The following is a 57,207-nucleotide window of genomic DNA, read 5'->3' as shown; positions in this document are numbered from 1 at the left end:
GCAAGAGGCCAAGTCGCGAAGATTTATTTCAAGTCCTAACTTTTATGAGACCGCTTCGTTCCTCGCGGTGACGGCACTGTTTATGACTCACGAGAGTTCCAAACTGCCTACTGTTTCTGCCTACTATTCTTCTTGGGAGAAAAAAATAAGCATTACAGAAAATTCGGAATATCCAATCTCTTTCCTATCCTAAACGCCGCATTCATCAAACCCACATGGGAATAAGCCTGCGGGAAATTCCCCCACTGACTTCCTGTCGCCTGATCCACATCCTCCGAAAACAGATTCAAATGATTGCAATACTTGGTCAAAGTTTCAAATCCCTGAATCGCCTCGTCCAATCTATTCACACAAGCCAATGCTTCGATATACCAAAACGCACAGATCAAAAATGTGGTTTCTGGAACACCAAAATCATCCATGTGCTTATAGCGATAGAAAAGAAAATCTTTGGCTAACAGTTCCTTCTCTAATTGTTTCAAATGATTATTTGCCCGCTCCAAGTTGTCACCGAAATACCCCATGGTGATTAACTGAAGCGTAGAAGCGTCCATATGCTTTGCTCCTATTGCCTGAGCGTAAGCTTTTTTCTCCGGTAAATAACAGGCCTCAATCTTTTTCACTGCCTCTTCCCGAAGTGCGATTGCTTTTTGATACATCGCTTCATTCTTCATTCGGATACCGATTTTTGCGGCAGCACAGGCGCCTGCCCAGTGAAATAAAAAGGTATAACAATGCTCTTGAGCCAGATTTCTGAATTCCCATAATCCCGCATCTTTCTCATGCATGGTGGCCTCAATCTTATCCAAAAGATTCATAATCATGGGCTCAGAGTGACTCCGCTCAGATTCCGTAAATCGATGATCGGAATACAGCGGAAGCAGTGAAACCAAAACCTGTCCATAAAGATCATTCTGAATATGGGTATAGGCCTGATTCCCAAATCGTACGGGCTTATTGCCTAAATATCCATCCAAATCAGATATTTCCTCTACCAGTAATCCATGACCCGAAATGGAGTACAGTGGCTGATATCTTCCTTCAGGCCCAACAGGTAGATTTTGGATGTATTCAAAATACTTTTCCAACTCTTCAAAGTGTCCCAGACTGTTGAAACAGGTTAGGGTATAATAGGTATCACGAATCCAGCAATAGCGGTAATCCCAGTTTCTAGTAGAACCCGGAGATTCCGGTAGTGAAGTGGTGGAAGCTGCGATAATCGCTCCGGTATCTTCAAATTGGTGGATTTTCAGAATCAAAGCGGATCGAAGCACCAGGCGCTGAGAGAAATTGGGGATGCTGGTAGATTTGACCCAAGCCTGCCAGTACTCACGGGTGGATTGCAAGAATCGCTCTGAGGTAGACTCTATCGGTGCTTCTAATGGTCTTCCGTAGGTAAGAACCAGGTAAACTGGTCTCTGAAGAGCAAAGGACTTTTTTTCGCAGACATAAGTCAGGGGAGCATTGGTAGTAAGTCTTAACTCCTGATCAATTCCCATGTATCTGATATGATTACTGCCTTGACTGGGAGTAAGCTGAATCTGACCCCGCTCAGTAACAGGTTGACACTCGATTCTTATCTTTGGTGATCCCGAAATAGGCTCCACCTTACGAATCAGCATCAGAGGCTTATAGTATCGGTCATAGTTTTTGAATCGCGGTGCAAAGTCTGTTACCTTATAGCTATCACTTCCATTTCTTACAATCGTTTCGAGAATGTTGGTGTTCTCCACATAAGTTTGTGTGGAAGTATAATCTCCGGATTCTGGCAATACGGTAAATTTTCCGCCTTTTTGTCGGTCCAGCATTCCACCAAAAATAAAGTCCGAATCAAATCGGGGCATGCAAAGCCAGGAAATATTGGTGTCCTTTTCGATATGGGCGATATAGGCACAGTTACCGATCAGGCCGGAGTCATAGGTATGTTTGCTCATAAGGTCTTAACTAAGGTTTGAAAAAAATAGTGCGGCTAATGGGTCTTCAGCAAATAAGCAAAAAAGGGGATAGGATGCAAAATTCCTTACCTAGATCTAAAAATGTTTGGGTAAGCTTCAATAATAAATTTCAGTTTAAACAAAAGTCGATTTTTTAATTTTTACAGAACTTGTGAGCTATTTTTTTGGCTTCATTCCAAAATATTTTTCTAATTGGCTCACTCGATAATTGGGAAGCCCAAACTGGTATATATCTAATATCCGGTTTTCTTCGACCAAAAAATGGAGTACGGTCTTATATTCCAAATCGACGTTGTCTAGCTGATTTACGTGAAAAAATTCGTCTTTGGGATCCAAATATACTGGATAGGGAAAATCCTGACTTTTGAAAAAAGAACGAAGCTGATCAGGACTATTTTTGCCATCTTTCCCTTCTCCTCCTAAATAAACAATCACGGAAAGATCCGGGTAGGATGCTGCAAAATCCTTCCAATTCGCAATATTATCGGTAAATAAATAGGTGGAACTCTTAGCAATATTTACATAAAAAACAGCTTTCTCGTTGCAGTCTGGACAAGGGGGGTTACCCTGATGAATGATTTCCAAATTATCAGGAAAAATCATTTTCTCCGGTTTTTTTTGACAAGCAAAGAGAAGACAAAATAAGAAAAAACAGATTAAAACTTTATTCATCAAATTGGATCTTGGTTTGAAAAATTATTGGATAATCAAATTCCATCTCAGGAATTTGAGAATAGATTTGGTCCAATTGGGTTTTGGACAGCTCTTTCAAAATCACAGAACGATAAGTCAAAAACATGATTTGTCCCTCTTCAATCCCAATAGGATTATGATAGAGCATTTCTTCATTCCGGTTGGTGGATATTTTTTTGACTTTGTCCGTATTTTTGTCTATGAACACCAAGTCCTTGAAGACGCCTTCTGGTTTTTGAATATGAATGCTGACAAGCATTAAATTTTCATCCTCAAATACCCCGTGTAAATTGGCAAATCCAGTTTCACTCATTTTCCCAAAACTATCCATAATATCCTCTTGCCAAAAATATTCGGGAATCGAATAAGAGCCAAAATCCAATTGAATCACCTTTTCTAAGGTGTCATTTTGAAAGCTGTAAACATAGGGCTGAAAAGACTCAATGATATGCAGGTCTTTTCCATTTCTGAAGAAATTGCGCTCCGTCATTGGCAAAAGTTTGTTTTTGTAAGTGTTTTCCAAAAAAGAAGATATCACTTTTCCTTCTGAATCAGTTTTTACTAAGCGAAACTCAGTAAAAGGTAGATTATAACTACCGTAAAGAAGATATTCTCCGGATGGCAATTTGGTAAAAGAACTTGCTAAATAATTTGTATCAAAGACTTTATTTAACTCGCCAGACCCTGAGATATTATAAACTGTAGCGCGATCTCCTATACCGGAAAGGACTTCTATACTGCCATCGGGATTGATCAAAAAGTCGTCTAGTTTTTGTAAGGTGCCAGGCCCCTCACCAACTTGTCCTTGACTACCAAGGTAGTTCCCATTTTTGTCAAAAAAATGAATTGCATCTTTCGAATTCTCATCCATCAGATAAAAGAAAGACTGGTCAAATCTGGCACGGATATCTATTCCCATTAGATTTTCCATCCTTGTCTCTAATGGAGTGATTTTTTGAATAGTGAGCTCACTCTTTTGCACTAAATCAAGCTCGTTCATTACCAATTTCTCAATTTCCAAATTATTATTAAATGAACAGGAAAGAGATAAAATGTAAATAAATATAGAAAATGAGAATTTGTAGTTATTCATTTTTTGTTGAATTACAAAAAGTTGCCCACTCCATGGAAGGAGTAGGCATTTGATAAATTATTTGTTAATATCCTTCGCAACTAAGACAGCCAACTTCATATACACTACAACGGTCACTTGTCAATTTGTTGTCACAATGCTTTACCGTATAATGCCCATTGCAGATGACCATTCTCTGATAGCAAGGTGGTTTAGGATTTTCAAAACCACCTGGATCAAGATCAGTTTGACTAAAACCTAAATTCGGTGTAAAAGCCATAGCCCCCAAAAAGGCTATTCCAATTAATACTTTTTTCATTTTGTTAAAAGTTAGAATTACTAAAAAGTTTTTGGCCCAAAAACGACTTCAACTCTGAAGCTGCAACTAATCTATTGTCCTAGTTGTATTTATCAAAACCAAACATTTAAAAAATTTCTAAAATTTACGTAGAAGGCATTTTTTTTTTTTTTTGAGCGGTAGCCAGATTGGCTTAAGATTTATGAAACTAGGTTTGCTATTCTACTTTAAAGAAAAGCAGTAAAAACTCCTCAGGACCTATTCCTTCCATTTCTCCTAAAGCTGCCTCTAAACTTTTGTTATTAGAAAAATCCCAGTTTCCATCAGGATCAGCTTTGAGGACTGCAATAAACTCTCCACTCTCGCTTAAACCGAGAATTCCATCAAAGCCGATGTTACCAATTTTATTCTGAATTAATTCTTCGGTATCATAGATCTTATTACTGGACTTGGCTAAAAGTCTACCCTTGATTCTAGGATATTTAAATGTTGTGAACGAAAGGAAATTTTCGTTTTGAAAAATATCAAAAATGCCAATAAACATTTGGCTTTCAACAAAATATTCCAATGGACTGGGATGGTTGGCATAATCCATTTTCGAAATAGGAGCTTCGAAATCAAAAATATAATCAGCTGAAATTTTGTGACTCTTAGCGTTGTAGCGAAAAATGGTGTCTCTATTCCCAACGGTAAAATTAAAATTATCCCTATTAATTTTCGAAATTACATTCCTTCCATCCAATGGAGTCATGTCTAAATAATCAACAAAAGGAATGGCCGATACAACCAATTCTTGATTTTCATAAACTTTAAATCCGTCCTCTGCGTTCAGGGAAGCATTATTGATCACTATTTCCGAACTACCCGAAGGCATTAGATCTGTATATCTAATATTCTCATTATACTTTTCCTCTTTGATAAAATTGCCATCAAGATCGAAGAAATATTTTTTCCGATAATCCATTGGAATCAGGATTAGTACATTCTCCTTTTCATCAAAATAGATGTTTTCCAAATTCTTGTATTCACCGGGCCCTTCACCAATTCTATAGATGTGATTTAAATACTTTCCTGAATCGTCAAAAATAATCACTGTATTTCCAATAGTTTTATCAACTAAGATTATTCGTTTTTGAATTGCTAGTACCTTGTATATACTTCCAACTGGTGCAAATGTATTTTCTGAAAATCTGACTATCCGAGCAGACTTTATCGATAGGTTTTCAACAGGGGCTACTGACTGAATTTTTATCGGCTGAGAAGACTCCTCCTCCGAAGACTTTTGATTGCATGAATGGACTAAACTCAGAGAAAGGATTGCTAGAAAGTAATAAAATCGATTGATCATACTTTTTTTAAAATAATAATGCGGGTCGATCTGACCCGCATTCAGTCTTATTGTCAATTAGTGAAAGAACAAGAAGTAGTAGCATCAGCATTACAATCTATACCATCAATCAGTCCCCAGAGGTTCGTCTTTCGACCACATACGGTAACTGTTATGGTTTCACCATCGATGTCTATGGAGTCTTCACAGTCCTCTTCTCCCTCTAAAACTTGAGCACTTGCAATAGGGCCACCATATAATATAAATAACGCAGCAAAGAGGAATAGTCCATAAATTAATTTTTTCATCTTTTAAAGAATTAAAGTTTACTAAAAAGTTTTTGGCCCAAAAACGACTTCAACTCTGAAGCTGTAACTAATCTATTGTGCTAGTTGCAACTATCAAAACCAAACATTTAAAAAATTTCTAAAATTTACGTAGAAGGCATTTTTTATTTTTTTTGAGCGGTAGCCAGATTAACTTATGTGTATAAAAATAGCGTCCTCAGTTGAATACTTTAATTAATATTCTTCCAAGAATATCTTACCCTTAATTCAAAAAAGTCTTTTTGAATAAAAGTTTTTTAAATCCGATAATACTCTTTTTTTTATAAAATTTGAAAGATTAACTATTTATCTTGTATTAAATTATTCAAATCTTCTTGAAAACTAGGGATTGATGGGTTTGAAGCCTTTATTATTCGATTGTCTCTTAAAATATATGCTATTGATGAAACTCTATCTTTAACATTCTTGCTATAAAATCTCTTTTCTGGATCAAATAAAATTGGATGATCAAATTTATTTTTAATCATCCAATCTTTTATCTCTTCAAGATCCTTTCCAGAATAATAAATTATAAATTTAATTTTTGGATTATTGTCTATAGCCTCTTTCCAATTAAAATTTAATATTGAATATTTACCGAGGTGTGAAGTATATATCACTACTTGCATTTCGTGGTTAAACCAAGATTTATCAAATGCATTAGTTCTCAGAGGATCAATGATAACTAAATCAGGATAGTGTGAGATTTCCCTGCCAATTGATTTATTTTGATTTTTACAATAGATCAGTAATGTCAAAAGACAGATAAAAAAGGAAATTATAATTTTAATTAAACTGTGGGATTTGTGCATATATTATAATAGGATTGCCATCAAAATCTAAATCTGATGAATTTGGAATATCAATCAAACCATTCTTTATATCCTTTTCAACAAATTTAGCATACGAAATTAAAATAATTTTTCCTTCATTATCAAATCCGATTGGATAGTAAAATGAACTTTCCAAATTTAGATTTGAATTGATTTTCCTTACCTTGCCGTTTTGTTTATTTTTTAAAATTATTTCTCTCCGTGTATTCCCAATTTCCTGAATTTCAACGACAATCATTAGTGTGTTTTTGTTTTCTGCAAGATGACTTATTGAAGCAAAACCGTTATTATTAATTGTTTCAAATCCTTCGAAAGGATCCATAGTCCAGAATTTTTCGGGTATTTTGAATTTTCCGAAATCTAAATTATATTCCAGTGAAATCTCTTTTCCGGTTATTCTGTATATTTCCGGTTTTAGAGTTTCTTTAAATAATATGCCTTCACTTCCTTTGAAAAAAGAACTTTCCATAAATGGCAAAATATTTTCATTAAAATTATTCTCTAAAAGCTGAGAGCTTAATTTCAAGTTTTTATCAAAAATCTTTAAGCGGTAATTTCCTGCGACTTTATTATATCCTGAATATAAATACCATAATTTATTTTCTTCATCAATACTAAATGAAAAGCCGTTAGCATTAATTGTTTTCTTTGTTAAAAGAAAATTATTTCTATCCCAATAGGAGATTTCTACTTTGTCCCCTAAATTAGTTAATACAATAATTGTATCATTTTTTATTTCAAAGTCTCTTATGTTTAAAATACTATTAGGACCTTCACCTACTGTAGCTGTATATCCAATTGAATTACCTAAAGTATCAAAAATAAATATATTTGAAGGATTGTTATTGTCTAAGATCCAAAACTTGGAGTTATTAAATTTAACTTCTAGATGAGCTCCTAATAAATTATAAGATTTTGATTCTAATTGTATGACCTTGTCTACTTTAAGTTCATTTAAATTTATTTTTTTTATTTCACTTATAGATAATTGTGTTGTTTCATTTCTTATTTTTTCACAACCACAAAGAATTAAAATTAAGGCGAATAGGCACTTTGGAATTTTCATAGACTAAAATTTTTAGAATGGGGTTAAGTAATCTGCTTAACCCCATTATTTTTAACAATTAGCTCATTATGGATTTATCCCTCCATCATCAGACAAACCACAAGATTCACAATAATATCGTGAACAACTAGAGGAAGTATAATCTGTAATACAATTGTATGCAGTCCATTCCCCCTCGCATTTTCTTACTGCCTGATAGCATCCAGCTGCCTCTGCAATAGACTGGGAAAATATTAATCCGAGGATAACGGCGAATTTAATTAAACGTACTTTTTTCATTTTGTTAAAGAATTAGAATTACTAAAAAGTTTTTGGCCCAAAAACGACTTCAACTCTGAAGCTGCAACTAATCTATTGTGCTAGTTGTATTTATCAAAACCAAACATTTAAAAAATTTTTAAAATTTACGTAGAAGGCATTTTTTTTTGAGCGGTAGCCAGATTGGCCAAGGTTTGCTAAAAGTATAGTTTTTTAGCCTGAATATATTCCTCCACTTGTCTGGGCAAGAGGTATTTGACGGAATGTCCAGACTGAATAGAATCTCTGATAAAAGTAGCCGAAATATCCAGCAAAGGGGCTTCTACTTCTTGGACAGAAGGATGGGTGAAATCTGTCTTTTCATCTGGACGGGGATAAATATAGACTTGATAATGTTCCAAAATCTGTTCATAGTTTTTCCATTTGCGGAGCTGTTTCAGATTATCTGAGCCTAAAAAAATACTGAAATTATGCTGTGGATACTGCTCACTGAGATAGGTCAAGGTATCGATAGTGTAGCTGGGTCTTGGCATGTGAAATTCCACATCACTGGCCCTAAAATGAAAATTATCCTCGATCGCCAATTCAACCATGCGAAGCCGATCAAACTCATGGATGAGTGACTTTCTTTTTTTTAGGGGATTTTGGGGGCTGACCACAAACCAAACTTCATCTAAGTCGGTACGATCGTAGATGGTATTGGCAATGATGAGATGACCGATGTGAATGGGGTTGAAGCTACCGAAGAAGAGTCCGATATTCACGGCTTAAGAGGCTAGAAATTTTTTGACCAAATGCTCTGCTTCCTGGGAGGATCGCTCAAAATCATCATTGAGGATACTGACGTCAAACTGCGGCTCAAATTTCATTTCAAATTCTGCTTTGAAAACTCTGCGGGAAAGAGATTCTTCAGTTTCCGTGCCTCTCTCATTCAGCCTTGACTTCAACACTTCGATTGAAGGCACTTTGACAAAAATAGCCAAAGCCTGATCGCCAAAATATTTTTTCAAGGCTAATCCACCTTTGACATCCACGTCAAAAATCACCGCCTTGCCGGAATCCCAGATGCGCTGGATTTCTTCTTTGAGCGTGCCATAAAAGTTGCCGGCATAGACTTCCTCCCATTCGATGAAGGCATCTTCGTCTATTTTTTTGATGAATTCTTCCTGACTTAAAAAATAATAATCTTTTCCGTGCACTTCATGTCTGCCTCTCCTGTCTCTGGTGCAGGCAGAAATCGAAAATCCCAGATTGGGCACATGTTGGATCAGGTGCTTGACGAGCGAGGTTTTACCGGATCCTGAGGGTGCCGAAAAAATAATTGCTTTACCTTGAGTCATCCGGTTTTATTTCACTTCCTGAATTTTTTCACGGATGCTTTTCGCCAATTCATTGGGAACAGCCTGTTTGGTGCACTTGTTTTTTAGCACTTCTCTAATGGCTTGCTCCAGATGAAAATGCTCAAAACAAGGTTGGCACTTGGCCAATTTTTCCTTGAGCACTTCCTTGCCCGGATCGCCCATTTCTCCGTCTAAAATACTTTCCAGCAGCTCAAAGCACTTGTTTACATCGCTGCATTCCATTTTCCGCTGACCGGATGATTCCTGATTCATTTCCATGCGTATTCGATAATTATTCCTCCTCTTCCGTGTCATACCCCATGTGCTGGGCATAACCTTTTAATTTTTCTTTCAGCAAATTTCTGGCTCTATGCAATCTTGATCTGACTGTCCCAATGGGGATATCCAGGATCTTGGCCATTTCCTCGTAAGTAAATCCTTCTAGGTCACATAGGATGATGACCGTTCTGAAATCTACTGCCAAACTATTTAATGCATTGGAGATTTCATCTCCAAGCATATCTTTAACAGATTCAGCCCGAAGATCCGTGGTCCCCCGAAAGTCAACATCATCAGAGTTGTAATAAGTTTCAACTTCCTGATAATCTACTTTAGCAGGTTGCTTACTTTTCTTCCGGTACTCGTTGATGAAACTGTTTTTCAGGATGCGAAACAGCCATGCCTTGGCATTGGTTCCCTGCTCAAACGAATTGATAAAACGATAAGCCTTCAAATAGGTGTCTTGCACCAAGTCTTTGGCATCATCCTCATCAAAGGTGAGTCGGTAGGCAAAGTTGTACATAGAGTCTATGTGTGGCATAAACTCCCCATCAAAGATGGAATTTTTCTCTTCCTGAGAATATTTTCTGCGCTGTACTTCCGACATAAGATTCAAAAGTAATGATCTGGTTAAATTATAACTAGAAATCGGGAAGTTTTCCCCGCTTTTCCTTTATTTTGTTGCTTCGAAAAGGCCTTATTGCCTCTAATCCTCCGATTTGCTATGCTTTTCTTTCGGTTGCTGTCCCGACTTCCGCTACCTATGCTTTATTTGATTACGGATGTCCTGTACTTGGTTGCCAGATTTGTAATTCGGTACAGAAAGAAAGTGATCGATGAGAATCTCTTGCATGCTTTTCCTGAGCTATCAGAACAGGAGCGAAAAAAGGTCCGAAACCGATTTTACAGGAATTTTACTGACACATTTGCCGAAACGATCAAAATACTGACAATATCGGAGGTAGAATTCAGACAAAGATTCGTGATAGTCAATCAACCGGATTTGGACAAACCTGTTCAAAATGAGGTGAGTTCCTTGATGATGGCAGGTCATATTTTCAATTGGGAAATGGGAGTAGTGGGCACCAATTTGTATTCCCAAGTACCAGTGGAGACAGTTTATCTCAAGGTCAACAATCCCTTTTTCAACGAATTGATGAAAAAAATCCGGACAAGATTTGGCGGATATGTGACCGAAAAAAAGGAGTTTAGAAGAGGGATGCTTACCTTGGGAAAAGATCCGAGAACAGTTCTCTTGGGCTCTGATCAGCGTCCTCCCTCATCAGAAAATCGCTATCAGCGAGAGTTTATGAACAGGCCGGCAGTGTTTTTTGAAGGGGCAGAGTTCCTCTCCAAGAAAATGAATTTGCATGTTCACTACGGGAAAATGACCAAAGTCAAAAGAGGACATTACCGCTATGAATATATACCTCTAGCGCAACCTCCTTATGAGAGGCATGCTCCGCACTCCATCACAGATAAGTTTTGTGAAATGTTGGAGCAAAATATCCGGGAGCAGCCGGACATGTATCTTTGGAGCCATAAGCGCTGGAAGATTTGATATAGGATGGATTGAAGATTTGTCCAAGATTCATTTTGCGATGAAAATTTCAGAATCTAGCATCTTGTTTCAGGCTGCTTGGTTCTTGGTACTTTGTACTTAGTACATATTGCCAATTGTTATTAAAATCTAGCTAATAGCTACTCAAAATAATGGATTATCTCAAAGAACTTAACCCCCCGCAGCGGGAAGCAGTAGAACATACAGAAGGGCCGGTGATGATTATTGCGGGCGCAGGATCTGGAAAGACCCGGGTTTTGACCTATCGGATCGCTCACCTTATTTATGCAAGAGGTATAGATCCTTTTCAGATTTTATCGCTCACCTTCACCAATAAGGCAGCGGCTGAAATGAAGCACAGGATTGAGTCTTTGGTGGGGCTGGATGCACGCAATACCTGGATGGGGACTTTTCACTCTGTTTTCGCTAAGATTTTGAGAGTTGAATCCGATAAAATAGGCTATCCTTCCAATTTTACGATTTATGACACGGATGACTCCAAGTCTTTGATCCGTACCATCGTCAAAGAAATGCGATTGGATGATAAAGTCTACAAACCTGGTGTGGTACTTTCCCGAATTTCCGGGGCCAAAAACCGTTTGATTTCCTGGCAGGCCTATCAAGCTGATCCTTTTGTCAAAGCGGATGACGAGGCAGCCATGAAACCCAAAATGGGAGATATCTATCAGCGCTACCAAGACCGACTTTTTAAAGCGGGAGCCATGGATTTTGATGATTTGCTATTCAATACCAACGTGCTTTTCAGAGATCATATTGATGTATTGAACAAATATCAGCAACGCTTCAAATATGTCATGGTGGATGAGTTTCAGGACACCAACCTTTCTCAATACCTAATTACCAAAAAGCTGGCTGCAGTTCATCAAAATATCTGTGTGGTGGGAGATGATGCCCAAAGTATTTATGCTTTTCGCGGAGCAGACATTCAGAATATTCTCAATTTCGAAAAAGACTATCCGGACCTGATGGTGGTCAAGCTGGAGCAGAATTACCGATCCACCAAGACCATCGTGGAAGCGGCTAACTCCATCATTGATAAAAATAAAGCACAACTGAAAAAGACCGTTTGGACTTCCAATCCGGATGGAGATCTGATTGAGCTGGTCAAGGCGACCTCGGATAATGAGGAGGGGCGAATAGTAGCGACCACCATTTTCGAAGAAAAAAACAATAAAAAGCTTAATAACAGCGACTTTGCAATTCTTTATAGGACTAACTCTCAGTCTAGAGCCATAGAAGAAGCCCTGAGAAAGATGAATCTGACCTATAAGATTGTAGGAGGACTTTCTTTCTATCAGCGTAAAGAAATCAAAGATTTGATGGCTTACATGCGGTTTACTGTCAACCCGGTAGATGAAGAGGCCTTTAAGCGGATCATCAATTACCCCAAAAGAGGCATAGGAGATACTTCTCTGGAGAAAATTTTGGTTGCTGCCTACGATCATGATATGCCCTTGTGGGATGTAGTTCAAAATGCTCAAAACTTTTTACCTGGGCGAGCAGGAAGCTCGGTGGATGATTTTGCTACCATGATCAAAGCTTTTCAGATTGAAGTGGAGCGGAAAGACGCCTATGAAGCAGCTAATTCAATTGCGAAGCAAAGCGGTCTATTGAGAGAATTGTATGAGGATAAAACCATAGAAGGCCTCAACAGATATGAAAACGTACAGGAATTGCTCAATGCGATTAAAGAGTACGTGGACAATGAGGAAAATGAGGATAAAAGCCTGGGAGCATTCTTACAGGAAATTGCCCTCCTGACAGACAATGACCGGGACAAGGATACCACAGATGCAATCACCCTCATGACCATACACTCCTCCAAAGGCTTGGAATTTAAGCAGGTTTTTGTGGTTGGAATGGAGGAGGATTTATTCCCTTCCCAAATGATGATGCAGAGCAGAGAAGACTTGGAAGAAGAGCGAAGACTTTTCTACGTGGCGACCACCCGTGCGATGGAAAAATTATATCTTACCTATGCATTGACCCGTTATAGATTCGGGCGTTTGCTGAATTGTGAGCCCAGCAGATTCCTGGAAGAGGTAGATCCTAGCTGCATTAAAGTCAGTAAAAAGCTTTCCGCAACCAGAGAGATGCCTGGTGCATTTAGAAGAGACGGTTTGCCAGGAACAAGTGCTGAGCGCCCTGGTTTTATTGGTATTAAGAAAAAACCAGAATCGAGGGTTCCGGCTCAAATGAAAGTTCACACGCCAAGCCCTGATTTCAAACCTAGCAATACCAATAATTTACAGGCGGAACAACTGGTAGAGCATCCGAAGTTTGGTTTTGGAAAGGTTCAAAAGATTGAAGTAGAAGGCCTTAACAGAAAGGCTACGATTCAATTTGAACATTTTGGAGAGAAGACTTTATTACTTAGCTTTGCAAAGCTCAGAATTATTGACTAATTACCTATCTCTCTGCCTAATGGTGTTTTTTTGTTACCTTTTAAGAGAATAAAAAAGAGAGCTACAAGAGCGAAATAAAAGAAATTACTGATTTTGAAATCAAGCAGAGTTTAATAACCGCGGATAGAATTGGTTTTAAATTTGCAAGACTCTCCAGACATGCGCTATTCAAAGCGGATCAGTTGGAGAAAGGCTAGAGTTCTACAAAACGGATTCTTGTGCCTCAAAAAGACAAACTAAATACAAATGAAAGAATACGGAAAGAACATTCAAGGCTTGGTGGACCATGTCTGCGGCATTGAAGACAGGGAAAAGCGTACGGCAAGTGCCTACACAATTGTAGAAATCATCAAGCAGTTGAATCCCTCATTGAAGCAGGAAAATGACCAGAAGCTTTGGGATGACTTATACATCATGTCCGATTTTAAATTGGATGTAGATGGGCCTTTCCCTATGCCTGAAAAGGAGCTCTTGGGCAAAAAACCTTTACCGGTAGGATATCCTAGGGGAGAAGTACGATTCAAGCACTACGGCCGAAATATTGAAAAATTGATCGAAAAGGCAATCGAAATTGAGGATGACGAGGAGCAAGAAACAGCCATCATCTACATCGGTCAGTTGATGAGAAGTTTTCATTCAACCTGGAACAGAGATAATTTCGATGATGGGATTATTTTGGATGATATCAAGACCCTTTCCAAAGGTAAACTTCATATCGATCTGGAAAAAGTAAAAGAAAACGGACTTTTTGAATCTAATACCAGAAGAGATTTCAAAGTGCCTACACATGAGCAATCCACTTCTAACGGGAAAAATAAACGCGGGAATACTAACCGTAGAAGAAATAACGGAGGACATAAAAAACGCAGAAACTAAATGGCATCTTTTCGAGTAAGAGGAGGAAATCAATTGAAAGGGGAAATCATCCCCCAAGGAGCAAAAAATGAAGCTTTGCAGATACTTTGTGCTGTATTGCTCACCTCTGAGAAAGTTACTATCCACAAAATCCCCGCTATTCGCGATGTCAACAAGCTGATAGAGTTGTTGGGAGTTATGGGAGTTAAGGTCACCAAATTAGGGCCTGAATCCTATTCTTTCAAAGCAGATGATGTGAACCTGGATTATTTGGAGACAGAGGATTTTTTGGCCAAAGCTTCAGCACTTAGAGGCTCTGTCATGATTTTGGGTCCACTTTTGGCTCGATTTGGAACTGGAAAACTATCCAAGCCAGGAGGAGATAAAATCGGACGCAGAAGAATGGATACTCACTTTTATGGTTTCCAAAAATTGGGTGCCCAATTCCATTACGATGCGCAAAATGAGATTTTCCATATTGATGGAAAAAATCTTAAAGGTACCTACATGTTACTGGATGAAGCATCCGTAACAGGTACAGCCAATATAGTAATGGCTGCTGTGATGGCCGAAGGAAAAACTACGATTTACAATGCCGCTTGTGAGCCATATCTACAGCAATTGTGCGACATGCTCAACCGTATGGGTGCTAAAATAACTGGCGTAGGCTCTAATCTTTTGCACATTGAAGGAGTAGAAAAGCTTGGAGGAACAGAGCATACCATGTTGCCTGATATGATTGAAATCGGCTCATTCATAGGGATGGCAGCAATGACTCAATCAGAGATCACCATCAAGGACTGCCAGATCCACAGATTGGGAATTATTCCGGATACTTTCAAAAGAATGGGTATTCAGATGGAATTCAGAGGGGATGATATCTTTATTCCTGAACAAAAGCATTACGAAATAGAGACATTCATCGACGGATCTATTTTAACCGTGGCGGATCAAATCTGGCCAGGTTTTACCCCTGATTTGCTTTCTATTGTTTTGGTAACTGCTACCCAAGCCAAAGGAACAGTATTAGTTCATCAAAAGATGTTTGAATCCAGATTATTCTTTGTGGATAAACTGATAGATATGGGTGCACAGATTATCCTTTGTGATCCACACAGAGCCACCGTGATTGGTTTGGATAGAAAATACCCATTAAAAGGAATCAGAATGACTTCTCCTGACATCCGTGCCGGAGTCGCTTTGTTGATTGCAGCCATGTCCGCAAATGGTACTTCTGTGATTGATAATATTGAGCAGATCGATAGAGGGTATCAGTATATCGACAAACGCTTAAATGCATTAGGAGCAGATATTGAAAGATTATAAGGTTTAAGCTCTTCCAAATAATTTGAATCCCGAAGAAATACCCTTCGGGATTTTTTTATTCGATTCATACATTTATAACCTCCCGTCCTTTCCTGCAGGGAATTGTTTCCAAATTTTTATATCTTCTGAGAAATTTCTCAACCCAGATAACCTATGTCTAAAAAGAAACTCAGAAGCCAGGAATGGTACGGCCGAACCGGGAAGGACGGTTTTATCTATCGCTCTTGGATGAAAAATCAAGGGCTCCCCCATCATCTTTTTGAGGGCGAAAAGCCTGTGATCGGAATATGTAACACTTGGTCAGAATTTACCCCTTGTAATGCTCATTTCAGAGAATTAGCAGAATCCCTGAAGCAGGGTATTTGGGAAGCTGGCGGTTTCCCTTTGGAATTCCCCGTCATGTCTCTAGGTGAATGCTCTATCAAGCCCACAGCTATGCTTTTTAGAAATCTGGCTTCCATGGATGTGGAGGAAAGTATCCGAGCCAATCCCATGGACGGTGTAGTCCTGATGTGTGGTTGTGATAAAACCACCCCCTCTTTGGTGATGGGTGCTGCTTCTGTGGATTTGCCAACTTTGGTGATTTCAGGAGGACCCATGCTGGTTGGAAGATTCAAAGGCAAAAAGATAGGAACCTCAGATGTCTGGAGGTTTGCAGAAGATTATAAACTGGGGAAGCTTTCTCAGGAAGAATTTATAGAAGCTGAAGCGGCCATGTCCCGGTCCAGAGGGCATTGCGCTCCAATGGGTACTGCATCCACCATGGCAGCCATGGTAGAAGCTTTAGGTTTAGCTTTACCCGATAATGCTACGATCCCTGCCGCGGATTCCAGAAGAAAAGTATTAGCTCATGTGGCTGGTATTCGGATCGTGGAAATGGTCAAGGAAGATTTAAAAATGAGTAAAGTTTTGACCAGGAAAGCGTTTGAAAATTCCATCATGGTCAACGCAGCTATTGGTGGCTCAACCAACTTTATCCTACACCTCACAGCGATTGCCAAGCGAATCGGAGTGGACATTGATTTGACTGATTTTGACCATTTTTCTTCCAAAATACCTCTGATTGCGAATGTGCAGCCTTCTGGAGAGCATTGGGTGGAAGATCTTTTTTATGCTGGAGGAATGCCAGCGGTCATGAAGGAGATTGAGTCCCATCTACACAGAGACTGTATCACAGTCAACGGAAGGACTATTGGAGAAAATATAGCCTCAGCCGAATGTTACGACAGGAATTTGATTGGAACTCTGACTAAGCCCATCAAGCCTGATTCTGGAATTGCAGTTTTGAAAGGAAATCTTTGTCCAAACGGTGCTGTAATTAAACCCTCAGCAGCCAGTTCGCATTTATTGGTTCACAAAGGGAAGGCTCTGGTTTTTGAAAATATCGATGATTACAAAGCCCGAATAGACAGCCCTGATTTGGAAGTGGATGAAAACACGGTTTTAGTGATGAAAAATGTGGGACCCAAAGGTTACCCGGGAATGCCGGAAGTAGGTAACATGGGCTTGCCAGCAAAGATTCTGGAGAAGGGGATCAAGGATATGGTTCGAATTTCAGATGGAAGAATGAGCGGGACAGGCTATGGCACAGTAGTTCTTCACGTTTCTCCGGAATCGGCTATAGGGGGACCTTTGGCATTGGTACATACGGGAGATTTGATTGAGCTGAATGTTCCGGCGAGGAGTCTTAATCTTTTGATCAGTGAGGAAGAGTTTGAAAACCGTAGAAAGAATTTTCAACCTACCCAGCTTCCCTATGAGAGAGGCTATGTGAATTTATTTTTGGACAAAGTGAATCAGGCACATGAAGGAGTGGATTTTGATTTTCTGAAGGGGAGTTCGGGTTCTGAGGTAAAAAGAGATTCACATTAATCTTCTATATGGATTTGAAGATTCAGTAGGGAATTGAACCTAGAAACTATGAAAAAAGCGAAAGTTGCCATTGTCACCGGAGCAGGGCAAGGCATTGGCTTAGAGATCGCCCGAAACTTGTCCCATCAAGGATCTCATGTGATTTTAAATGATTTGGAGAAAAGCCTGACTCAGGAAGCAGTTGCCACCCTGTCTCGACAGGGCAAGGGAAAGGTCATTGGCTGTTCCGGAGATGCAGCGGATGAATCAGTGATTCAAGAAATGATTGAATTAGCTATCAATAATTTCGGAAGCGTAGATCAGGTTGTTGCGAATGCCGGGATTACTCTTTTCGGGAGTTTTTTGGACTATTCCAGCAAGGACTTCATGGAAGTCATGCGGGTTAATTTGTTGGGTTCATTCCTATTGACCCAAGCCAGCGCACAGGTGATGAAAGAACAAGAAGAGGGAGGAGCCATATTATTGACATCTTCTGTTACTGCACATCAAAGTCATGAGAATTTATCCGCCTATGCCATGAGTAAGGCAGCTTTGGAAATGCTCGCCAAAAATTTGGTTTTGGAATTGGCTCCATTGGGAATACGGGTCAATGCAATCGCACCGGGCGCTACCTTGACAGAGCGCACCACTTCGGACCCTGATTATGCCAAGACCTGGTCCAAATTAACCCCCTTGGGTAGACCCGCTTCCGTGGAGGACATTGCCAATTCAGCAGTATTTTTACTTTCAGATGCTGCGAGACATATTACCGGACAAACCTTAATCATCGACGGAGGCTGGACCTCTATTAGCCCTTCACCTTATGCCTGAAAATCACTCTATAGATGAGGGTAAAACCCTCAAATTGTATAAAAAGGCTCCTGCACCTTGGAAGCTGAAAGGGCAGGGAATTATTATGGTCTTCCGCTTTTCCAAGAAATGGGTAGAAGAGCATGCAGGATTGCCATTGCATCTTCAGGGAAAATATAAAGGCGGATTAGGCTATGTAATGCTGGTCAATTACGAAGAAAGTCCAGTTGGTCCGTATAAGGAATTATTACTCATCCCAGGGAGGTTTAAAGGCTCAGGTAAGCAATCTATTACTAAAATCTATGTAGATTCAGAAACAAGCACCCAAAATGGAAGAGCTAATTGGGGAATTCCTAAAGAAACAGCAAAGATCCATTGGAGTGAAGAGGGAAATACAACCCTGATCAGTGTTCAGTTCAAAGAGCTTGAGTTATTTTCCTGCGAAGTCAAAAGCTTCGGATTCAGGTTTCCTGCCAGTACTGGGATTTTACCCATTGATTTGCATCAGCGCTGGGATGGGGTGGATTATTTCACCAAACCGAGAGGAAGTGGCAAAGCGAAGCTGGCGAAGGTAAATGTCAAGCAGATTCACCAAGATTTTTTCCCGGATATCAGTTTACAGCGACCATTATTCGCAGTGAAAATAGAGCCATTTCAAATATTTTTCCCAAAACCAACCTTTCATGAATAAGAGCTTTGCCAATTCTTTTGTCCTGGTAAGCGGAGCTGCTTCCGGAATAGGGAGGGAATTGGTTCAGCAGCTTTATTTGCTTCAGGCAAAGATTTTAGCGGTCGATATAGATGAAGATGGCCTTAAGGGCTTGAAAGCTCAACTTCCTGAAATTGAAATTTTGACTTTGGATCTTACGAAGGGAAAGGCTTTGGAAGAAATTACTTTTTGGCTTGCCCAAAACTGGAAGCAACTGGATTATTGCTTTGCCAATGCAGGAAAGGCCTATTATGAACCCTTTCAAAAGCAGGAATTAAACAAAATAGAAGAGCTTTTTCATCTCAATGTTATTGCTGTATTGGAATTGGGAATAGCGCTTAAAAAAACTTTCCCAGTTCTCTATCTAACAATTACTTGTTCGGCCATGGCTTATTGGCCATTGCCCGGGTATGGAGTTTATTCTGCCACCAAATCCTCCCTTTTGGCTTGGGCTCAGGCAGTTTGGTTAGAGTCAGATGAACAATGGTTGAGTTTGGCTTTTCCCATTGCAACCCAGAGTAGATTTTTTGAGCAGGAGGGGCAAAGAATACCAAGACCATTTCCTTCTCAAACAGCTGATCAAGTCGCGGGTAAGATACTGAGAGGAGTTAAAAACCGTCAAAAAAAGATTTTTCCTTCCACTTTGTTTCAAGTATTACTTTATTTAAATCGGTATTTATTGATAATCAAACCTATATATCAATATTATGAGCTTAGGAAATTCAAAAAATGGATAAAAAAACAATCCTCTTCTTGACTCTGTTATCTTTGAATAAAAACCACCTTTGACAATGAAAAAAATTACACTGATTGCTTGTGCAGTTTTAGCCTTTGCCTCTTGCCAACAAAAGGAAGTAGTGGAGGATACCCTACCTATGAAAGTAGCAAAAGCCTACGGGTTTGATAATTTTGACCAGGTAAACAGTATTGCTTATACTTGGAATGTACAGCGAGACTCTATCAACGTGTTCACTCGGGATTGGAAATGGAATCTGAGAGAAAACACGGTTTATTATTCCGGGCCTGATACTACCATGACTTATTCTTTGGATGCCGACTCTTTGCCTCCAGTGGACCGCGGCTTTATCAATGACAAATATTGGATGATGTATCCTTTCCAACTGGCTTGGGATACCGGCTATAATTGGGATTCAGAAGAGAATGTAGCTTCCCCGATAGCAGGAACGAATGCCACCAAGCTTACAATTGTGTATAATTCTGAAGATGGCTACACACCGGGAGATGCCTACGATTTGTATTTGGACGAGAATTATAAAATTTTGGAATGGACCTTCCGAAAAGGCAATGGACCTGATGGCCGTACATGGACTTGGGAAAATGAACAGTCCTTCGGGCCTATCACTATGGCTACTGATCACAAGGGTCAAGATGGTAAGCGAGTAATTTGGTTTACCAATGTAAAAGTGGATTAAAAAATAAAGGGGCGTATTTTTCAATTCGCCCCTTTTCTATTCTTAAAAGCCTTAATTTTTTTCAAAGGCTTTTTCTACTTCACCTTTTAGATTTTTCCACTCTTTTTCGATATCTGCGGTGGTTTTATTAACCGACTTTTTAACATCGCTCCAAGTATTTTCACTCGCTTTTTGGATGTCATCCAGAGCCTTTTCCAAGTCTGATTTTTCACCTCTAAGCTCCTCTTGCATTTCCTCTATTTCGGCCTGCATTTCTGCATCAGCTTTCTCTTTTTTGGCTTCCAATTCGGCGATTTGCTTATCAATATCCGCCTGAATTCTTTCTAGCTCTTTTCTAAGTTCAGACTTCTCTTCTTCAAGATTTACTTCCACCTCTATCACCTCTTCTTTTTCAGTCGATTTTTCTCCGCAGGAAGCCAAGCCGATGCTGACAGTCAATGCGGATGCGATGGCAAAAATTCTCGTTTTCATAATTTTGTGTTTTAGTTTAAAATAGAAATTGATTGGTATTAGAATTTTCTTAATTCTTCTTTGATTTCATCGGCAGTCTTACCCAGCCGCTTCTCCAACCTCAAAAAAAGCTCCTCATCTCTACCTCTAATATAACTTAAATCATCTTCTGTAAGGCTTGGATGATGGGCTTTTAATTTTGTTTTTACCTCTTCCCAATAGCTTGCCAGTATATGTTGCAAATCTATATTCATCATAAAAATTTCCTTGGTATGGATTGGGTAAAGAAAAGCCAAAGTGGGTGCCAAGTGCGAAATGGGGCATTTTGGGAGGCTAATCACATACTTGGAGGAGTCAAGTGGGGAAAAAAGTAGCAGATTGATGAGTATAGCCCCCTGATTTTTGAAAGAAATTATTTGCGATAATTCATTTCGGACTAATTTTTCTTGTAAAAATAGCTTTTATTTGAGCCAATAAACTAAATCATTGTTATGAAATGCCCATGAGAAAAAATCTCACACAAGGGGATGCCCCGATAAATCGGGGTAGGGCATTCCATCTGACCTCTAAAAATCAAAATATAAACAGATGAAATCGAGCACGAGGGAAAACCTCACACACAGGCATGATTATAAGTGGTGCGAGATTCCATCTGACCACTGAAAAACAAATTATAAACAGATGAAAAAGCTCTTCTTTTCTTTTTTCTTGTATTTGTTTTTTCTAGCTGCTTTTGCACAGAAAACTGATCTACGATTAAACTTGGAGGTAAATGAAACTTACTTCCAAAAGTCCAATACTTCCATGTCAATTGCCCAAAATGTGCAGGGGATGGAAATGGATATCGAAATGAATTTGATCGGGGAATTAAGTTTCAAAGTAGTTGACTTCAAAGATGGAGTCTATGACATGGAAGTACAGTACAATTCCATGGAAATGGATATGAAAATGCCAATGGGAGGGATGAGCCTGAAAAGCGGAGATGACTCTAATCCTATGTCCAAGATGTTTACCAACATAGTGGGAGTACCCTTCAACGTGAAAATGAATCAATTGGGAAGGATTCAGGAAATGAGTGGTTTTGAAAATCTATATGAAAAGATGTTTACTGATTTTCCTGGAATGAGCCAAGAGCAAATGGAGCAAATGAAGGAGCAAGTTTCAGGGACTTTTGGAGAAGAAAGCCTAAGAGGAAACCTTGAAATGATTTTGGCTATTTATCCAGCTCAGCAAGTAGCAGTGGGGGATAATTGGAACATTGAAAGTGAGCTTAATTCTTCCATCAATGCTTTGGTCAATACCCAATATACCTATCTGGGTTCGGATGATGCTCACCACAGAATTTCGGGAGAAGCAAGCCTAAGCAGTAACCCAGTTCCCATGGAGATGCAAGGAATGAGTGTTCGCTCTGAAATGAATGGTAAGGTTAAATCTGACATTTTAGTGGACAAAAAAACCGGCTGGGTATATGAAGCAAAAGTGTCTCAAGAGGTGGAAGGTACCACAATAATGGAAGGAAATCCGCAAATGCCCGATGGAATGCGAATTCCTATGAAAATGAAGGCTGAAATGGTTTTTTCAAATAAATAGGAAATTAAAATATCAGATTATCCGCAATCTTGCTACTTACCATGTTTTCTTTGTTTGACTGGCTGGATGCTTCGACTTCGCTCAGCACGGGCGACCCATGACCGAAGACCCAGCCACGGCCTGGCAGGCGAAGCTTCCGGATTCTGATCCTTTCAGCAGACAATAAGCTGTATTTTTGTCAATACTTGTAAGAAAGCGGATATCCATAAAAATTAATACAGAAGGCAAGGTTTGTTGACCTTGCCTTTTTTTGTTTATGGGAGTTTTACGGTTCTTTAAAATCCTACAAGCTCCAAATATTCCCTACCTCTGATAGAGGCATACATCCTCGGTATTCTCCAGGGATTGGATCATAGCTCAGGACATTTTTACCAATCTCTTCCGAACTGAAATAAGCCCAAAGTACAGTAGATTTCAATCCTCGGTAGAATCCCACTGGTTCACGAGGTCCCACCGCACCTCCCCAAACAGTTTTAGGGAATTTTGGAGAATTTGCCTCATGCTCTTTGAAGCAATTTGCTTTGTCTTCTGTCGAAAGTTCAGCAAAGACTTTACCATATTCTGTCTTGCAATCGGCATTGAATTTTTCAATGTCCGCAACAACCTGATTTTGCCCTGCTTCATCATAAGTTTTAGCATACATCAGATCTATAAATACATCTGCCTTCACATCTAATCCTCCCGGAGTTTCAGTTTTTGGTAAAAGGAAATCCACGAAAGAAGATATAAATCTGGCTTGATCTTCACTCAAAAATTGAGGAGTCCAAGTCAATCGATCTGTTTTGGCACAAGCCTGAAGTAAGCTGAGCAAGGTCGGAGCACCGGCTGCTGTTCCCAGTGCCAAAGCTGATTTTTTGATTGCGTCGCGTCTATTCATGGCTTAGAGGTTGAGTTTTTTGAGTTCAGATACGGCATGATTGGCGGCTCTCGCCGTGAGTGCCATGTAGGTCAGGGATGGATTGACGCAGGAGGAAGAAGTCATACATGCCCCGTCAGTGACAAAGACATTCTCACAGCCATGCACCTGATTATTTCCATTTAGCACCGACGTTTTGGGATCTCTTCCCATTCGGGCTGTACCCATTTCATGGATTCCAAAACCCATTTCGTGCTTGTTGTCAAATTCCATAATATCCTTTAGACCTGCCCTTTCCAGCATTTCCCTGGCATCCTGACGTGCCTGATCATTGAGAGCCAGTTCGTTGGCTTTCCATTCCGCATCGATGGATAGGGTCGGTTGCCCCCATTTATCCAAGACATCTTTATTGAGATAGACTTGATTTTCATGATAAGGAAGACATTCTGAAAAGCCTGTGATAAAAAACTCCCAAGGACCGGGTTTCATCAAGCCGTCTTTAAAATCCCCTCCAAAATCCTCCTGATTGCTTCCTGCTCCCCATCCGGATCTTCCTCCGCCACCTTGGAAACCAAATCCTCGCACAAACTTGTCGGATTGAGGGCCATCTTTGAGGTTAACGTAGCGGGGAATGTAAATTCCGTTGGGTCTCCGGCCTTTGTAATATTGATCTTCAAAACCTTCCACAGTCCCCATGGCACCGACTCGATAAGTATGATCCATCAAGTTGTGTCCGAGTTCTCCGCTGTCATTTCCCAAGCCATTTGGAAAACGATTAGAAGTAGAGTTCATCAAAATCTGGGTGGTGCTTAAGGTAGAGGCATTGACAAAAATGATTTTAGCCTTGTACACAATTTCTTCGCTTGTTTCCGCATCAATGATTCTTACACCTGAAGCTTTTCCTTTTTGCTCATCATAAACGACGGACTGCACAATGGAAAAAGGCCGAATGGTTAGGTTACCTGTTGCATTAGCTGCAGGGAGAGTAACCGCATTACTGGAAAAATAGGCCCCGTAAGGACAACCCCTGTCGCATCGGTTTCTGAACTGACACTTTCCTCTACCATTCAAGGGTTCTGTCAAGTGGGCAACCCGACCAATGATCATGTTTCTTCCCTTGAAATCCTTTTCAATTCGCTCCTTGACGTGTTTTTCTACACAATTCAATTCCATAGGAGGTAAAAAATGGGAATCCGGAAGTTGAGGCAGTCCCAAAGCTTCCCCACTGATTCCAGCGAATTTCTCAACATGAGTATACCAAGGTTCAAGATCCTTGTACCGAATCGGCCAATCTACCCCATGCCCGTCTCTGGCATTAGCCTCAAAGTCCAAGTCAGACCATCGATAGGTTTGCTTACCCCAAAGCAAAGATCTACCGCCCATTTGATGAGCTCTGACCCACATGAAAGGCTTGACTTCGGTGTAGGGATTTTCGAGGTCATTAGCATGGAAATGCTCGTTGAAAGCTCCGATAAATCCGGATCTTCCGCCTTTGGGGTGTTTAGCTTTTTGCTCTGGAGTCAAGCCTCCCCGAAGCTCATGCTCCCAAGGGTCTAAGGTCATAGTGGGGTAGTCCACCACATGCTCCACGATACGTCCCCGCTCTAATACGAGGGTTTTGAGACCGGCTTCGCAAAGTTCTTTTGCAGCCCAGCCTCCGCTGATTCCCGAACCGATGACAATGGCGTCATAGGTCAGGGTTTTGTCTGCATCGATATTAAAATTGGCCATTTACAATAGGTTTATTCAACCTAAGTTTAGCCAATTTTTTGGTGAAAACAGAGTTAAATTTAAAAAGGGATGAGGAGGAAAGACTATTTTTGCTTAGTCCACTCTACGGTTCTTCCGAGCATAGAAAACCCAACATATCCCCTCACTTCCAGAACTTCCAGGTTTTTCAAGTTCATTACGCAGGAATAGGTTTTGCCATTTTTGGGATCATAAATCGTCCCATCTTCCCAAGATCCATCGTCGTAAACAAATCCTTTTAAAAGTTTCATCCCCATGACTGGTTGGTTTCTCAAGGACTTATCTGCATTGTTTTTATCCAGCTTGGGTTTTCCATTTTCGGTAGGCTCTTTAAGCCATACGATTTTGCCAAAATATTTACCATTCTCCTTATAGATCTCAATTCTAGCGTCTTTTTCCGTATTGTTCCAAACACCCAAAATTGCATCTGCATTTTGTGCTTGAAGAGAAAGAGAGGTAAAAAGGATAAGGAAAAGACTTGCAAACAGGGTTTTCATAAATATGATTTTTGGTGATTTTCTTGAAGTAACGAAGTTTTGAGGACTTGGTTTGATTCGAAAATAGAAAAAATTTGAATTTAATCTTAGCTTCTTATGCGCGGTGCTGATCAAATCGTTCCTTTTGCTTTGCTGGGAATGCTTTAATATTTGATGTACAATACAGATCGCCCCGTTGGGGCTCTGGGTTGGTATATTTTATTAGGACCCCAAATTGAATTTGGGGTTAATAAAGAACGCACCGTTGGTGCTTAGGCAAGAAATTACTTTGAGTAGGTCTTGAAACCTTTGAGGAATTAATGCCATAGGCATTTCTTTTAGTAGCCCTGCCTTCGGCAGGCAGGCCAGAATTCAATCCTGGGCAATTGGTGGCGTGGTCCTATTCAGAGTGCCAACGGCACGATCTGTATTAAATCCCTTCCAAAAATGATTTAGGATTAAATATTAAATCTTGCCCCAACTCATAATTTCCCCTATTTTTCCACCTATGAAAAAATCTGCTTTTATCATCATCTTGGCCATTCTGCCTTTTCTGACATTTGCTCAACAAAAACTCAGTAAAGAGGAGAAAAAGCTTCTGGAACTGGTTGACAAAAACTACCAAGAGACCGTTGCTTTGCTGGAAGAGGTATTAAACATTAATTCCGGCTCGCTCAATAAAGAAGGCGTGCGAGAAGTAGGCCGTGTTTTCGCCCGTGAATTTGAAAAAATCGGCTTTGAAACTGAATGGGTGGAAGTTCCTGCAGAAGTGAACCGTGCCGGGCATTTTGTGGCTACCCGAAAGGGAACTAAAGGCAAAAAGCTTTTCCTGATTGGGCATATCGATACAGTTTTTGAAAAGGATATGCCTTTTACACCTTTTACCTGGCTGAATGACAGCACTGCGACTGGGCAGGGTGCTAATGATATGAAAGGAGGGGATGTGCTCGTTTTTGCGAGCTTAAAAGCGCTTCATGAACTCGGACTTTTGGATGATCGAACCATCACCGTGTATTTTATGGGGGATGAGGAGAGTTCGGGTGACAATGAGCTTTCCCGCAGGGACTTTATCGAGCGATCTAAATCTCATGATATCGCTTTAGGCTACGAAACAGCCCAGGGTTTCAACTCTGTGACAGTAGCTAGAAGAGGTTCCAGCGGATGGACCTTGAAGACTACAGGCCGTCAAAGCCACTCCAGCGGGGTTTTTCGTGAAGGAGTTGGATACGGAGCCATTTATGAGGCTGCCAGAATTTTGACTGAATTTCAAAAAGAGCTTGCAGGAGAGCAGTATCTGACCTTTAATCCTGGACAGATCATAGGGGGATCGGATATTTCCTATAATTCAGAAACTGGAAAAGGAGAAGCTTTGGGCAAAACCAACATCGTTGCACGAGAGGCTTTGGTAACCGGAGATCTACGCTTTTTGGGTGAAAAACAAAAAGAACGAACACGTGCCAAAATGCAGGAAATCGTCGATCGAAACCTCAATCAAACCGATGCTGAGATTACCTTCCGAGATGGCATTCCCTCCATGAGCCCAAGGGAAGAAAACTACGAATTGGCTACTGTACTTAACCAGGTGAGTTTGGATATGGGATTTGGCGAAGTGAAACCTGGTGATCCAGGAAGCAGAGGTGCTGCTGACATAGCTTATGTGGCTGATATTTTACCAGGATTGGATGGTTTGGGAGCTTCAGGATCAGGTGCCCATGCCCCGGGAGAAACCATCAATATGAGACAGTTCCCTGATCTGATCAAAAGAAATACGATTTTACTATACCGGTTAACCCGTCAGTGAATTTGTGAAATGGTGTTTTTCTTCGAATTTGGGTTATCGATCTATCTACAATAATCGAAAAGGAAATGAAGAGATGGGTTCTTTTAATAGGTTTTGTTTGTTTTTGCACAAGTAATTTTGCCCAAAATGTACTTTATAGAAATGATAAAATCATTTCAAAATCTTTAGCTGAAAGATGGGAGCTGGAACCCGAATTTCAAAAAGGGACTTTCAGATTGACGTCTTATAAGCCGTTTTATATTACAGCTGGAAGATGGTCGAGTAATCCAAACAAACAACCTCAAAGTGAAAATCCAAATTATACAGTCCCTACTCCTACGGACTATAATAACTACGAAGCGAAGTTTCAACTAAGCTTTAAAACTAAGGTGTTACAATCCATCTTTTGGGGTCATGGTGACCTTTGGCTGGCATACACCCAGCGAGCACATTGGCAAATCTACAACACCAGTATTTCCAGACCATTCCGTGAGTTAAATTATGAGCCGGAGCTCATGTTGAACTTTGGTATCCGAGCTAAAATACTTGGATTTGATGCCAGAACTTTGGGAATCTCCATGAATCACCAATCCAATGGAAGGGATCTCCCTAGGTCCCGAAGTTGGAATAGGATAATTTTTCATGCCGGCTTGGAACGAGGCAATTGGATCTTGGTTTTTAGGCCTTGGGTAAGGCTTCCTGATGAGGAGGATGAAAATCCACTGATATCTGATTTTATTGGTAGGGCTGAGGCAAACGTAATTTATACCTTTGGAAACCACAGCATTTACCTTATTACTACCAACTCCCTTTCTATAAAGAATAACCGTGGAAGTGCTCAACTAAATTATGTGTTTCCTATTCGCGCAAATCTTAGAGGGCACTTCCAGATTTTTGATGGATATGGGGAAACCATGATTGATTACAATCATCGGCAGACTACCATTGGATTGGGTATTTCATTTGTGGACTGGTAATAAGAAGACAAATTTATTGTATTAATTTCACCACAAGCCCCTACCAAAGGTCACCCTCGGACTTCTTTTATTAATTTTATGAAATACTATTGTTCTCTTTTTAGCTTTATCATCTTGTTTCTAGCCTTCACCAGCTGTAAGCAAACAACTTCACTAACTGAAGAGCCCATGAATTCTCAAAAAATTGTTGTCTATCAGGTTTTTACCCGACTTTTTGGCAATACCAATACAAACAACAAACCTTGGGCAACCAAGGAAGAAAATGGAGTAGGGAAGTTCAATGACTTCACAGATACCGCTTTGGAAGAAATCAAAAAGCTAGGGGTGTCCCATATCTGGTACACGGGAGTCCCTCATCATGGCGTGATCGGGGATTTTCCGGAGATCGGTGTGAGTTCAGATGATCCGGATGTGATCAAAGGCCGCGCAGGTTCACCCTATGCCGTACGGGATTACTACCAAGTCAATCCTGATCTGGCGGTGGATGTGACCAAGCGTATGGAGGAATTTGAAGCGCTGATCGCCCGAACGCACAAGCATGGAATGAAGGTAATCATAGACATTGTACCCAATCATGTGTCACGCTATTACGAGGGAAAAAACAACCCTGAAGGAGTTCGTGATTTTGGAGCGGATGATGACACTTCTGTGGAATATGCCAGAGATAACAACTTCTATTATATCCCGGGAGAAGCCTTTCGGGTACCCGAACCTAAAAAGGGCTACCAACCTTTGGGCGGTGAAAAGCATCCTCTTTCAGACGGAAAGTTTGATGAAAACCCCGTCAAATGGACAGGCAACGGTTCCCGATTGGCTCAGCCGGATTTTTACGACTGGTACGAGACGGTTAAGATTAATTATGGGATCAAGCCAGACGGTGCCAAGGATTTCCCAGAGTTACCCGCAAAAGCAGATTCCCTGGATTGGAAAGCGCATTATGAGTTCTGGCAGGGAAAGGATGTCCCGGATTCTTGGAAAAAGTTTAAAGACATTACCCAGTTTTGGTTGGGTAAAGGAGTGGATGGATTTCGCTTCGACATGGCAGAAATGGTCCCGGTGGAGTTTTGGTCCTACCTGAACTCCCATATCAAAAAGACCAGGCCGGATGCTTTTTTGATGGCAGAGGTCTATCAGCCTGCCTTGTATCGCGATTACCTTTTCAAGGGAAAAATGGATTACCTCTACGATAAAGTAGAGCTCTATGACAGCCTGAAAAACATCATGTACGGGCATGGGTCGACGGATTATCTCCCTGCGATTTTTGAGTCCCATTGTGATATTGAGCACCACATGCTTCACTTCCTGGAAAACCATGACGAGCAGCGCATCGCCAGTCCGGAGTTTGCGGGGAATCCTTGGAAGGCCATGCCTGCTATGGTGGTCTCAGCAACAGTTTCTACTTCTCCGACCATGATTTATTTCGGGCAGGAAGTTGGGGAGCCTGGAGCGGAAATGGCTGGATTTGGGCAACCCAGCCGAACCTCCATTTTCGATTACATTGGGGTTCCTCAACATCAGAAGTGGATGAATGGAGGGAAGTTTGACGGAGGCCAACTTTCAGATAATGAAAAAGCGCTGCGAAACTACTACTCCGAAGTGCTGAACTTTACCCGAAACAGCCCCGCCTTGATGGGAGAATATTTGGAATTACATTCCTTCAACCGAACCCAAAATCCAGCATACACCGACAAGGCCTTTGCTTTTGCCCGCTGGGATGAAAGTCAAAAGCTGATCGTAGTGACCAACTTCGATGAGTTTCAATCGATCAAGACCACCTTGAAACTTTCTTCAGAATTGTTAAAAGCATGGAATCTGGAAAAAGGAGAGAGGGAGATCAAAGAAGTCATGTTTGGAAAAAAGAAGACCATGCTTCGTGTGACTGGCACAGGTGCGGAGATTGACTTGGACTTTGGACCTTGGGAGTCGGCTGTTTTTGAGATAAAGTAGAGGATTAGGTCTGGATGCTAAAGGCTCAGAGTTTTGGGTTCAGAAATTAAAAAAAACAGCCCTAAAAAGGGGCTAGATTTCAACTCTTTGCACCTTTCTGACTTTAAGTGAAGTATATTCTTGCATTGCCAAATCCCAATATCCAACAAAACCCGAGATCTAATTCAACCCTTTATGGGGCGAGCTGGATTCCGTCTGTCTAAACTGACCTAAATCTTTTAGACTCGCTAAGAGGTCTTTCGAATTAAATATTCTTTTTTCATATTTACGAGAGTTTTAATCCTTCTATGCCCCGAAAGAAAAATTCAGAATTTTGGTCCTGGCTCATCGTCGGTTTGTTTTTTCTCTTAGTAAGTATTGGCCTATACCTTTCAACATTCCAAAAGAAGATTAATCGGAGTTTAGGTGAATACATCCGGGTTGCTCCTCCTTTTAGAGAGGAACTGAAGTTGCAGCACGTTTTTAGAAATTTCCCAGCAGGCATTTTGGGAATAGATGTCAGTCAATATCAAGGCAGGATCAATTTTGCGGGGCTCCAATTGCAACTTGAAAATCATCGTGTGCAATTTGTTTTCGTAAGAGCAACCATGGGCGAAGACGGGATAGATGCAAGATTCCAAGAGAATTGGAAAGGCTTTTCTAATTTACCTTTGAAAAGAGGAGCGTATCATTATTACCGCCCGAATGAAAATAGTAGTAAGCAAGCTCAAAACTTCATCAGAAATACCAAGCTTGTTAAAGGAGACTTGATTCCTGTGCTGGATATTGAAAAGCACAGTACTATCCAGCCCAAAGAAAAATTAAGGGAGGGTTTGAAGAATTGGCTAAAAATCGTGGAGGCTCATTACAAGGTGAAACCCATGATTTACACGGGAGATAAGTTTTTCTGGGAGGTACTGCACAATCAAGGATTTGATCACTATCCAATTTGGATTGCTAATTATAATCGAGTTCAGGAGCCTCAAACCCGCGGCTGGTTGATTTGGCAATTTACCGAAAAGGGAAGCCTTCCAGGTATTGGGGAACGAATTGATCTCAATATTTGGAGGGGAGATCAAACTGACTTAGAACAGATCATTATACCCTAAAATTAAATTTGATATTCAGTTTTTTCGAAAGCAGGACGGCTAATCTAATCCAACTTTTTAGCAATCTCCGCCGCCTCATACCCTATCCGATGGGTATTCACATACAGTGAATCTCCTGCTGTCGCCTCAAAAGGCCCGGTGTAAACCTTCCAAGCATCCCCACTGGACTTTCTCCAGCCGATCAGAGCTGAAGGTGTAGGGCAAGAAAGGGTGACCTTCCCTTCGGAGAAACTTACCTCAGCCTCCGCAGTGACCGGTGGATTTTCCGCTCCATTCCACATCGCTTTGACCATTTCTATTTCATTCAGGGCACCTTTGTCTCCATACTTCGCAATCCAGTCCTCATGGGCTTTGCGTAGCTCAGCAAGCTTTTCAGCGTTGTGTGGATTGCCTGCCAGATTGGTAAATTCCCAAGGGTCAGATTGAGTGTCGTAGAGTTCTTCCTCGGGCTTATTTTGGGCAAACCAGCGGGCTTGGTTTTCATTAAGCTTCCCTTTTTCATTCAGTTGCAAAAGATGTCCCATCAAGGGATTTTGAAGCCGGTAGCGGATATTTTGATAGTTAGGCTTCTCGGGCATGTAATTTCGGATGTATTTAAAACGACCATCAGAAACAGCTCTAACCCGATCGTATTCACTATCCATACGATCCCGAGCTGCATAGACATATTTCCGAGGTTCTGCTTTCTGAGGTCCCAAAAACGCCTGACCCTGCATCGTCTCGGGGATTGGAATTCCCGCAAGCGAAAGTACAGTAGGCCCAAAATCCACAAAACTGACCAGCTCCTCGGTTTTCGTCCCGCCTTTTATCCAAGGAGCTTTGACCAACAAAGGCACTTTCAAACCCCGATCGTACAATTCCCGCTTGAAATAGGGCATCCCATCACCATGGTCAGAGTAAAAGAAAATGATGGTATTCTCATAGAGCCCATCCTCCTTGAGCTGGGCAATAACTTCTCCCACCTGCTGATCCATCCGCATCACATTGGTAATAAATCGGGCAATAGTCCTTCTGGTCAGGGAATCATCGGGGTACACAGGGGGGACTGTTACTTTTTTTGGATCGACCAACAGGCTATCCTTTCCTTCCCGTGCCCAAACCTGAGACTCATGAGTAATGGTAAAGTTGAAAATGGAGAAAAACGGCTGATCGGGATCTTTGCGGTTTCTCCAATGAGCCTTATTGCCACTTTCATTCCACATGGTCACCGGGCTTTGAAACTGGTAATCTTCCTTGGAATTGTTGCTGGTGTAATAGCCATTGAGCCGGAGATATTCTGGATAGGTGCGCATACCTTCTGGCAATACAACGGAATAACTTTTAAACCCAGGAGGATAGGCATCTAAGGCGTTGGCAGACATTCCGGTGGTTCGCATATGCATGGCGCCAATGGAACTCTGATATGCTCCGGTGATCAAAGCTGCCCTGCTGGGAGCACAGACTCCTGCTGTGGAAAAGGCATTTTGGTATTGTAAGGATTCGGCTGCCAAAGCATTCAAGTGTGGCGTCTTTCCACCTGTGCCTCCATAAGATTCCAAATGCTCGGGAGACATATCCTCACAAACGATCCAGACAATATTGGGACGCTTGGGATTTGTTATTTGGCTGGGTTCTGAGGATTGTTTCTGACAGGAGAAAAGAACAGAACTGATCAGGGTGAGGAAGAAAAGCTTTTGCATGACAGAAGTATTTAACTTCATAAGATAAGCTTTTCCGATAAATTTTTAGCCTGCGTCAGAGTAGGTCAGAAAGTCAAAGATTGGCAGCTCAAGAAAAAGCAAAGTCCTTGGATGGTTAATAGGATTTTGCCCAGCTTTTGGAACAGAAGGGGGGCCAGCAATAGAATTACTTAATACGCTCTCCACCCGTCTACAATTCCTTGCTTAATATCCGGATAGTTCCAAATCAAAAGAAATAAAAGCCCGAGAACCAAAATAACTTTCCAGTTTTGGATGATTTCCTTTTCGATTCTTTTCAAAGAAGTAGTCATAAGTGTTAATTAACTAAGGGATTTTGAAATTAGCTGAAACTAAGATACAACGGACTAGAGCAACTGGCGAAGAAAAATACAGCAGCGAATATTTTAATAGATCAAATCCGTTTTTGATAATTCTGACATTTTACCTAGATTCTTTGAATGTCTTTATAGAACCCTCCAAGGGTTTACCTTTTTTGGTTTATGACGTATCAATTTTGTCAATATTGAAAAAATAAAAACCCTTGGAGGCTTGTATTAGTGATAGTCAAGCCTTTGCCAGCAAATGACCTTAGAGGGATAAGCAAACTTTTTTAATCGGAATTCCTTAAATTCCATTTCAAACCCAAAAGACCTAAACCATGTCAAAGATCAACCGCCGCGATTTTCTGGCCTCTACTGCCACCTTCGCCGCCTCTTTTAGTATTGTGCCATCTAATGTGATTGCTGGACTAGGGAAAATCCCTCCTTCCGATCAATTGACGGTAGCCAATATTGGTTGCGGAACTCAAGGCTTACGGGAAATGGGATCACTTTTACAAAATCCTAAAGTTCGGGTGGTCGCCGTCTGCGATGTGAATAAATTTTCCACCGATTACATCGATTGGTCTCCTCACGGCATCCGAAACGATATCCGAGAAACCCTTGGTGACGATACTTGGTGGGAAGGAAAACCCGGAATCCCAGGAGGGCGGGACATAGGACAGGAATATGTGGAGAGGTTTTATGCCAAAAATAAGCCTTCTGGCAAATACAAGGGTTGCGCTAGCTATGAGGATTATCGGGAGCTTTTTGCTAAAGAAAAAGGAATCGACGCTGTCAAAATCATGACTCCCGACCATACTCATGCGCCGATTGCTTTGGCAGCTATGGATCAGAGAATGCATGTGGTCACACACAAACCCATCGCCAACCGACTTTTGGAAGGTAGAAAAGTCATCCAAAAGGCGAAAGATACCGGATTAGTTACTCATCTTCTGGCATGGTCGGACAGACCTGAATACCGACAGATTAAAGCCTGGATGGATTCGGGATTGATCGGCGAATTGAAGGAAATCCACAACTGGTCCTATCGCCCTGTCTGGCAGCAGTGGACCAAGAGACCTTCAGAAGCTCAAGCTATTCCAGAGGGATTGAATTGGGAGCTTTGGCTTGGGCCTGTGCCGGATATCCCTTATCACAAAAACTATACGCATAACGTCTTCCGGGGCTGGTATGAATTCGGCGGAGGATCGGTGGCGGATATGGGGCATTACAGCTTATTTCCGCTTTTTGAAACCTTGGGCATCGATCGAAGTCCTGTTTCCGCTCGGGCTTTTGGCACTACTACCCGTGAGGAAATCAATCAGGTCTATCAGTGGGTAAAGAATGACGTCGCCTTTCCGGCTAGCTGCACTATTAAATGGAATTTTCCTGCCCAAGCCTCACTACCTGCATTTGACCTTTTTTGGTATGATGGGGGAATGAAGCCCTTTGCCTGTGAAGAATTGGAAGTCGATGGAAAAGACACTCCCGAGGAAGGTTTATTGATCCTGGGTTCTAAAGGAAAAATCCTGGGAGGGTTCCGAGGAGAAAATCCGGTGCTTTTACCGGAAAGTACCATGATGGCAGACCGAGATTCCGAACGGATTAATTCCCGGGAAGTAGACCGTAAAACCGACCAATGGGTAGATGCCATGCTGGAAAAGCGACAGACCCCGGGGAGCTTTACCCGAGCCCAGTGCATTACTGATACGATTAATTTGGGAGCTGTAGCGCTTCGAGCTGGCAAAAAGGTTGAATTTGACGCCAACTTGGTCAAGATCACCAATGATGAAGAGGCCAATCGCTTGCTGACAAGGGAATATCGAGCTGGATGGGAGTTTTAATTAAGCTGAAGGCTAAAGTGATAAATCTGAAAAGTAGGCAGAAGGCAGGTTCTGAGTTCTCGCCACAAACTACCATTCAGTCTGCCAGCATATTATCCAAATACTTCAAAGCAATCTTCTTCAAAAATCTTAACTTATCCTATTCCTTTTACTACTAACTCAAAAACCATTAACCCAATTCCCTATGACCAATAGAAGAACCTTCCTCAAAACTTCCAGTTTGGCCGCAACCGCCCTTGGCTTGGGCCTTCCTCAATTGACTTTAGCCAAAAATAAGTCCGACCTCTTGTTTAAAATCTCCCTGGCGGAATGGTCGGTCAACAGACTCCTTTTCTCTAAGCAACTGGATCATTTGGATTTTCCTTTGGAAGCTAAAAAGCATGGCATCCAGGCCGTGGAGTATGTGAACCAGTTTTTTATGGACAAAGCCCAGGATCAGACCTATTTGAAAGAAATGAATACCCGCTGCGAAAATGAAGGGATTACTCAGGTTCTGATTATGGTAGATAGGGAGGGGATGTTGGGAGCTCGATCCGATGCAGACCGGAAAGAAGCCGTGGAAAAACATAAAAAATGGATAGAGGCTGCAAAATTTTTGGGATGTCATACTGTACGAGTTAACGGCTACTCAGATATTGCCTGGTCGGAAAACCCTGCTGATGCGACCGAAGCATCCAAATTGGTAACCGACGGCATTCGGCAGCTTTGTGAATTTGCGGCTCCTTATGGGACCCATATCGTGATCGAAAACCACGGAGGATTTTCCTCCAATGGAAAATGGCTGGCAGAAACTATCCGGAATGTTCAACATCCATTGGCGGGAACCCTTCCAGATTTCGGGAACTTTAGAATTGGAGCAGTGGATGGAAATCAAGTTTCTTACGATTCCTATCGAGGAGTAGACGAACTCATGCCACTGGCTACCGGAGTGAGTCTCAAGCCGAAAGTTTGGGATGATGCCGGAAATGAGTCTGAATTGGACTATGAGCGGATGATGAAAATCGTTCTTTCCCATGACTATCACGGCTATGTAGGCATTGAACATGGAGAGCGGGATAGAGAGTGGGAAAGCATCGTGGAAATCCGGGAGATTTTGGAAAGATTACAACAAACACTTTGACATATCGTGACCACTGAGTTTCTCCAAGCAGTCCCTGTCCTTCCCTCCCAGAATATCGAAAGAGATGTGGAATGGTATAGCAATAACTTGGGATTCAGTAGGGAGTTTGGAGATGGGATGTATGCAGGAATTAGGCTAAATGAGATTTGGCTTCATCTTCAATGGCATGCTGATACTCCTGAGGACCCCTTGTTGGGGGGATCAGTCGTCCGGATTTTTGTAAAAAACATCCAAACCTATTTCGAAGCTTTAGTCACCAAAGGAGTGATCCCTCCAGATAAGCTTCGCTTGAATACTCCTTGGGGAACCCATGAATTTGGCCTGTATGACCTGAATCAAAATGCTATCTTTTTTGTAGAAGACCTTTAATACCCACTTATGAAAAAATTATTAACTCCGATTCTGATCCTACTATCGATTTCCTTCGGTTACGGACAGAGTAAAAATTTTAATTTTAAACAACTCGAAACCGAACTCGAAAAAGCCCGCATTGCGCTGAATACACCGGGTTTTGCGGTAGCTATTGTTCAAAAGGATAAAATCGTCTATGCCAAGGGATTTGGCTATAAGGATGTGGAAAATCAGGTCCCGGTAACAGAAAACACCCTTTTTGCCATCGGTTCCTCTTCCAAGGCCTTTACATCGGCAGTTTTGGGTGTTTTGAGAAAGGATGAAAAAATCGACTTTGACGAAAGGCCCGGAAAATACATCCCCGAACTCCGATTTGCCGAACCCTGGATGAATGAACAAATCATCGTGAAGGATCTAATGGCCCACCGGACGGGATTGCCGAGGCATGACTTTTCCTGGTTTATGTTTCCCTCAGAGTCCAAGGCTGAACTGATCAAGCGCATCGAATTCCAGGAGCCTTTCACCGGATTGCGGCAACAGTGGTATTACAACAACTGGATGTTTTTCCTCCAAGGGGAAATTGGTGCAAGACTCAGGGGTAAGACTTGGGAGCAAAACGTGAAGGAACTCTTTTTTGACAAACTGGGCATGACCCGAAGCAATTTCCGCATTCCTGACATGGAAAAAGACGCCGACAAGTCCTTTGGCTACTCGGTGGAGCTGGACGGAAAAACAAGCAAAATGGACTACTACAATATCGCAGCTATGGGTCCTGCCGGAGCGATTAATTCCAGCGTATCGGAAATGTCCAACTGGCTAATTACCTGGATCAATGGTGGCAAGTTCAAAGGTGAGCAAATTATCCCCGAAGACTATGTGAAAGAAGCCATGAGTGCACAGATGGTCGTGGCGGCTGGCACCCCTTCCAAAGAGCATCCCGATGTGCAGTTTTCCAACTATGGCTACGGCTGGTTTTTGGCTTCCTATCGGGGACATTATCGAGTGGAACATGGAGGAAATATCGACGGCTTCTCGGCTTCCGCATCCTTCTTCCCCACAGACAGCCTGGGGATCATGATTCTGACCAATCAAAATGGCTCTCCCCTTCCCAATGTCGTCCGGAATATGATTGCCGATCGCATGCTGAATCTGGAGCCTGCAGATTGGTTGGGCGAGACCGTCAAGCGACTTGAGGAAGCCAAGGAAGCCCAAGCTAATGCGAAAGCGGCTGCCGACTCTACGGCCAAAGTCAGCCTGACCAAGCCTTCTCACATTTTGATGGACTACACCGGCACTTACGAACATCCCGGCTATGGCAAGATGGAGATTGACCTGAAAAATGATACGCTCTTTGTGCAGACGGGGCTGTTGGGTGGATTCTTGGAACACAAAGATTACGACACCTTCAATATGTATCTGATTTATCAGGGAGAACCCAATAAGGACAATGCCTTTCCTTTTCAGTTTGTCAGTAATATGACCGGAGATATTTCCGGATTAAAAGCTGCTTTTGAACCAACCCTCGATCCGATCGAATTCAAGCGGACACCAAAGGCAAATGAGCTTTCGGTGGATGACTTGAAAAAGTACGAAGGAGCCTACCTCCTGATGGGCGTGCAGGAGGTGAAGGTTTACATCAAGGAGGAAAAGCTCTATGCCTTTGTGCCCGGTCAGCCTGAGTACGAACTGGTCAATATCGGCGAGCATGAATTTAACCTGAAGGTCCTGGAAGGTTTTAAGGTGAAGTTTGAGGAAAAAGATGGGGAGATCATCGCGGTAAGTTTTATTCAGCCTAATGGGACCTTTCGGGGGGAAAGGAAGAAAGTTGAGTAAGTCATAAAGCTGAAATCAGAAAGCTGAAAAAACGCAAGAACCTTTGAGGTGTCATACCAGCTCTTCGAGATTTGCAATCTCGAAGCTCTATCCGGAGATTTTTAATCTCTAAATCCAAATTCTATTTAAAACAGAAACTAAAAGGTTTATTCGGATTGAAAATCCTATGATCGAAGTTCAGGATTACAAATCCTGAACAGCTGAGACCTCAAAGGATTTATAGTGAAACATTTATACGATCAATCATCGTATATTAGGGCATAATCTTAATACTATGAAAGTAACTGCCTTGATATCTGATGAGTTGATTGCCGAAGCCATGGAGCTTTCTAAGGCGAAAAACATCAGCGAAACGCTCCGAATAGCTTTGGAGGAATATATTGCTACTCAAAAAATTAGATCCGCTGCTCAGGAAATTGTGGCTGAACCCCTAGACTTTTATTGGACGGCAGAGGAACTTAGGAATAAAAACAATTCTTAATGGGCGTAATCTTTGACACTTCCATTTGGATTGAGTATTTCAAAGCCAATCCATCTTATTTCTCAAGCTGCCAGAGTCTTTTAGACCAACGATCAGTTTGGACCTTGAATATCATTTTTGGGGAATTGGTCCAGGGAGCAAGAGGGAAAAGAGAAATGGAAATACTGGACATTTTTTATCAAAACACACCAAAAATCAAAGATTCAAATCTTGGATACCACGCAGGCCTTTTTTCCCAAAAATACAAACTGTTGAATCAGGGAATAGGCCTTATTGACACTGTCATTATTTTAGCGTGTCTGGAAAACGGACTGCAACTTTGGTCTTTGGATAAAAAGATCAATCGTTTTTTAGAGGAACACTTTTCCGTTCATGTCTTTGATCCAAAAGGAAGTTAACCTTTGAGGTGTTTTTCAGACCTCGAAGGTTTCAAATTCTGACTGTATCTGGATGAGGAAGAAAGTTGAAAAAGGGTAAGAGCTGAATCCTTCGAAGGTTGGAACCTTTTGATGGTAAAGTATCTTCTATCAAAAATATTCGAAATGAACTATCAGGGGCCTAATCAGGAGCAGTTAATTCTGGAAGAGATTACAAGTCAGAACTGTCAAGTATTAGAAAAACCAGTTGCCTCCTCCCAAACTTTAATTTGGTTTAAAAGCGAATCAATTTTTGTCATAGATGGAAAGCAGGAAATCTTCCAGCCTAACCAAATTCTTTGTTTGACAGAGTTTCATCATCTTCACGTCAAATCTATGGGGAAGGCAAGAATGGTGAGGTTTAACAGACCATTTTATTGTGTGCTAGATCATGATTCAGAGGTGGGTTGTAAGGGGATTTTATTTTTCGGTTCGAGTCAAGTCCCTGTTTTGACTCTTGATGCAAATGGAATAGATCAGTTTGAAACTCTTTGGAAGGTATTTGTTTCAGAAATTAACTCCCAGGATAACTTGCAACAGGAGATGTTACAGATGATTCTTAAAAGATTATTGATCCTATGTACCAGATTGTATAAAGAGCAAAGCGATTTGAAAAACCTCACTTCTTTTGATTCCGACTTGGTCAGGGAGTTTAATTTTTTGGTGGAAAAGCATTTCAAAAAAATCCATACGGTCAAAGAATACGCAGAACTCCTCAATAAGTCTCCTAAGACTCTAGCAAATTTATTTTCAAAAATGAGTTCGAAAACCCCTTTGAGCTACATCCATGATAGGATTATGCTTGAGGCTAAAAGATTATTATTTTATACCGATAAGCCCATTAAAGAAATCGGATATGAATTAGGTTTTGAAGATATTCAGAGCTTTAGCCGTTTTTTCAAGAAAAACGAAGGGAAATCTCCCAGTGAATTCAAAGCAGAATTGGTTTAGGGAAAAATTGCCAACTTTTCAGGAAAATTGAACTAACTGGTTGGATAGGCGATGTATCATCTTTGTGTATACTTAAACCAAAACGAGTTACACAATGAAAAATTTTGAATTACCTAGCAAAGATCAAGTTTCAGAAAAGAACCAGGAAATTTTAGCAGGCTTGGAAAAGGCCATTGGCTTTGTTCCTAATTTATATTCCTACTATTCAAAAAGCGACACCGCTTTGGCGGATTATCTTGCTTTGGCAAATAGAAAAACAAGCTTGAAAGCAAAAGAGAAAGAAGTTGTAAATCTGGTAGTGAGTCAGGTGAATGGCTGTGAATATTGCCAGTCTGCCCATACTGCCATAGGGAAAATGAACGGTTTTAGCGAAGAGCAAATCCTAGAATTGAGAAAAGGATCTGCCTCTTTTGATTCCAAAATTGATGCTTTGGTGAAATTGGCCAAATCTATTACCGTAAATCGTGGATCAGCATCTGATGAAGCTGTGCAGGCATTTTTTGATGCAGGGTATAGCGAAATCACTTTGATCGATGTGGTTATCCTAATTGCAGACAAAACTATATCCAACTATATCCACAATTTGGCTCAATTCCCTATAGATTTTCCAGCTGCACCAAAGTTGGAAGAAGTGGAAGCATAGTAGATCGAAAAGATGAATATAAAAAAAAGGTCAACTTCTTAGGTTGGCCTTTTTTTTATGCCATTAGGTATGGTTTAATTTGAAAAATGAAACAACAACTCGGACAAATTTCTCTCTTAGTCAGAGACTATGACGAAGCGATTAATTTTTATACCCATGTTTTGGGATTTGAACTTTTGGAGGACACCCAACTTTCCGAAACCAAGCGCTGGGTTCGAGTGTCACCTCCAAGTTCGACTTGCCATCTACTTTTGGCAAAAGCTGCTAATGAAGCCCAGGAAAAGCAAATCGGAATGCAGGCAGGAGGAAGAGTGATGTTTTTCTTGTATACCGATGATTTTTATCGGGATTATGAAAACTACATTTCCAAAGGTGTGGAATTTATTCGGGAACCTGCTAAGGAAGAATTCGGAATCGTTTCGGTTTTCAAAGACCTTTATGGGAATTTGTGGGATTTGATTCAGCCGGTTCAATGACCCATGTGCAATTTCTAATGACCAATAACTTTTAACCATTAACTAAACGCCTTTCCCTTGGAACATCAACCTAACAACCCTCTTCACGGCCTTCGGCTGGATACCATTTTGGAACAGCTCGTGGCTCATTACGGATGGGAAGAACTCGGAGAGCGGATTACCATTCATTGCTTTACGCATAATCCATCCATCAAGTCCAGTTTATCTTTTCTGAGAAAAACTCCCTGGGCCAGAGAAAGAGTGGAGGGCTTGTATCTGAAAATGTTGAGGGATACGAAAAAGAACCTTTGAGGTCTTGAAGACCTCGAAGGTTTAATCTCCACCTCGGGAAGCAGTTTGATTAGGAAATTTTATTGGTTTTCAATCATTAAGCTCCAAACAATAAATAAAATAGGAGTCTGCATAATCCTTGGATAATCTATGTTTAAAGGAATCCGGTAGCCTATCGGAATTCTCTTTAATCCGCTCTCCGGAAACACCAAAATACAAAACTCCGTCCTCTACAAATTGAGGGGCAAATAGATTGATCCCAGAAATTGAATTGTCGACCAAACCACGATAGATTTTCAATTCTTCAGAATTAAAATCCAATAAACCCAAAGCTTGATTCCCTTTTTGACTCAGTCCGAATAGTATTCTATTCCCATTCAAGCCATAGATTTCACCTAGTAAATAGCTGTATTTCTTTTCATTGAAAAGCTGAAGCATATCCATGGCACCCTGAATTTGGGAAAATCTATCTTTTGTTACAGCATTTGCTCCAAAATCTACCTGAAATAGCGGTTTGAAATCGACTTGATCCCAAATGTAAATTGTATCATTAAATGCCTGAGAGAATAGTGTTTTTCCATTCCAATTGGAAAAAGGGGAGAAAGTCTGGTTGTAAAAGTGGTACCGATTTTTATCAATAGAAAAATAGGATTTGGTCCCCCTGGAACCATAGGTTAAAATATCCCATTCTCCATCATCTATACCATTTGTGTACGCTATTGTATTGGAACTATTTCTGAAATGAACTTTAGCCTTGAATGGTAGTTTCTCTGTTCCAATCTCTTTTAATTCTTCATTTAACCAAGTGATTTGCTGGCCATAGGTGATTATTCCAATGCTATCATTTTGAGTGATGATCTGGGTAATTGCATTGGCATTCAATTTATCATCAAATCCAAAATCAATACTTTTTCTTATTACACCATTCTTTTCTATCTGATGAAGACTAAATACAATCCCTTCTTCAAACAAATAAAAATAACGATCAGATTTGAGGATAGTAGGGGTGCCTGAAATAGGATACTTCGTTTTGACCTCAATGATATCCAAGTTTTTTCCTATTTCAGAGACTAATAGCGGCTTATCTACTTGGGAAGGAGTAAATGAAAATTGATCAGTCTTTTGTGTGCAGGAGTAAAAGACAAAAAGCAAAATGAAGATTAAATTTCTCCACATATTCTATTAATTAAAAATGGTGTTAGAATATGTTTCAAATCTTTGAAACAATCAAGTCAAGGATAAGGATATTTTTAAAAAGAAATATTCTGCTTCCAGAGAAGCGGAACAGCTAGGAAGTATTCTTTGATATCGCTTTGGCCTATTTGAAGATTTCAATTTTTAGAATAATTCTACCGGGTTTTTGGAGACCTCTAAGGATAAAAAAGCCCGATTCCACAAATGCAGAATCGGGCTTTAAGCTATAAGGTTGTTTGGTTGATTAATTACACGTAGTTGTTCAGCATCACCGGCATCACGAGCATCAGGATATCTTCATTTTCGTCTTGCTCAGCAGGCAAAATCAACCCTGCTCTATTTGGTGCGGAAAATTTCAAGCTGACTTCTTTGCAAGAAAGATTGTTCAACATTTCTACCAAAAACTTGGCGTTGAATCCGATCTCGATATCCTCGCCATCATGCTCGCAGGACAATCTTTCATTGGCCTCATTGGAGAAGTCCAAATCTTCTGCAGAGATCATCAATTCCGATCCTGTCAATTTCAATCTTACCTGATGTGTAGTCTTATTCGCATAGATCGCGATCCTGCGAAGTGAGCTCAATAAATCCTGTCGATCGATGGTCATGATGTTTGGATTATCCGCTGGAATCACGTTTTCATAATCCGGGAATCTCTCATCAATCAGACGGCAGATCATTTTAATATTGTTGAACTTGAAATAGGCATTCGATTGGTTAAACTCCACACTAACCGGTACATTTTCGGAGGGTAAAGTGGATTTTAGAAGATTGAGCGCTTTTCTCGGGATGATCAAGCTTGCTGGACTGGAAGAAGCCACATCCACTCTTCTATAGCGAACCAATCTGTGTCCGTCAGTTGCCACAAAAGTAGTATTGGTATCACTCAAATTGATATATACCCCTGTCATTGCGGGTCTTAATTCATCAGAACTGGTTGCGAAAATCGTGTTGGAAACAGCACTGGAAAGTACTTCTGTGGACATATCCACAGTAGTCGCATTATTGACAGTTGGGATTTTTGGAAAGTCTGTGGCGTTCTCTCCAGCCAATCGATAGCGGCCATTGTCAGAGCTGATTTCCACTGCATAAGTGTCATGATCAATGCTGAAAGTCACAGGCTGCTCCGGGAGGTTTTTCAAAGTTTCGATCAATATCCTTGCAGGTACTGCGATATTTCCGTCTTCTTTTGCTTCCACATTGATTTCAGTAATCATCGAAGTTTGAAGGTCAGAAGCAGTAATTGTCAATAAACTGTCTTTGATTTCAAAAAGAAAATTTTCCAAAATCGGAACTACCGGATTGGTGGTGACTACACCATTGATCGCCGAAAGCTGCTTTAAAAGGGCAGAAGAGGAAACAATAAATTTCATATCGTAGGGCTTAGTTGTATTTTACTTTTGGAATGGGGGTAAATTTATAAATAAAATCGGATTGAAAAGTCCGTAAACGCTTTTCATATACAAATATTATCTTGATTTCTTGAAATTAAAGCTAGATAGTTTTTTTAGAAAACTTTCTAACTCTCCAAGTAGAGATCAATCCTCCCGCAATCAGCAATATCAGAACGGGCACCAAAACATTGATGGTCTGCCAAAAACTTTTTTGCTGAGTCACCTTCACTTTATTCAATGGTCGAATTTGGAAAGCTTTGTTTCTGGAAGCAATAATCCCTTCTGGATTAATTAAATATTGAGATAGATTCCTCAGTAATAATTTATTGGCAAAAACCAGTTGATTGAATGGATCGTCTCCCAATGTTAGCATTCCACCCGAAACTGGGTCTTTTTGACTCTGAAATACCTCGCCATCTCCTATTACCACTACTTTGCCTGATCCATTTTCTTTGAAATTTTCTTGGGCAAATTCTTCAGGAATAAACCTGTTTTTAAACAAGGAGGTGAATTCTCCTTCCAATAAGTAGGCTAAAGGAAGGTTTCGAGCAGCAAATTGATCTACATTAGGCTCTTCCTGCATATCCCGAAAAGCCACTCTAGCTGGAGCCGGGATAATTCTCGCGAAATCTGAGCTAAACAGCAAAGGAGTCTTGCGAATTCCCTGAGCCAATACGGTATCCAAACTACTAACAAATCGCATGTACACCACATCTAAGCCTTTGGTGATAGGATGTTGCTGCATTCTGCTGGCCTGAATATAAAATGGCCAAGGTAAAGGGACTAATTGTTCCTGATTCCCAAAATTCCCGCCCATCACTGGGAAATAGCCAAAGTTCAAATCTTGAATCAAATCCTTATTGATTCGCACTCCATATTTGAAAAGGAGGTTTTCCAAGCCGTTTTCAAAAGGCATTGCTAATGTTCCTTCTCCTCCTGCCTGATTGATATCCACGGCAACCCCATCGCTCAAAATTACCAGATTACCACCCTGCATCACATATTGGTCCAGCAGATAAACTTCTCTTTCTGTGTAAGATTCTCGCGGACCTTGAATGAAAATGATTTGAAAATTAATGAGGTCCTCTACTGTTCGTGCTTGTTCCAAGGGTACTTTGAAAATCTCAAAATCACCATCTAAAGCTTCTACCAGACCATATCCATCATCTTCCGCCATTTCTCCATGGCCGATGAGCATAGCGATGGCTGCAGAGCTAGGCTGACTTAGTTTTCTGATAGCATTGCTTAATTCAAACTCCAGGTTTTCGATGGATTGATTCAGGATTTGTTCCTGACTCATTCCCTCTTCGCCTTTCAACACCAAAGCACCGGTTTCAAATTCTTCATTGTAGACTAGAATTCCGGGGAAAATCAATTGACTTTTCTGCCCTGCATTTTGATTGACCATCAAGTTGGTCGGGTTGATTCCGTAATCTGCCAATTGAACCACAAATTCCTGCTGCTCCTCTGCTGGCAAACCCAATGGGTCGAAATAGGAAAAAGTTATTTTTTCGCTGCTGTATGCATTGAAGGTTCTAACAGTTTCTTCAATGGATTTTTGAAGCCTCCTCACTCCACCGGGAAGCTGATCTCCGACCAATAATATCTCCACATGAAGAGGGGTTTCTAGCTGCGCCAAAACTTCCTCCGTGGCCGGGTGAAGTGAGTATCGTTTATCCTCCGTCAAATCAAGTCTGAAACGAAGCAACTGGCTTGCTGCAATCAAAAGCAGCAGTCCTCCAAGCAGGATTCCCCAAGATTTGGTGATATGTCCGAAATACCGACTCATTTATTTTTCAACACTAAAATGGAGGCTCCCAAAAACAGCCAAATCATCCCTAACAAAAAGAAGAGATCAGAGGAGTCAATCACTCCACGGCTTAGATTGACATAATGATAGCTGAGGCTGATTTCTTCTATCCAATAAGAAATAGCTCCCAGCTGCAAATCAGCAATTGCCGTGAAGCCAAAGTAGATCAGAAAGCAAAGAAAAACTCCCAATACAAATGCTACCACCTGTTGTGAGGTTAGTGCGGAAGCAAAAATTCCCACGGCACCAAAGACGGCACCGATCATCAATAATCCAATCCAGCTTCCAAAAAAGCCGGCTTGATCCAAATTACCAATCGGATCTCCCAGCTGAACAATACTGATATAGTATAGCAGGGTAGGCAGTACGGCCAAAATAATTAGGCAAAGCAATGCTAAATATTTGGCCAGAATAATTTGAGTCAGTGAAAGTGGGGCAGTTCTTAATAGCTCCCACGTTTGGTTTCTTTTTTCCTCAGCAATGGCACGCATGGAGAGCGCTGGGATCAAAAAAGTAAATACATAAGGAGTGTAAGTAAATAAGGGCTCTAAATCGGCATAGCCATAATCCAAGACGCTGGTTTCGGGAAAAACCCATACGATCAAGCCTATGGCGACAAGAAACAAGGCTAGAATCAAATAGCCTAAGAGACTACCGAAAAAAGCATTGATTTCCTTAATGAATAGGCTTTTCATTTGGTGATTTCCCGGAATAGTTCTTCTAAATTTTTCTTGCTTTGGCTCAGGTTAACCAAATTCAAATTTCGATCTGAGACAACTCCCAAGATAGCTTTTCTTCCAGCATTGGGATCTGATACCTGAATTTGAATTTCATTCGGACCCTTTCTTCCAAAAGCGACCTTTCCAATAGTTGTAAACCAATCAAGCTGAAGCTCTTCCTCAGTTTCCAAGGATAAGGTGCTTTGCTGATTACCGGATTGTAAATTTTGCAAGGAGTCTGCGGCCAATATTTTTCCCTTATTGATGATGACCACATCTTGGCAGATAGCTTCCACTTCCTGCATGATATGGGTGGAGAGGATCAAAGTTTTTTCTCTAGCCACCTCCTGAATCAACTTGCGAATTTCTACCAGTTGGTTGGGGTCCAGCCCGGTGGTGGGTTCATCCAAGATCACTACCTGAGGATCATGAATTAAAGCTTTGGCTAATCCTACCCTTTGTTGATAACCTTTGGAAAGCTGGGAGATTTTTTTGTGTTGTTCTGGAATCAAGCCTGTTTTATCCAACATTTCTGCTAGACGGCTATTGAGTTGTGAACCAGAAAGACCATAAAGTCCGCCAGCAAAGGATAAAAACTCCTTCACATACATATCCTGATAGAGCGGGTTTTTTTCTGGCAAATAACCGATCAGAGGGCTCACTTCTTTAGGATTAGCCAAGGCATCTTTTCCCATGACTTGGACTTGACCGCTTTCTGCGGCTATATATCCAGTAATAATTTTCATGGTAGTGGATTTGCCAGCGCCATTAGGTCCCAGAAACCCAAGAATTCTCCCAGGCGAAGCAGAAAAAGTCACCTGATCCAAGGCCTTTTGAGAACCGTAATTCTTACATAAGTGAGAGACTTCTAAGGACATAGGCTATAAAAGAGACCAACCGGGAGTTCACCCGCATGGCATGGGCAAAAACCCGGTTGAGAAGGTCTAGGACAAAAATAGTTATTGCCTGTGGAAAGGCAAGTATTTAAGTACTCAGTTTTTGATAGCTGCCTTTAGTCAAGTCTTTTCAGACTTCTGATTTTAGATTTCAGACTTACTTCTTACCCCTAGGTCTCAAAGGTCTGCATTCTACATCCACCACAAAGTAATTAGGATGCGTTTCCAAAGTCTGAACAATGGTAGTTGCTACATCAATCGGACGCATCATGTTCTCATGAGCATCTACGCCAGGAATATCATCAAAGAAATTGGTCTGAATAGAGCCAGGATAGATGGTTGATACTTTGATGCCAAAGTCACGCAACTCCATATATAAGGAATGGGAAATTCCTCTCACGGCGTGTTTGGTTCCTACATATCCGGCAAATTGATTCACACCATTTAGCCCAGCAATGGAAGCTACATTCAGAATATGCCCTTCATCTGCAGTCTTCATGCCGGGGATTACTCTTTTGGTAGTGTAGAAAATACCGTGGACGTTAGTATCAAACATTGCTTTCCAATCTTCTGTAGAAAAAGATTCCGTCGCTCCAGCTACACCAAAGCCTGCGTTGTTGACCAAGATGCGAATGTCAGTTCCCAATTTTTGAGTAGTAGCCTGAAAAGCCTTTTCAACGCTTTCCTCCTGAGAAACGTCGCAAGTGAAAAAGTGAAAGTTGGGATGCTCCAATTCAGGCTGATTTCTACTCCAGCCTGCTACTGTTACTCCTTTTTCCAATAATAATTTAACAAGTTCGAGACCGATCCCCTTGCTGACACCGGTGACAATGGCGGTTTTATTTTTTAATTCCATAGAAAAGCTTTTTCCATAAAAAGCAGATTGGATCGAATTGGTTCGGTAGTAAGGTATTTTTTCCTGATGTTTCTTTGTAAAAATCAGAAATATCTAACTTGCTTTTCTTTTTAAACCCCAATCATATTATGAAAAAACTGATAATTCCCTTTATTCTGCTCAGTGGTATGGCTTTTGGCCAAACAAAACTTCGACCTGCTATAGATAAAAGAGCTGCCGAAATTGAGTCCAAGGTCATTGAATGGAGAAGAGATATTCACCAAAATCCCGAACTCGGGAATCAAGAGGTAAGAACTGCTAAAAAAATCGCTGATCATTTGAGGTCTTTAGGGATAGAGGTAACTGAAGGAGTGGCCGTGACTGGAGTAGTAGGATATTTGAAAGGAGGGAAGCCAGGACCTACTGTTGCACTTCGGGCTGATATGGATGCCTTACCGGTAACCGAGAGAGTTGATTTACCCTTTAAATCTACGAAAACGGCCATTTATAATGGGCAGGAAACTGGCGTCATGCATGCTTGCGGGCATGATACCCATGTGGCTATTTTAATGGGTGTTGCCGAAATTCTAGCTGATATGAAAGACCAATTACAAGGCAATGTCAAATTTATTTTTCAACCTGCTGAAGAGGGGATTTATGAACCTGGAGTGACTACTTGGGGTGCGAAGCAAATGGTAGAAGAAGGAGTGATGGATGATGTGGATGCTGTTTTCGGTCTACATATTTCAGCCCAAACCGAAGTGGGAAAAATAGGCTATAGATCCGGGCCGGCACAGGCTGCGGTTGATAATTTGGAGATCATAGTTCATGGGACTCAGGCTCATGGAGCTTCTCCTTGGTCAGGAGTGGACCCAATTGTGACTTCCTCTCAGATTGTGACAGGTTTGCAAACTATTCTTTCCAGAAGTGTTAATATCACAGAAAATCCGGCTGTGGTAACAGTAGGCGCTATTCATGGAGGCATTCGACATAATATCATTCCTGAAAAAGTGGAGATGATCGGGACCATACGAACTTTTGGAGAAGAGCAGCAAGCTCTAGTACACAGAAGAATCACAGAAATAGCTACTAATATTGCCGAAAGTGCCGGTGCCAGAGCAGAAGTAAGCATTCAAAAACTATATCCATCCACAGTGAATGACCCTAATCTCACCAGCAAAATGCTGGCTACTTTAGAGGCTGCTGCAGGGAAAGAAAATGTGCGGGTTAATCCACCTGTAACAGGGGCTGAGGATTTCAGCTTTTACCAGCGGGAAAAACCAGGCCTATTTATCGGTTTGGGTGGTATGAAAAAAGGGGGAGATCCCACCAAAACTCCTTCACATCATACTCCTGATTTTTACATAGATGAGAGTGGATTTATTTTAGGTTTGAGGGTGATGAGTTATTTCGTAGTGGATTATATGAACAAGTAGTGCGAATATTTTTTCTGATTATCCGCAATCTTCTCAGTTGCCATATTTTTTTTGCTTGACCCATTGGAAGACCGATGACCGAAGACCCAGCCACGGCAGGCAGGCGAAGCTTCCGGATTCTGATCCTTTTTGCCGATAATTAGCCGTATTTCCCTCTTACTGGCAGAACCGGATATATTTAATATTTGAAAGAGCCCAAGTCTAAATAGGCTTGGGGCTTTAATTTTTTCTTCAGGTGATACTGGATTTTGTATATTGAAAATCCATTGAAAATTAATTACTCATTAAATGCCCATGAGAATAAATCTCACACAACTTGTCCCGAACTTGTTTCGGGAGGGGGATGATTATCCTGGGTATTTCATTTGACCTCTAAAAAACAAATTATAAACGCATGAAACGACTGATACTTCCCTTTTTATTACTTTCCACTACCGCTTTTTCACAGTCGAGCTTGAAGCCTGCCATTGATAAAAAAGCGACTTCTATAGAATCCAAAGTGATCGAGTGGAGAAGGGATTTTCATCAATATCCAGAATTGGGAAATCAGGAATTCCGGACAGCCAAAGTTATTGCGGACCATCTTCGATCTTTGGGAATGGAGGTAACAGAGAATGTGGCTGTAACTGGCGTGGTGGGTGTTCTTAAAGGAGGGAAGCCTGGTCCTATGGTGGCCTTAAGAGCAGATATGGATGCACTTCCAGTGACAGATAGGAATGATTTACCCTTCAAATCTGTGAATACCGCTACTTACAATGGACAGGAAACAGGAGTAATGCATGCCTGTGGGCATGATTCCCATATGGCGATTTTGATGGGAGTGGCTGAAGTGATGGCAAGTATGAAAGATCAGTTAAAGGGGTCTGTGAAGTTTATTTTTCAGCCTGCCGAAGAAGGAGTATATGATGTGGATATTGCCGGTGCCGAACTTATGGTAAAAGAGGGAGTGATGGAAGATGTAGACGCTATTTTTGGATTGCATATTTGGGCTCAAATTGAGGCTGGTAAAATTGGATACCGATCCGGGCCTTTTATGGCAGCAGTAGATAATTTGAATGTGACGATCACCGGAACCCAAGCGCATGGAGCGTCACCCTGGTCTAGTGTTGACCCAATTGTAACTTCAGCACAAGCTATTATGGGTTTGCAAACGATCTTATCGAGAAATGTGAATATTACCGAGAACCCGGCCGTAGTGACAGTGGGTGCCATTCATGGGGGTATCCGTCATAATATCATCCCAGAAAAAGTGGAAATGATCGGTACAATTCGGACTTTCGGGGATGAGCAGCAGGCGTTGGTTCATCGTAGGATTACAGAAATCATCACCAATATTGCAGAAAGTGCAGGGGCAAAAGCCGATGTAAACATTGGTAAGCTTTATCCTTCAACCGTGAATCCACCTGAGTTGACTGCGAAAGTACTGCCCTCAGTAGAATCAGCAGCTGGTAAAGGGAATGTGATTGCAATGCCTCCGGTCACAGGAGCTGAAGATTTTAGCTTTTTTCAAAGAGAGAAGCCTGGTTTCTTTTTCTTTTTGGGAGGTATGGAAAAAGGCGGAGATCCTTTGACTACGCCTTCTCATCATACACCGGATTTTTTTATAGATGAAAGCGGATTTCTTTTAGGGGTAAGAACGCTTAGCTATTTGACGGTGGATTATATGGAGATGAATAAGAAGTAATCTTGAGTATAATCTGAAGTTTGGATTGTTCATTTGTTCAGAGTTCAAGAGTTTACCATTCAATTAGTCTTCGTTCAAGAATTTCATTTTTCGACATCATCATACTAAACGACTGTAAATCTGAACTCTCAAATCGTAAATAATTTAACTTCCAACCAATAAATACAGAACGGCTGCCAAAGCAGCTCCTACAATCGGGCCTACTATAGGTACCCATGCATAAGCCCAATCAGAGGATCCTTTTCCTTTTATAGGTAAAAGTTGGTGTACAATCCTTGGTCCCAAATCTCTGGCAGGGTTGATGGCATAGCCGGTAGTTCCGCCTAAGCCCAAACCAATTACCCAAACCAAAATTGCAACGGGAAGAGCACCTACAGAACCCAGCCCTATGGGAGTTTGATTGGCGTCTTCAATTGTAGCCCCTGTGATATAAAGGATGACAAAAATCAAAACAAATGTGCCAATCAATTCTGAAATAAAATTATTCTTCAGATTTCGAATTGCGGGACTGGTTCCAAACGGAGCAGCAATCTCCCCTGCATCTGTACTGGCTTTGAAATGGTCGATATGGACAACATAAGATAGAAAAGCACCGATGCCTGCTCCTATAACCTGAGCTATTATGTAACCGGGAGCTAAGGCCCAATCAAATTTTCCAGCCATGGCAAGGCCGATAGTAACGGCAGGGTTCAAATGTGCCCCACTATAAGGTCCGGCTACCACTACCCCTGTAAAAACAGCAAAACCCCAAGCAGTGGTTATGACCAACCATCCTGAATTATTTCCCTTAGTCTGTGGTAAAACCATATTGGCTACCACTCCTGAGCCTAATAAAAGCAATAGGCCCGTGCCTATAAATTCTGCAACGTATGGATTCATATGCTATTCTACCCAGTTTTTTGATCTTTCCACTGCTTTGTGCCAAAAATGTAGGAATTTTTCCCGTTTTTCTATTTCCATATCGGGCTGAAAGCTTTTATCTGTTTTCCAAAGTTCCTGAATTTCTTTTCGGTCTTTCCAGAATCCGACCGCTAATCCGGCCAAAAATGCTGCTCCAATAGCTGTTGTTTCAATGATTTCCGGTCTTTTGATTTCGCACTCCAAAAGATCCGACTGAAACTGCATCAGAAAATTATTGGCAGTAGCTCCTCCGTCTACCCGGAGTTCTTTAGTCTTTTCTCCGGCATCTTTCTCCATTGCTTTCAGCACATCATAAACCTGATAAGCAATGGCTTCCAAAGCAGCCCTGGTAAAATGTGCAATCGTTGTTCCCCTGGTAATTCCGAAGAATGCTCCTCTTGCATTTTGATCCCAGTGTGGAGCTCCCAAACCTGCCAAAGCAGGCACGAAATAGACCCCGTCATTGTCTTCCAGGCTTAGGGCCAACTTTTCAGTTTCCTTGGCATTTCCAAAAAGCTCGATTCCATCTCTTAGCCACTGGATTGCTGCACCTCCGATGAATACGGAGCCTTCGAGGGCATAATTAATTTCATCTCCAATTTTCCACGCGACCGTTGTAAGTAATTGGTTCTTTGACCTAACAGCCTCCTTTCCAGTATTCATGACTAAAAAGCAGCCGGTGCCATAAGTGGTTTTTGCCATTCCCGGCTCCGTACAGAGTTGCCCGAAAAGTGCCGCCTGCTGATCTCCTGCTATGCCCGCGATAGGGATTTTACTACTTAGCACATCACCTGCTGTTTCGCAATACACCTCAGAGCAGGACTTTACCTCGGGAAGCATAGACTTAGGTATGTCAAAAAGTTGAAGTAATTCATCATCCCAACTTTGATCATGGATATTATACAACATGGTCCGGCTGGCATTGGTGATGTCTGTAATATGACAATTTCCTTTAGTGAGTTTCCAAATAATCCAGGAATCTACGGTTCCGAAGGCTAGTTCTCCAGCTTCAGCTTTTTCTCTAGCTCCCTCTACATTCTCTAAAATCCAACGGATCTTGGTAGCTGAAAAATAAGAATCAATGATTAATCCTGTTTTGGAAACAATCATTTCTGAATAACCCTTATCTTTCAATTCATTGCAATAGGCGGAAGTTCTTCTGTCTTGCCAAACAATGGCATTGTAAAGCGCTTTCCCGGTTTTTCTGTCCCAAACGATGGTGGTCTCACGCTGATTGGTAATGCCTATGGCTGCAACCTGATCGATGCCAATGCTTTTATTGACCACTGATTCTATCATCACAGAGGACTGGGATTTCCATATTTCTTCAGGATCATGTTCTACCCAGCCTTGTTTGGGGAAGTGTTGTTTGAATTCCTTTTGTGCTACAGATACTATTTGCCCTTTTTTGTCAAAAATGATCGCTCGGGAACTGGTGGTTCCCTGATCAAGGGCCATGATGTAGGGTTTATTTTGGGTCATTGTCTGGATTTATGTTAAAAAGAAAAATTCTAAGCCTTAATTAAATACTTTTCGGCGACTTTCTTAAATGCAATTAACTCTTCCTGTATCCAATTTTCATCTTTTTGAAGCTCTTTGGCCATGAGTTTAGCTACTTTCTCAGCAGAGTCCAAGGCGGCCTGAGCATCTAAAATGAGCATTCGAATTCTTCTGGATAAAACATCTTCTACTCTGACTGCCATCTCATTTCTAACAGCCCAAAGAACCTCAGCCATCAGGTTTGGAAAATCAGCGTGAATTGTTTCAGAAAGCTCGGGATTGCTTTTTGCCAGTCCTTTTATTTCTTTGGCATCAGAGCCATACACCGACCAATGACCTTCCGGCACGCGTTCGGTAAAGCCATGAATTTTCATTTCAAAGGATTGGCTCGGTACTAATAATTCACCTGAGATTTCAGGAAAATGTTCGACTGTATCTTCTCCCATTTTCCTGTAGGTAGTCCATTTTCCACCAGTGAGAGTCACGAGCTTACTTTCCGAAACGATCACCTTATGGCTTCTTGATATTTCCTTGGTTTTGGTACTGCCTTCTTTAGGTCTTGCCAATGGACGCAATCCTGCAAAAACAGCTTTTACATCTTTTCTGGTTGGGGCTTTTGCTAGGTAACCCGCTGCTGTTTCTAAGACAAAGTCAATTTCCTTTTCCAAAGCTTCGGGTTCCAGCTTGGCTTTTTCGCGAAGTGTATCTGTGGTGCCTACTACCAGTTTTCCATGCCATGGAACTGCAAAAAGTACTCTTCCGTCTTTGGTTTTGGGAATCATCAGTGCGTCTTTTCCACCCAGAAAATCCATATCCATAACCAAGTGAATGCCCTGACTAGGTTGGATCATTTTAGGGGATCCGGGCTGGTCCATTTGTAAAATTTTATCAGCAAAAACTCCCGTGGCATTGACTACCATTTTAGCCTGAAGAGTGTAATTGGTACCGTCCAATTCATCCTTGACTTTCAAACCCGTAATTTTCCCATTTTCATTTTTGATCAGGTCTTTGACGGATGCATAATTGAGAATGCAGGCTCCGGCATCATCTGCAGTTTGCGCTATGGCCAAGGCTAGTCTGGCATCATCAAACTGTCCATCGTGGTAAACCACTCCTCCTTTCAGTCCTTTTTGTTTGACTGCAGGTAGGCGTCTGATGGTTTCTTCCTTTGATATGAATTTGCTCTTACCCAATCTTAGTGAACCTGCCATCCAGTCGTAGATCTTTAAACCCACGCTGTATTGAACTCTGTCAAACCAAGTGTAGATGGGAATAATAAAAGGCTGGTTTTCTGTCAGGTGAGGGGCGTTTTGCAAAAGTTTGCCTCTTTCCTTTAGGGCTTCCAGCACCAAGCCTATATCGCCTTGGGCTAAGTAGCGAACGCCTCCATGTACCAGTTTGGTACTTCTACTAGAGGTTCCTTTTGCAAAATCAGCTTTTTCCAACAATACCACGGTCAATCCTCTGGATATGGCATCTAATGCCACTCCCAAACCGGAAGACCCTCCTCCAATCACAGCAATATCCCAAACTCGGGAAGTATCAGAAATTTGCTTAATGTTTTCTTCTCTATTCATTTGTCAATAAAAATAATTCAAAAAGAAATAAAAAGAAACTAAAAGAAAGTAAAAAATAGATTTTTCCTCCATTTTGCTTTCTTTTATTTAATTTAGTCAAAATTCATTGGATATGACACAGGCAGAGCGACATCGTTTTATTTTGGAGGAATTAGACAAGGCTGGATTTGTGACTGTTTCAGATTTAGCCAAGGCTATGGATGTCACTATGGTAACTGTCCGAAAGGACCTAAAAGTCTTGGAGGATAAGGGGCTTTTGTATCGATCCCATGGCAGTGCAACTTCAGTTTCACCTTATGTTTCTGACCGTTCTGTTCAGGTAAAAAAGTTGGAGCAAGTAGAGGAGAAGTCCAAAATTGCAGAGAAAGCCTTGTGTTATATTGAAGATCATGAGGCCATCATTATTGGCTCTGGCACCACGGTGGTCGCTTTAGCCCAGGCTATTCCCAGAAATAAACCTTTGACTGTTTTGACCGCGGCGATGAATGTAACTTTAGCCCTGATTGATATGCAGGATGTAGAGTTAGTTCAGTTAGGTGGGGTTGTCAGAAAAAGTAGTAGCTCTGTAGTGGGACACTATGCAGAAGAAATGCTTAAGAGTTTTGCTTGCAGCAAACTTTTTTTGAGTGTGGATGGCATTAGTTTGGAACATGGCTTGACAACCTCCAATATGATGGAGGCTCATTTAAATGCTCAGATGATCCGGTCTGTTCAGAAAACGATCATTTTGGCAGACAGCCGGAAATTTGGCAGAAAAGGCTTTGGAAAAATCTGCGAACTGGAGGATATAGATGTAATTATTACTGATTCCGGTATACCCGAAATCTATCGTGAAAAGCTGGAGGAAAAAGGAATTGAATTGGTGGTGGTTTAATAATCCTTGTAGAGCTTCCTTAATACCGCCGAACCATCTTTGCTGAGTTTGACTTCATAAATGAAGTTGTACTCATCTTCGGTAAGGTCATTGAATTTTTCACCTTCACCGATAAAGTAATTGGCCAAGCGACTGACTGTATTGCTGTGTCCTACAATCAGTACATTTCCCTCCAATTCATGGAGTTTATCAACCAACTCATCATGGTTGGAAGGTTCATAGGATTGAATTTCTACACCAGCTTGTTCAGCAGTTGGCTGTGCAGTGAGTTGAGTTCTTTTGTAATTAGTACTGAATATGTGTTTGATTTCCTGATCTTTCAGGATTTGAGCAAGCTTCTTAGCCCGGATATACCCGACCTGAGCTAAGTCCGGATCCGAATCCTGAACCAGTTGTTTTTCTGCGTGACGAACAATATAGATTGTCTTTTCTTTCTTCTCGGATTTACAAGAAATCATCAGAAAACAGATTAAAAGAAGTCCTATCAAACCTTTCATAGTATTCAAGTTAGAAAAATATTTTCAAATAGGTATTTTCAAAATACGTCTACGGCAAGATACGGGTCAAATCCCCCTTTGGAAACGTAAACCCATTTAAGGACGAAAGCTTAGAAAAAGGGGGCAAGGGGGATTTTAGGAAATACAGTGGAAATACAATAGAAATACGCCTTCGG

57 protein-coding genes are annotated in these 57,207 nt (G+C 41.2%); 28 read left to right on the top strand and 29 right to left on the bottom strand.

Annotated features, from left to right (window positions below; genetic code table 11):
• Positions 1 to 193 (top strand): hypothetical protein (locus FL972_RS19500; RefSeq protein ID WP_222115992.1); only part of this gene is annotated, 193 nt, incomplete at its 5' end.
• Here FL972_RS19500 and FL972_RS00285 read toward each other — a convergent pair.
• The 12 genes from FL972_RS00285 to FL972_RS00230 form a co-directional block, all read right to left on the bottom strand.
• The gene (locus tag FL972_RS00285) at positions 153 to 1,934 is read right to left on the bottom strand and encodes a glycoside hydrolase family 15 protein (RefSeq protein WP_144602193.1); all 1,782 of its coding nucleotides are present in this window, start codon (positions 1,932 to 1,934) and stop codon (positions 153 to 155) included. The genes FL972_RS19500 and FL972_RS00285 overlap by 41 nt on opposite strands.
• Before the next feature lie 177 nt (positions 1,935 to 2,111).
• Positions 2,112 to 2,558, bottom strand: coding sequence for a thioredoxin domain-containing protein (locus tag FL972_RS00280; RefSeq protein ID WP_144602192.1), 447 nt, complete (start codon positions 2,556 to 2,558; stop codon positions 2,112 to 2,114).
• 61 nt (positions 2,559 to 2,619) lie between these two features.
• Complete coding sequence (locus FL972_RS00275) at positions 2,620 to 3,741, bottom strand: 6-bladed beta-propeller (RefSeq protein WP_144602191.1); 1,122 nt, start codon at positions 3,739 to 3,741, stop codon at positions 2,620 to 2,622.
• A gap of 64 nt (positions 3,742 to 3,805) precedes the next feature.
• Positions 3,806 to 4,039 carry a hypothetical protein gene (locus FL972_RS00270; protein WP_144602190.1) on the bottom strand — a complete coding sequence of 78 codons (234 nt, stop codon included), beginning with the start codon at positions 4,037 to 4,039 and terminating at the stop codon, positions 3,806 to 3,808.
• A gap of 196 nt (positions 4,040 to 4,235) precedes the next feature.
• A complete protein-coding gene (locus tag FL972_RS00265; protein WP_144602189.1) occupies positions 4,236 to 5,366 on the bottom strand; it encodes a 6-bladed beta-propeller in 1,131 nt (376 codons plus the stop codon).
• A 53-nt stretch (positions 5,367 to 5,419) separates the two neighbouring features.
• Positions 5,420 to 5,653, bottom strand: a complete 234-nt coding sequence (locus FL972_RS00260; RefSeq protein ID WP_144602188.1) for a hypothetical protein — start codon at positions 5,651 to 5,653, stop codon at positions 5,420 to 5,422.
• Between the two features lie 320 nt (positions 5,654 to 5,973).
• Positions 5,974 to 6,429, bottom strand: a complete 456-nt coding sequence (locus FL972_RS00255; protein WP_144602187.1) for a hypothetical protein — start codon at positions 6,427 to 6,429, stop codon at positions 5,974 to 5,976.
• Between the two features lie 28 nt (positions 6,430 to 6,457).
• Positions 6,458 to 7,570, bottom strand: coding sequence for a 6-bladed beta-propeller (locus tag FL972_RS00250; RefSeq protein WP_144602186.1), 1,113 nt, complete (start codon positions 7,568 to 7,570; stop codon positions 6,458 to 6,460).
• 455 nt (positions 7,571 to 8,025) lie between these two features.
• Complete coding sequence (gene nadD, locus FL972_RS00245; protein ID WP_144602185.1) at positions 8,026 to 8,592, bottom strand: nicotinate (nicotinamide) nucleotide adenylyltransferase; 567 nt, start codon at positions 8,590 to 8,592, stop codon at positions 8,026 to 8,028.
• Positions 8,593 to 8,595: 3 nt separating this feature from the next.
• Positions 8,596 to 9,168 carry a guanylate kinase gene (gene gmk / locus FL972_RS00240; protein ID WP_144602184.1) on the bottom strand — a complete coding sequence of 191 codons (573 nt, stop codon included), beginning with the start codon at positions 9,166 to 9,168 and terminating at the stop codon, positions 8,596 to 8,598.
• Positions 9,169 to 9,174: 6 nt separating this feature from the next.
• Complete coding sequence (locus FL972_RS00235) at positions 9,175 to 9,447, bottom strand: mycothiol system anti-sigma-R factor (RefSeq protein WP_091651343.1); 273 nt, start codon at positions 9,445 to 9,447, stop codon at positions 9,175 to 9,177.
• Between the two features lie 13 nt (positions 9,448 to 9,460).
• Positions 9,461 to 10,054: a sigma-70 family RNA polymerase sigma factor gene (locus tag FL972_RS00230; RefSeq protein WP_144602183.1), complete on the bottom strand. Its 594-nt coding sequence runs from the start codon at positions 10,052 to 10,054 to the stop codon at positions 9,461 to 9,463.
• Between the two features lie 117 nt (positions 10,055 to 10,171).
• On the opposite strand from FL972_RS00230, the gene FL972_RS00225 reads away from it, so the two are divergent.
• From FL972_RS00225 to FL972_RS00185, 9 genes are all read left to right on the top strand, one after another.
• Positions 10,172 to 11,008: a lysophospholipid acyltransferase family protein gene (locus FL972_RS00225; RefSeq protein WP_144602182.1), complete on the top strand. Its 837-nt coding sequence runs from the start codon at positions 10,172 to 10,174 to the stop codon at positions 11,006 to 11,008.
• Positions 11,009 to 11,160: 152 nt separating this feature from the next.
• Positions 11,161 to 13,434, top strand: coding sequence for an ATP-dependent helicase (locus FL972_RS00220; RefSeq protein ID WP_144602181.1), 2,274 nt, complete (start codon positions 11,161 to 11,163; stop codon positions 13,432 to 13,434).
• Positions 13,435 to 13,680: 246 nt separating this feature from the next.
• Positions 13,681 to 14,310 carry a DUF4290 domain-containing protein gene (locus tag FL972_RS00215; protein ID WP_144602180.1) on the top strand — a complete coding sequence of 210 codons (630 nt, stop codon included), beginning with the start codon at positions 13,681 to 13,683 and terminating at the stop codon, positions 14,308 to 14,310.
• Positions 14,311 to 15,615 carry a UDP-N-acetylglucosamine 1-carboxyvinyltransferase gene (gene murA / locus FL972_RS00210; RefSeq protein ID WP_144602179.1) on the top strand — a complete coding sequence of 435 codons (1,305 nt, stop codon included), beginning with the start codon at positions 14,311 to 14,313 and terminating at the stop codon, positions 15,613 to 15,615.
• Between the two features lie 153 nt (positions 15,616 to 15,768).
• Positions 15,769 to 17,487, top strand: a complete 1,719-nt coding sequence (locus FL972_RS00205; RefSeq protein WP_144602178.1) for an IlvD/Edd family dehydratase — start codon at positions 15,769 to 15,771, stop codon at positions 17,485 to 17,487.
• Positions 17,488 to 17,535: 48 nt separating this feature from the next.
• Positions 17,536 to 18,297 (top strand): SDR family NAD(P)-dependent oxidoreductase, encoded by a 762-nt coding sequence (locus FL972_RS00200; protein WP_144602177.1) that lies wholly within the window; start codon positions 17,536 to 17,538, stop codon positions 18,295 to 18,297.
• The gene (locus FL972_RS00195) at positions 18,290 to 18,967 is read left to right on the top strand and encodes an acetoacetate decarboxylase family protein (protein WP_144602176.1); all 678 of its coding nucleotides are present in this window, start codon (positions 18,290 to 18,292) and stop codon (positions 18,965 to 18,967) included. Before FL972_RS00200 ends, FL972_RS00195 begins: the two co-directional genes overlap by 8 nt.
• Positions 18,960 to 19,742, top strand: a complete 783-nt coding sequence (locus tag FL972_RS00190; protein ID WP_144602175.1) for an SDR family NAD(P)-dependent oxidoreductase — start codon at positions 18,960 to 18,962, stop codon at positions 19,740 to 19,742. The genes FL972_RS00195 and FL972_RS00190 overlap by 8 nt, the downstream gene beginning before the upstream one ends.
• A gap of 34 nt (positions 19,743 to 19,776) precedes the next feature.
• Positions 19,777 to 20,418, top strand: a complete 642-nt coding sequence (locus tag FL972_RS00185) for a hypothetical protein (RefSeq protein WP_144602174.1) — start codon at positions 19,777 to 19,779, stop codon at positions 20,416 to 20,418.
• A gap of 51 nt (positions 20,419 to 20,469) precedes the next feature.
• Here FL972_RS00185 and FL972_RS00180 read toward each other — a convergent pair whose 3' ends face one another.
• Together FL972_RS00180 and FL972_RS00175 are read right to left on the bottom strand one after the other, a co-directional pair.
• The gene (locus FL972_RS00180) at positions 20,470 to 20,889 is read right to left on the bottom strand and encodes a sll1863 family stress response protein (protein WP_144602173.1); all 420 of its coding nucleotides are present in this window, start codon (positions 20,887 to 20,889) and stop codon (positions 20,470 to 20,472) included.
• 38 nt (positions 20,890 to 20,927) lie between these two features.
• Positions 20,928 to 21,125, bottom strand: coding sequence for a general stress protein CsbD (locus FL972_RS00175; protein ID WP_222115991.1), 198 nt, complete (start codon positions 21,123 to 21,125; stop codon positions 20,928 to 20,930).
• Positions 21,126 to 21,549: 424 nt separating this feature from the next.
• Here FL972_RS00175 and FL972_RS00170 point away from each other — a divergent pair, with 424 nt between their 5' ends.
• Positions 21,550 to 22,458: a DUF6263 family protein gene (locus FL972_RS00170; protein ID WP_144602172.1), complete on the top strand. Its 909-nt coding sequence runs from the start codon at positions 21,550 to 21,552 to the stop codon at positions 22,456 to 22,458.
• 283 nt (positions 22,459 to 22,741) lie between these two features.
• Here FL972_RS00170 and FL972_RS00165 read toward each other — a convergent pair whose 3' ends face one another.
• From FL972_RS00165 to FL972_RS00155, 3 genes are all read right to left on the bottom strand, one after another.
• Positions 22,742 to 23,335 carry a gluconate 2-dehydrogenase subunit 3 family protein gene (locus FL972_RS00165; RefSeq protein ID WP_144602171.1) on the bottom strand — a complete coding sequence of 198 codons (594 nt, stop codon included), beginning with the start codon at positions 23,333 to 23,335 and terminating at the stop codon, positions 22,742 to 22,744.
• Positions 23,336 to 23,338: 3 nt separating this feature from the next.
• The gene (locus FL972_RS00160) at positions 23,339 to 25,045 is read right to left on the bottom strand and encodes a GMC oxidoreductase (RefSeq protein WP_144602170.1); all 1,707 of its coding nucleotides are present in this window, start codon (positions 25,043 to 25,045) and stop codon (positions 23,339 to 23,341) included.
• Between the two features lie 83 nt (positions 25,046 to 25,128).
• Positions 25,129 to 25,560 (bottom strand): DUF2147 domain-containing protein, encoded by a 432-nt coding sequence (locus FL972_RS00155; protein ID WP_144602169.1) that lies wholly within the window; start codon positions 25,558 to 25,560, stop codon positions 25,129 to 25,131.
• 487 nt (positions 25,561 to 26,047) lie between these two features.
• Here FL972_RS00155 and FL972_RS00150 point away from each other — a divergent pair, with 487 nt between their 5' ends.
• The 4 genes from FL972_RS00150 (at position 26,048) to FL972_RS00135 (ending at position 31,331) form a co-directional block, all read left to right on the top strand.
• Complete coding sequence (locus tag FL972_RS00150) at positions 26,048 to 27,340, top strand: M20/M25/M40 family metallo-hydrolase (protein WP_144602168.1); 1,293 nt, start codon at positions 26,048 to 26,050, stop codon at positions 27,338 to 27,340.
• A gap of 65 nt (positions 27,341 to 27,405) precedes the next feature.
• Entirely contained in the window at positions 27,406 to 28,296 is an 891-nt protein-coding gene (locus tag FL972_RS00145; RefSeq protein WP_144602167.1) for a phospholipase A, read from the top strand.
• A 168-nt stretch (positions 28,297 to 28,464) separates the two neighbouring features.
• Positions 28,465 to 30,243: an alpha-amylase family protein gene (locus tag FL972_RS00140; protein WP_250161250.1), complete on the top strand. Its 1,779-nt coding sequence runs from the start codon at positions 28,465 to 28,467 to the stop codon at positions 30,241 to 30,243.
• Between the two features lie 287 nt (positions 30,244 to 30,530).
• On the top strand, positions 30,531 to 31,331 hold the full coding sequence (locus FL972_RS00135; protein ID WP_144602165.1) for a glycoside hydrolase family 25 protein: 801 nt from the start codon (positions 30,531 to 30,533) through the stop codon (positions 31,329 to 31,331).
• A 44-nt stretch (positions 31,332 to 31,375) separates the two neighbouring features.
• On the opposite strand, the gene FL972_RS00130 is transcribed toward FL972_RS00135, so the two are convergent.
• The gene (locus FL972_RS00130) at positions 31,376 to 33,031 is read right to left on the bottom strand and encodes a sulfatase family protein (RefSeq protein WP_250161249.1); all 1,656 of its coding nucleotides are present in this window, start codon (positions 33,029 to 33,031) and stop codon (positions 31,376 to 31,378) included.
• Between the two features lie 149 nt (positions 33,032 to 33,180).
• Entirely contained in the window at positions 33,181 to 33,321 is a 141-nt protein-coding gene (locus tag FL972_RS19340) for a hypothetical protein (protein ID WP_186299960.1), read from the bottom strand.
• A gap of 347 nt (positions 33,322 to 33,668) precedes the next feature.
• Between FL972_RS19340 and FL972_RS00125 the strand changes: the two genes are divergently transcribed.
• From FL972_RS00125 to FL972_RS00080, 10 genes are all read left to right on the top strand, one after another.
• Entirely contained in the window at positions 33,669 to 35,174 is a 1,506-nt protein-coding gene (locus FL972_RS00125; RefSeq protein WP_144602163.1) for a Gfo/Idh/MocA family oxidoreductase, read from the top strand.
• A 184-nt stretch (positions 35,175 to 35,358) separates the two neighbouring features.
• A complete protein-coding gene (locus tag FL972_RS00120; protein ID WP_144602162.1) occupies positions 35,359 to 36,294 on the top strand; it encodes a TIM barrel protein in 936 nt (311 codons plus the stop codon).
• 6 nt (positions 36,295 to 36,300) lie between these two features.
• Positions 36,301 to 36,663, top strand: coding sequence for a VOC family protein (locus FL972_RS00115; protein ID WP_144602161.1), 363 nt, complete (start codon positions 36,301 to 36,303; stop codon positions 36,661 to 36,663).
• A gap of 9 nt (positions 36,664 to 36,672) precedes the next feature.
• The gene (locus FL972_RS00110) at positions 36,673 to 38,478 is read left to right on the top strand and encodes a serine hydrolase (protein WP_144602160.1); all 1,806 of its coding nucleotides are present in this window, start codon (positions 36,673 to 36,675) and stop codon (positions 38,476 to 38,478) included.
• A gap of 274 nt (positions 38,479 to 38,752) precedes the next feature.
• Entirely contained in the window at positions 38,753 to 38,959 is a 207-nt protein-coding gene (locus FL972_RS00105) for a type II toxin-antitoxin system VapB family antitoxin (RefSeq protein ID WP_144602159.1), read from the top strand.
• Entirely contained in the window at positions 38,959 to 39,357 is a 399-nt protein-coding gene (locus tag FL972_RS00100; RefSeq protein ID WP_144602158.1) for a PIN domain-containing protein, read from the top strand. Before FL972_RS00105 ends, FL972_RS00100 begins: the two co-directional genes overlap by 1 nt.
• A gap of 144 nt (positions 39,358 to 39,501) precedes the next feature.
• Complete coding sequence (locus FL972_RS00095) at positions 39,502 to 40,326, top strand: helix-turn-helix domain-containing protein (RefSeq protein ID WP_144602157.1); 825 nt, start codon at positions 39,502 to 39,504, stop codon at positions 40,324 to 40,326.
• A gap of 94 nt (positions 40,327 to 40,420) precedes the next feature.
• A complete protein-coding gene (locus FL972_RS00090; protein ID WP_144602156.1) occupies positions 40,421 to 40,969 on the top strand; it encodes a carboxymuconolactone decarboxylase family protein in 549 nt (182 codons plus the stop codon).
• A gap of 86 nt (positions 40,970 to 41,055) precedes the next feature.
• Complete coding sequence (locus tag FL972_RS00085; protein ID WP_144602155.1) at positions 41,056 to 41,445, top strand: VOC family protein; 390 nt, start codon at positions 41,056 to 41,058, stop codon at positions 41,443 to 41,445.
• A 57-nt stretch (positions 41,446 to 41,502) separates the two neighbouring features.
• Positions 41,503 to 41,736: a VF530 family protein gene (locus FL972_RS00080; RefSeq protein ID WP_144602154.1), complete on the top strand. Its 234-nt coding sequence runs from the start codon at positions 41,503 to 41,505 to the stop codon at positions 41,734 to 41,736.
• Positions 41,737 to 41,805: 69 nt separating this feature from the next.
• On the opposite strand, the gene FL972_RS00075 is transcribed toward FL972_RS00080, so the two are convergent.
• The 6 genes from FL972_RS00075 to FL972_RS00050 all read right to left on the bottom strand — a co-directional run bounded on the left by FL972_RS00075 (position 41,806) and on the right by FL972_RS00050 (position 48,584).
• Positions 41,806 to 42,891: a 6-bladed beta-propeller gene (locus FL972_RS00075; RefSeq protein ID WP_144602153.1), complete on the bottom strand. Its 1,086-nt coding sequence runs from the start codon at positions 42,889 to 42,891 to the stop codon at positions 41,806 to 41,808.
• 266 nt (positions 42,892 to 43,157) lie between these two features.
• Positions 43,158 to 44,282, bottom strand: coding sequence for a DNA polymerase III subunit beta (dnaN, locus tag FL972_RS00070; RefSeq protein WP_144602152.1), 1,125 nt, complete (start codon positions 44,280 to 44,282; stop codon positions 43,158 to 43,160).
• A gap of 121 nt (positions 44,283 to 44,403) precedes the next feature.
• The gene (gene gldG / locus FL972_RS00065) at positions 44,404 to 46,092 is read right to left on the bottom strand and encodes a gliding motility-associated ABC transporter substrate-binding protein GldG (protein WP_144602151.1); all 1,689 of its coding nucleotides are present in this window, start codon (positions 46,090 to 46,092) and stop codon (positions 44,404 to 44,406) included.
• Positions 46,089 to 46,808: a gliding motility-associated ABC transporter permease subunit GldF gene (gene gldF, locus FL972_RS00060; RefSeq protein WP_144602150.1), complete on the bottom strand. Its 720-nt coding sequence runs from the start codon at positions 46,806 to 46,808 to the stop codon at positions 46,089 to 46,091. The genes gldG and gldF overlap by 4 nt, the downstream gene beginning before the upstream one ends.
• Entirely contained in the window at positions 46,805 to 47,710 is a 906-nt protein-coding gene (gene gldA, locus FL972_RS00055; RefSeq protein ID WP_144602149.1) for a gliding motility-associated ABC transporter ATP-binding subunit GldA, read from the bottom strand. The genes gldF and gldA overlap by 4 nt, the downstream gene beginning before the upstream one ends.
• A 175-nt stretch (positions 47,711 to 47,885) precedes the next feature.
• Positions 47,886 to 48,584, bottom strand: a complete 699-nt coding sequence (locus tag FL972_RS00050; RefSeq protein WP_144602148.1) for an SDR family oxidoreductase — start codon at positions 48,582 to 48,584, stop codon at positions 47,886 to 47,888.
• A 128-nt stretch (positions 48,585 to 48,712) separates the two neighbouring features.
• On the opposite strand from FL972_RS00050, the gene FL972_RS00045 reads away from it, so the two are divergent.
• Positions 48,713 to 49,999 (top strand): amidohydrolase, encoded by a 1,287-nt coding sequence (locus FL972_RS00045; protein WP_144602147.1) that lies wholly within the window; start codon positions 48,713 to 48,715, stop codon positions 49,997 to 49,999.
• 394 nt (positions 50,000 to 50,393) lie between these two features.
• Positions 50,394 to 51,683 (top strand): amidohydrolase, encoded by a 1,290-nt coding sequence (locus FL972_RS00040; protein WP_144602146.1) that lies wholly within the window; start codon positions 50,394 to 50,396, stop codon positions 51,681 to 51,683.
• 144 nt (positions 51,684 to 51,827) lie between these two features.
• On the opposite strand, the gene FL972_RS00035 is transcribed toward FL972_RS00040, so the two are convergent.
• From FL972_RS00035 to FL972_RS00025, 3 genes are read right to left on the bottom strand one after another with little or no spacing between them, the layout of a single operon-like run.
• Positions 51,828 to 52,562 (bottom strand): MIP/aquaporin family protein, encoded by a 735-nt coding sequence (locus FL972_RS00035; protein WP_144602145.1) that lies wholly within the window; start codon positions 52,560 to 52,562, stop codon positions 51,828 to 51,830.
• Between the two features lie 3 nt (positions 52,563 to 52,565).
• Entirely contained in the window at positions 52,566 to 54,065 is a 1,500-nt protein-coding gene (glpK, locus tag FL972_RS00030) for a glycerol kinase GlpK (RefSeq protein ID WP_144602144.1), read from the bottom strand.
• A 29-nt stretch (positions 54,066 to 54,094) separates the two neighbouring features.
• Positions 54,095 to 55,660, bottom strand: a complete 1,566-nt coding sequence (locus FL972_RS00025) for a glycerol-3-phosphate dehydrogenase/oxidase (RefSeq protein WP_144602143.1) — start codon at positions 55,658 to 55,660, stop codon at positions 54,095 to 54,097.
• A 112-nt stretch (positions 55,661 to 55,772) separates the two neighbouring features.
• On the opposite strand from FL972_RS00025, the gene FL972_RS00020 reads away from it, so the two are divergent.
• Entirely contained in the window at positions 55,773 to 56,534 is a 762-nt protein-coding gene (locus FL972_RS00020; RefSeq protein ID WP_144602142.1) for a DeoR/GlpR family DNA-binding transcription regulator, read from the top strand.
• Here the strand turns inward: FL972_RS00020 and FL972_RS00015 are convergent.
• Positions 56,531 to 56,992: a SixA phosphatase family protein gene (locus FL972_RS00015; RefSeq protein ID WP_250161248.1), complete on the bottom strand. Its 462-nt coding sequence runs from the start codon at positions 56,990 to 56,992 to the stop codon at positions 56,531 to 56,533. The genes FL972_RS00020 and FL972_RS00015 overlap by 4 nt on opposite strands.
• Between the last annotated feature and the right edge of the window lie 215 nt (positions 56,993 to 57,207).

The sequence above is a fragment of the Algoriphagus algorifonticola genome, from assembly GCF_007655305.1.
GTDB lineage: Bacteria > Bacteroidota > Bacteroidia > Cytophagales > Cyclobacteriaceae > Algoriphagus > Algoriphagus algorifonticola.
The sequence above is the reverse complement of the archived record's forward strand: the minus strand, read 5'-3'. Positions and strand labels throughout refer to the sequence as shown.

Bases quoted from the DNA above. Each gene is read 5' to 3' on its own strand.
- FL972_RS00285 (WP_144602193.1), bottom strand. From the start codon at position 1,934: ATGAGCAAACATACCTATGACTCCGGCCTGATCGGTAACTGTGCCTAT.
- FL972_RS00280 (WP_144602192.1), bottom strand. From the start codon at position 2,558: ATGATTTTTCCTGATAATTTGGAAATCATTCATCAGGGTAACCCCCCT.
- FL972_RS00275 (WP_144602191.1), bottom strand. From the start codon at position 3,741: ATGAATAACTACAAATTCTCATTTTCTATATTTATTTACATTTTATCT.
- FL972_RS00270 (WP_144602190.1), bottom strand. From the start codon at position 4,039: ATGAAAAAAGTATTAATTGGAATAGCCTTTTTGGGGGCTATGGCTTTT.
- FL972_RS00265 (WP_144602189.1), bottom strand. From the start codon at position 5,366: ATGATCAATCGATTTTATTACTTTCTAGCAATCCTTTCTCTGAGTTTA.
- FL972_RS00260 (WP_144602188.1), bottom strand. From the start codon at position 5,653: ATGAAAAAATTAATTTATGGACTATTCCTCTTTGCTGCGTTATTTATA.
- FL972_RS00250 (WP_144602186.1), bottom strand. From the start codon at position 7,570: ATGAAAATTCCAAAGTGCCTATTCGCCTTAATTTTAATTCTTTGTGGT.
- gmk (WP_144602184.1), bottom strand. From the start codon at position 9,168: ATGACTCAAGGTAAAGCAATTATTTTTTCGGCACCCTCAGGATCCGGT.
- FL972_RS00235 (WP_091651343.1), bottom strand. From the start codon at position 9,447: ATGGAAATGAATCAGGAATCATCCGGTCAGCGGAAAATGGAATGCAGC.
- FL972_RS00230 (WP_144602183.1), bottom strand. From the start codon at position 10,054: ATGTCGGAAGTACAGCGCAGAAAATATTCTCAGGAAGAGAAAAATTCC.
- FL972_RS00225 (WP_144602182.1), top strand. From the start codon at position 10,172: ATGCTTTTCTTTCGGTTGCTGTCCCGACTTCCGCTACCTATGCTTTAT.
- FL972_RS00220 (WP_144602181.1), top strand. From the start codon at position 11,161: ATGGATTATCTCAAAGAACTTAACCCCCCGCAGCGGGAAGCAGTAGAA.
- FL972_RS00215 (WP_144602180.1), top strand. From the start codon at position 13,681: ATGAAAGAATACGGAAAGAACATTCAAGGCTTGGTGGACCATGTCTGC.
- murA (WP_144602179.1), top strand. From the start codon at position 14,311: ATGGCATCTTTTCGAGTAAGAGGAGGAAATCAATTGAAAGGGGAAATC.
- FL972_RS00205 (WP_144602178.1), top strand. From the start codon at position 15,769: ATGTCTAAAAAGAAACTCAGAAGCCAGGAATGGTACGGCCGAACCGGG.
- FL972_RS00200 (WP_144602177.1), top strand. From the start codon at position 17,536: ATGAAAAAAGCGAAAGTTGCCATTGTCACCGGAGCAGGGCAAGGCATT.
- FL972_RS00195 (WP_144602176.1), top strand. From the start codon at position 18,290: ATGCCTGAAAATCACTCTATAGATGAGGGTAAAACCCTCAAATTGTAT.
- FL972_RS00190 (WP_144602175.1), top strand. From the start codon at position 18,960: ATGAATAAGAGCTTTGCCAATTCTTTTGTCCTGGTAAGCGGAGCTGCT.
- FL972_RS00185 (WP_144602174.1), top strand. From the start codon at position 19,777: ATGAAAAAAATTACACTGATTGCTTGTGCAGTTTTAGCCTTTGCCTCT.
- FL972_RS00180 (WP_144602173.1), bottom strand. From the start codon at position 20,889: ATGAAAACGAGAATTTTTGCCATCGCATCCGCATTGACTGTCAGCATC.
- FL972_RS00175 (WP_222115991.1), bottom strand. From the start codon at position 21,125: ATGATGAATATAGATTTGCAACATATACTGGCAAGCTATTGGGAAGAG.
- FL972_RS00170 (WP_144602172.1), top strand. From the start codon at position 21,550: ATGAAAAAGCTCTTCTTTTCTTTTTTCTTGTATTTGTTTTTTCTAGCT.
- FL972_RS00165 (WP_144602171.1), bottom strand. From the start codon at position 23,335: ATGAATAGACGCGACGCAATCAAAAAATCAGCTTTGGCACTGGGAACA.
- FL972_RS00160 (WP_144602170.1), bottom strand. From the start codon at position 25,045: ATGGCCAATTTTAATATCGATGCAGACAAAACCCTGACCTATGACGCC.
- FL972_RS00155 (WP_144602169.1), bottom strand. From the start codon at position 25,560: ATGAAAACCCTGTTTGCAAGTCTTTTCCTTATCCTTTTTACCTCTCTT.
- FL972_RS00150 (WP_144602168.1), top strand. From the start codon at position 26,048: ATGAAAAAATCTGCTTTTATCATCATCTTGGCCATTCTGCCTTTTCTG.
- FL972_RS00145 (WP_144602167.1), top strand. From the start codon at position 27,406: ATGAAGAGATGGGTTCTTTTAATAGGTTTTGTTTGTTTTTGCACAAGT.
- FL972_RS00140 (WP_250161250.1), top strand. From the start codon at position 28,465: ATGAATTCTCAAAAAATTGTTGTCTATCAGGTTTTTACCCGACTTTTT.
- FL972_RS00135 (WP_144602165.1), top strand. From the start codon at position 30,531: ATGCCCCGAAAGAAAAATTCAGAATTTTGGTCCTGGCTCATCGTCGGT.
- FL972_RS00130 (WP_250161249.1), bottom strand. From the start codon at position 33,031: ATGAAGTTAAATACTTCTGTCATGCAAAAGCTTTTCTTCCTCACCCTG.
- FL972_RS19340 (WP_186299960.1), bottom strand. From the start codon at position 33,321: ATGACTACTTCTTTGAAAAGAATCGAAAAGGAAATCATCCAAAACTGG.
- FL972_RS00125 (WP_144602163.1), top strand. From the start codon at position 33,669: ATGTCAAAGATCAACCGCCGCGATTTTCTGGCCTCTACTGCCACCTTC.
- FL972_RS00120 (WP_144602162.1), top strand. From the start codon at position 35,359: ATGACCAATAGAAGAACCTTCCTCAAAACTTCCAGTTTGGCCGCAACC.
- FL972_RS00110 (WP_144602160.1), top strand. From the start codon at position 36,673: ATGAAAAAATTATTAACTCCGATTCTGATCCTACTATCGATTTCCTTC.
- FL972_RS00105 (WP_144602159.1), top strand. From the start codon at position 38,753: ATGAAAGTAACTGCCTTGATATCTGATGAGTTGATTGCCGAAGCCATG.
- FL972_RS00100 (WP_144602158.1), top strand. From the start codon at position 38,959: ATGGGCGTAATCTTTGACACTTCCATTTGGATTGAGTATTTCAAAGCC.
- FL972_RS00095 (WP_144602157.1), top strand. From the start codon at position 39,502: ATGAACTATCAGGGGCCTAATCAGGAGCAGTTAATTCTGGAAGAGATT.
- FL972_RS00090 (WP_144602156.1), top strand. From the start codon at position 40,421: ATGAAAAATTTTGAATTACCTAGCAAAGATCAAGTTTCAGAAAAGAAC.
- FL972_RS00085 (WP_144602155.1), top strand. From the start codon at position 41,056: ATGAAACAACAACTCGGACAAATTTCTCTCTTAGTCAGAGACTATGAC.
- FL972_RS00075 (WP_144602153.1), bottom strand. From the start codon at position 42,891: ATGTGGAGAAATTTAATCTTCATTTTGCTTTTTGTCTTTTACTCCTGC.
- dnaN (WP_144602152.1), bottom strand. From the start codon at position 44,282: ATGAAATTTATTGTTTCCTCTTCTGCCCTTTTAAAGCAGCTTTCGGCG.
- gldG (WP_144602151.1), bottom strand. From the start codon at position 46,092: ATGAGTCGGTATTTCGGACATATCACCAAATCTTGGGGAATCCTGCTT.
- gldF (WP_144602150.1), bottom strand. From the start codon at position 46,808: ATGAAAAGCCTATTCATTAAGGAAATCAATGCTTTTTTCGGTAGTCTC.
- gldA (WP_144602149.1), bottom strand. From the start codon at position 47,710: ATGTCCTTAGAAGTCTCTCACTTATGTAAGAATTACGGTTCTCAAAAG.
- FL972_RS00050 (WP_144602148.1), bottom strand. From the start codon at position 48,584: ATGGAATTAAAAAATAAAACCGCCATTGTCACCGGTGTCAGCAAGGGG.
- FL972_RS00045 (WP_144602147.1), top strand. From the start codon at position 48,713: ATGAAAAAACTGATAATTCCCTTTATTCTGCTCAGTGGTATGGCTTTT.
- FL972_RS00040 (WP_144602146.1), top strand. From the start codon at position 50,394: ATGAAACGACTGATACTTCCCTTTTTATTACTTTCCACTACCGCTTTT.
- FL972_RS00035 (WP_144602145.1), bottom strand. From the start codon at position 52,562: ATGAATCCATACGTTGCAGAATTTATAGGCACGGGCCTATTGCTTTTA.
- glpK (WP_144602144.1), bottom strand. From the start codon at position 54,065: ATGACCCAAAATAAACCCTACATCATGGCCCTTGATCAGGGAACCACC.
- FL972_RS00025 (WP_144602143.1), bottom strand. From the start codon at position 55,660: ATGAATAGAGAAGAAAACATTAAGCAAATTTCTGATACTTCCCGAGTT.
- FL972_RS00020 (WP_144602142.1), top strand. From the start codon at position 55,773: ATGACACAGGCAGAGCGACATCGTTTTATTTTGGAGGAATTAGACAAG.
- FL972_RS00015 (WP_250161248.1), bottom strand. From the start codon at position 56,992: ATGATTTCTTGTAAATCCGAGAAGAAAGAAAAGACAATCTATATTGTT.